Origin of the sequence: Dehalobacter sp. DCA (genome assembly GCF_000305775.1) — a bacterium.
In the GTDB taxonomy this organism is placed as follows: Bacteria; Bacillota; Desulfitobacteriia; order Desulfitobacteriales; family Syntrophobotulaceae; genus Dehalobacter; species Dehalobacter alkaniphilus.
The window spans coordinates 1,962,501-2,020,171 of record NC_018866.1 but is presented as its reverse complement, the minus strand read 5'-3'; the positions used below and the strand labels follow the sequence as shown (position 1 = coordinate 2,020,171).

Below are 57,671 nucleotides of genomic sequence, written 5' to 3'. Positions count from 1 at the left end.
AACAGCATTCCCTGCCTATAAGAAAGAGCGCGGGACAAATCAGCGGGGAGTTTGTGATGGCCTATCCCCCGGGAATTCCAATACTCGCGCCTGGAGAGCGGATCACTGAGGAAATCATTGATTACATTGTCTATGCCAAGAGTAAAGGAAGTTTTCTTACCGGGACGGAAGATATGTTTATTGAAAATATCAGGGTTGTGGGGGAATGAAATATGGAATTATGGTATACGGAACAGCATACCCAAAACGTCCGTTTTACCATCAAAGTCGATGAACAGCTCTATAACGGACAGAGTGAATACCAACGAATTGACGTCTTTAAGTCCAAGGAGTTCGGCACGTTCTTAACGCTGGATGGGCTGATGATGGTTACAGAAAAAGACGAATTTATTTATCATGATATGATTGTGCATGTCCCTATGGCAACGAATCCAGGGATTAAGAACGTCATGGTTATTGGTGCCGGAGATGGCGGCACTGTCAGAGAGCTTACCCGTTATAACGGGATTGAAAACATCGATATGGTGGAAATTGACAAGATGGTGGTCGACGTGTGCCGGGAATATCTGCCTCAGACAGCCAGCAAGCTAGATGACCCCAGGGTGCATCTTTATTTTGAGGACGGACTGAGATTTGTCCGTTCCAAGGAGAACACCTATGACCTTGTGATTGTTGATTCTACCGATCCATTCGGGCCGGGGGAAGGACTCTTTACCAGAGAGTTTTATGGCAACTGCTTTAAAGCCTTAAAAGAAGACGGCATTCTGGTCAATCAGCATGAAAGCCCTTACTATGATGCGTATGCGCAGGCCATGCAAAGGGCCCATAAACGCATTCAGGAATATTTCCCGATTTGTAAGGTATATCAGGCCCATATTCCAACCTATCCTTCGGGCCACTGGTTATTTGGTTTTGCTTCTAAAAAATATGACCCAGTAATGGATGTCAAAGAAGAAACCTGGAATCAACTCGGGATCAAAACAAGGTATTATAATACGGATATCCACAAAGGAAGCTTTGCGCTTCCGACTTATGTGAAGGACCTCTTGACAGATACCGCGGAGTAAAAGCAGAGTGATATCAGTACGTGCACACTTTTCAGTAATGACATATTGCATAAATAATCGCCCTGGAGCTCAAGAGACTTCAGGGCGATTTAATTCTGACACTGTGTTTGGGTAATTCTGTGGACTAAAGACTAACTAAAATATTTTTGGGCCTGTCTGCGTGCCACAATATCCGCGTGCCATGGATGGCACAATCCGAAGAAAGAGCCGCGCTTCGCCATCCAGGCTCCGCTCGTCGCGGAACTGTGATACGCAGACTGATCAGAGGGTTATTCAAGCAGGTCTGCATGTCAGAATACAGCTCGTTATTTGTGTAGTAACTTTAAGAACTTTTACTAGACAGCGATTCCAAAACAAGGTTAACTTCAAAAAAACTTTCATAAACTCCAGATTAGGTCTTCGTAATGGATGGCCAGCGCCAAGCGGAGCATGGATTGCGGAGCGCGGCTGTTTGTGCCAGGGAGGGCACAAGAGCCGAAAGCGGCCATCCATTACGGAGACTAGCCCGAGCAAAGCTATCATTGTTCTCAACGGGATATAGAAATCGGTCTGCTAGGCATTTAAATGCTTCTGTAAAGTTTCGATATGGTGATACTCATCGCTTAAATTCTTTTGGATTACAGCGAGTGTTTCGGGCTCCCATTTCGCTGAATTGATGATTTTCTGATAGTCGGTCACGGCTTTTTGTTCTGTCCAGATCCCGGCATTCAGCATTGATTTTTCTCCCCGCAGGCGGCTGAAAAGACCAATGAACTTCCGACAAGCCAGAATAACCACCGTAAAGGGCTTGGGCTCCAGCCATATTCATAAAGTTTGATCTGATAATCCTGGACATGGGTCATCTCATTGGCCATGGCCTGAATGATCAATGATAGATCAATTATATCGGCTGGAAAAGTAAGGTACAAGAACCATCCTTTGATAATTTTCTGGTTTTAATTAATAAGCATTTAAGTTATGATGTAAATGGAAATAGTATAAAGGTCCTAGGAGAAAAGGCCAAAGTCCCGGATAAATAGCCTATTAGTCCTATTGGCCCGAATGGTTCGAAGAATCGAGCCAGATCAGTTATTAAATACTTCGTATTTTTAACACAATCACGACAAATTTTATCTAAAATATTCCAGAAACGATCAAAAAAAAATAAAGGATATAAAATTTTTTTCAAGAATTAATCAATTAAAATATTTCCACAAAAAATAAAAAATGGGATAAAAAGGAATTATGGACGAGATCAATCGGTATAAGGATAATTGGAGACGAAAACTTTTTTTGTATAATGCCTGTATAATCGGAGCTTTTGTTATTGTCTATTTGTTTATTGGGGATAATGATAAGCTGTTTTTTTGGCTGCCAATCATTATTATTTTGTTTATATTCTCCTTTACTTTAAATGTGGGGATGCATAAGGAGATTCATAAAAAACGAATGATAGAAAATGCCTTGAAGCAAAGTGAAGCGTTGTACCGTGGGGTAATAAATAATGCAGCCGCAGGAATTGCCTTGCTGAACCAGGATGGGCATTATCATTACGTAAATGCGACCCTGTGCCGGATGACTGGTTTCTCACAGGAAGAGTTAATAAGGTTAACCTTTTTTGATTCGATTGTGCCTGAGGACCGGCAGGAGAGCATCATACATTGCAGGGAAGTATGGGAAGGCAAAGACGCGTGGAAGAAATGTGAGAAACAATTCCGATGCAAAGACGGACAGTCTTTATGGGCGGAAATCAATTTATCCACAGTTCGTGACAGCGAAGATAATGTTATTCATCTAATCATGATTGTTCTGGACATTACGGTCAGGAAAAAGTTGGAGAAGGAATTGCTGCACCAGGCAACCACAGACTTCCTGACGGGCATTGACAACAGGCTTGCTTTTATGCAAAAAGCGCAGGAAGAATTTTCGCGCTCGGAGAGATATAAGCGGAATTTTACGATGCTTTTGATTGATATTGATAAATTTAAAAGTGTGAATGATCAGTATGGACATCTGGTCGGTGATCGGGTGCTAAAAGAGGTCGTCAAAGCTTTTAAGCTGGTTTTGCGCGATATGGATATCCTGGCCCGGATCGGGGGAGAGGAATTCGCGGTAATTCCAGTAGAATCCGACCTTATAATGGCCCAAGCTGTAGCCGAGAGAATCCAGCAGAAAGTCCTTGATGTCGTCATAGAAATGGAAAATACAGAAAAGATCCAGGTTTCTGTCAGCATCGGAATTGCTGAAAAGAAAGAACTGGACCTCGGTGTTGATAATATATTCAAAAGAGCGGATGATGCACTTTATGAGGCTAAAAACACAGGCCGGAACAGGATTGTCGTAGGAAACGAATTAGTTGAAGATATGGGAGTTTGTTATGGTGATCCATGATATAACGATCCCGCTTTTTCCGGGAATGGTTTCTTATCCCGGGGATCCGCCGTTTCAATCAGAACCGGTGTATTCCCTAGACAAGGATGGATATCGTCTTTCGATGCTTTCGATGGGCTCCCATTGTGGAACCCATCTTGATGCGCCGTCTCATTGCCTAACAGGAGGAGGATCTGTTGACAGGATTCCTCTGGAGTTGCTTATCGGAGCGGCCAGGGTAATTGAAGTGGCGGCTGCGGGGAGTATCCTGCCTGACCATCTGATCCCCAAAGGAATCCGAGAAGGGGAAAGGATCTTATTCAAAACCCGGAACTCAGGCCTTTTAAAGGACAATGCGTTTCAGCCGGAGTATACATATCTTTCTTCCGAAGCCGCTGAATACCTTGCAGCCAAAAAAGTACAATTGGTTGGGATCGATTACTTGTCCATTGATGATTCTACGAGCAGCGCTTATTCAAGTCATACCATTCTGCTTTCCGGAAACAGTGCAGTATTAGAAGGACTAGACTTATCGGAAGTTAATGAGGGAGATTACTTTCTTGTTGCACTGCCTCTAAAAATAAGAGACTGCGACGGCAGTCCCGTAAGAGCGGTTTTAATTGAAGGAATGAATCCATAAACAATCAATCAGGGAGAAAGATGTTCGAGCCCCTGGGTCAGTATCCGATAAACATGATCGTCACTCAAAGAATAAATACTTGTCTTACCGGCCCGGCGTACCTTGACCAATTTGTATTGCCGGAGAATCCTCAATTGGTGGGAGACGGCCGACTGGCTCATACCTAAAATTTCTGCCAGTTCATTTACATAGAGCTCATGATCCAATAATGCAAAAAGGATACGTATTCTGGAGAAATCCGCAAATACCTTATAGAAGTCTGCCAGTTCCATCGATAATTCTATACCTGGAATGTGTTTCTGGGGCTGTTCCGGGACAGGGGCGTGAAATACCGACATTTTGGCCGCCTCCTAAAGCAAAATAAATGAGTGATGTACATATGCGCATATATGCATATGTACATATTTATAATACTAAGTGTTGTAGGGACTGTCAATACCTTTGAGGCAAAAGTCATTTGAATCTTCCAGGTTTGAATATACTGTTGAAGCTATCCCTGAACTGCGTAAACAGCAGCCCTCCGAGGAAGATCAGCCCAGCAAATCCGATCAAAGGATATATGGCAGAGACTGCCGCGGAAAAACCGTACTGGGCAGCGATAATTGCACCGATGGAAGCAAGGGTAGCACCAAGAATCCTTTGCTTGTTATCGTAAGCAATCCTGGCTGTAAAGCCGTAGAGAATACTTACGGCAGTTGTATAGATTTCCAGAAGCAAAATTAGCCCGTAAGCATACCCTACCAGTGGATTCAGTCTGGTAGCGAGAAATACCATGGGAACCTGAAAAGGAAGAATTTCCGGAGACCCGCAGATAATTGCCAGATTAATTGCCAGAATCCCGGCACCCAGGCCTAGACCACCCAGCAGGCCACCCCAAACAAGACTCTTTTCACTCCGGCCTTCCACACCTAAAGGGGACAGGATAGCTACAGAAAGTACAATATTATAAGAAACATAGAGTATAGCTGCCGTGGACCAATGGGTTGCTGTCGGAGATTCTAACGATCCAAGCAGTGCAATTTTGGATGGCGTGATTGGATCGAGGACAATCGAGATTATAGCAACACTGAAGACGGCAAGAAGCAGAAAAGGTACAACCAAACCAATGGCGCGTATGACGTTTCTGACCCCGGAAATGACGGTGAGAAACGCAAGCAGAATAACGGTAATACTGCCCAGAAGCGGGGAAAAGCCAAGCTGCTCTTCAACGACAGCTCCGGATCCCGCAGCCATGACGATCAGGACACCCAAGAAGCTTAAGGTAATAAACCAATCCATTAAAATCCCAAGAGGCTTCCCAAATGTGAATCTGACCAGTTCCAGGTGCGAATCGGCATTTTGTTCTCTGGATATCCGCATGATGAGAATCCCAAAATAACAAAATAAGACAGTGCACACGGCGATACCGGCAAAACCTTTTGTTCCAAATACAGTAAAGAATTGGAGAACCTCCTGTCCGGTCGCAAACCCTGCTCCGACAATTGTTCCGATGAAGGCGGCTGCAATTGAAACTGTGGAAAACTGTTTTGTATTTTTCATACTTCACCTGCTTTCCCTCTGAACATAGGGTTCTAGGAACAATATCCTTAAAGATTATTATGTTAAATATCTCTGGAAATGAACTTCAACGCATGCAGAATAGGTAATAATGGTGTAGAATAATATAGGCACAAAGGAATTAGTTTGAATGCTTATGGGGGGTAAAAATGTCACCGGAAAAGAAAAAAATATATGCTGTCATCATCATTGCTGTTTTTTGCCTGATTATTGTCACGGGGATAGGAAATTTCCGAGCCAAACAGCTCGCACTAGATTTGGCAGGCCAACGGGTCAGCAACACGCTTACTCTGGCCGTGGCTGATTTTGATAACGAAAGGCTGCAGGAGCTTATTCAAACGCAGAATCAGCAGAATGCTTATTACGGAGAACTTCGGGCGAAGCTGATGCAGTTAAAGACAGAGCACCAGCTCGAAAATATTTACATGTTGTACAAGGATGAGCAGAATAAGGCCTGGTTTTACGTTGTTGATGCGAGGGTCGAGGATGACCCGGCACATTTGTCTTTGGGACAATTGGAGAACAACGCCTCGTCGGCAGTAGAGAACACGCTGAAGGGCAAAGTTGTCCAGGGAGAATATCACACGACTTCACTGGGGACATTCGTATCGAGTTACCAGGAAGTGAAGGATGCCGGAAAGACATATGCTGTTCTGGCAGGGGATATCGATGTTAAGAATGTGACAGAATTCCTGTACTTAACCAGATATGTACAATTCGGGATCATGGCAGTTAGTTTGCTGCTGATTGGCCTTATCGTTTATTTAAGCGGCAGAAAAAATATCAATTAGACAAGAAACAATGTAATTCTAACCAATATAAGAATATATAAGAATAGATAAGAATAAGAAAATTCCTTACCGGAAATATTAGGAAGGATGATGCATATATTTCCAGGGGGGGATTTTTCTTTTGAATGATTATTATTTAGAAGTTGGAACTTCTGATTATAAAGAAGAGCTTTCTCAAGCAGTGCACGATTTGTACCATAAAGACGGGCTGCCGATTGAAATATCTGAAGTCTGCCGTGAGCCAAACTATCTGGTCAGCTTCATTTATGCCAATTTGAAGGGGAAAAATGTCCGGAATGAGCTTACCGTCAAAATCGTTCAGTACTATATTGCCCATGCGCTGGGAAGCGTTGTTCTTCAGGGATGGGAAGAACGTTTTATCAGAAAAAAATTAAAAAATGACTACAACATGTTCGGGAGCGAAATGGACGAGGCTTATCCCAAGGTTGCCGGATATCTGAATGACCAGGCAGAGACTGGTTTTCTTCGGCTTAGAAACAGAATCCTGGTAAAGTCCATTCTGGAATTTTTGAATGACCATCAAAGAATTGATCTGGAAGGATTTATGAATTTCAGATCGGGTCAATATAAGAGAGAATTAAAGAAACAGATTGCGCGTGCTGTGAATGTTTATGCCCTCCAGCAGGAGCATGAAAGCTTTGTACGACTCCTGAAAAGATTTTTTGAATCCCAGCGGGATAACAAAAATACGATGCATATGGTCATTAATCACAAAGATGAAGTGGCATTTTACGATGACAACCATTCCGTTCTGATAAATTCCAGTGCTGAAAGCGAAGATCACCCCATCAGTGTTTTGCTGAAACGCTCTCCGAATCGCCTGATTGTTCATGTTGCAGCAGAAAAACAGTCCGGAATCGCCCGGATCGTTCAGGAAGTTTTTGGTGATAAGATGACCTATTGCCGGGGATGCAGCCTGTGTAAAGAGAACTGATTGACAACATACTTTAAGTGGTATAATCTAAGACTATATATAAGGAATAATGAAGGCACGATGAAGAGGACAGTATCCTAATCGTTCGCATTTAGAGAGAAATGCCCTGGGCTGTGAGCATTTTTGCGATATTTGGGAAAAGACCGCCTCCGAGTTCCTCGCCGAACATGATTTGCGTAGGCTGGACGTTTATCCGCGTTAAGGATGCCAAGGAAAATTAGCTGCCGGTATAGTAGGCGGTCATATTTTTGAATTTGGGTGGAACCACGGGTTTCTATCGCTCTCGTCCCATAGGAAGGACGGGAGCTTTTTAGTATTAATACCAAAGAAGTTTGAATGGATGAATCATGAATAAAAACAAGGAGTGATAGGATCATGTTAAATGTAACCTTAAAGGATGGTTCGGTTCGTCAAGTGGAACAGGGTTCAACTGTTCTGGAATTGGCTGCTTCTATTTCTCAGGGTCTGGCCAGGGTCGCGGTTGCAGGCAAGGTGGACGGGGAGGTCAAAGACCTCTCGTTTCCGATAGAAGATCACGCTAACGTAGAAATACTTACGCTTGATAATGAAGAGGGACTGGAAGTAATGCGCCATTCTGCTTCTCACCTTTTGGCTCAGGCTGTGAAGAATCTTTTCCCGGGAACCATTCTGGGTATCGGTCCCGCGATTGCGAATGGTTTTTACTATGACTTTGACTCTGAATACACGTTCACCCCCGAGGATTTAGGCAAGATTGAAGAGGAGATGCGCAAACTGGCGAAGAATGATTATAAGTTTGAACGCCGTGAGGTTGCGCGCGAAGAAGCGATTGACTATTTCCAAAATAAAGGGGAAAAATATAAAGTAGAACTCATCAACGACCTTCCTGAAGACGTCGGAATATCGATGTACACGCAGGGGGATTTTACAGACCTCTGTGCCGGACCGCATGTTCCCGGAACAAAGGTATTGAAGGCCTTCAAATTGCAGAGCCTGGCTGGTGCATACTGGCGCGGCAGTGAGAAAAACAAAATGCTTCAGAGAATCTACGGTTTAGCTTTTGCCAAGACCTCTGATCTTGATGATTATTTATTTAAGCTTGAAGAAGCCAAAAGGCGTGACCACCGGAAGCTTGGGATGGAGCTTGACCTTTTCAGTCTGCACGATGAAGGTCCCGGCTTCCCGTTCTTTCATCCGAAGGGTATGGTCTTAAGGAATACGCTGGAAGATTTCTGGCGCAGAGAGCACCAGAAGAGAGGCTATGTCGAGATCAGAACGCCTATCATCTTGAATACAGCTCTCTGGCAGCAGTCCGGGCACTGGGATCATTATAAGGAAAACATGTATTTTACGAAAATAGACAATGAGGACTATGCCGTTAAACCGATGAACTGTCCGGGTGGCATGATTATGTACAAAACTAAACTGCGCAGCTACCGGGACTTGCCGATCCGCTGCGGAGAACTAGGTCTTGTGCACAGGCATGAACTATCGGGTGCTCTTCATGGTTTGTTGAGAGTAAGAAACTTTACGCAGGATGATGCCCATATTTTTATGCTGCCGTCCCAGATCAAAGATGAGATCATTGGTGTCATTAATTTAGTTGATTATTTTTATAAGATATTTGGTTTTGCGTACCATGTTGAGCTTTCCACCCGGCCGGAGGATTCCATGGGTTCAGATCAGGATTGGGAAATGGCGACAAATGCGCTGAAGGAAGCGTTGGAAGCCAAAGGGATGGATTACAAAATTAATCCTGGTGATGGAGCCTTCTACGGACCGAAAATTGATTTTCACCTGAAGGATTGTCTCGACAGAACTTGGCAGTGCGGAACCATCCAGTTGGATTTCCAGATGCCGGAACGGTTCGACCTAACCTACATTGGGGAAGACGGGGATAAACACCGTCCTGTCATGATTCACAGGGTCGTTTACGGCAGCATTGAGCGTTTTATTGCACTTCTGACCGAGCAGTACGCCGGTGCTTTCCCTGTTTGGCTTTCGCCTGAGCAGGTGCGCATTCTGCCGATCAGTGACAAGCACAGCGCCTATGCTGAAAAAGTTAAGGGACTGCTTATGGACCGGGATATCCGCGCCGCGCTTGATGAACGCCGGGAGAAAATCAACTATAAGATCAGGGAAGTACAGACCGATAAAATACCTTTTGCTTTGGTCGTCGGCGATAAAGAAGCCGAAGAGGGTACGGTATCCGTCCGCCGTTATGGAGAACAGAAGACCAACGTCATGGAATTGGAAGATTTTATTTCCTTGATTCTGGACGAAATAAACACCAAAAAAATTCCTGCAGGCAATCAGGCTTGAACACTGGATTGACCAGCGGAAAACAATACAAATTCCGGAGAGTGGTGGGTTAAACTTGACTGAGAAAAAGAATTGGAATGAGTTGAAGTCAGGAGAGTCTTTGGTCGCATTTTTCCTGATTCGCAGGGTTGAAACGAAGACTACGGCTGGCGGAAACCGGTATCTTGATATCGTCTTAGGTGACGCCGGCGGGGAAATAACCGCAAGGATGTGGGACTGCAAGCAGGAAGATGAAGCACTGTATCAAAGCAATATGCTTGTAAAGATCAAAGGCAGTATGGCGGAATGGCAAGGCAAGAAACAAGTTAAGATCGATAAAATCCGTGCAGTTGTTGAGGACGATCAAGTTGACATTCAAGCGTTTATACCTGTCGCACCGTATAGTCCAGAAGCAATGTACGCTGAGCTTCTGCAATACCTCGCCGGGATGGAGAATGTCAAACTAAGAGAAACAGTCCAGCTTCTCCTGACAGAAGCCGGAGAGAAACTGCTTATTCATCCGGCTGCTGTGCAGAATCATCATGCCTTAAGGTCGGGACTGCTGTATCATACGCTGACGATGCTTAAAGCTGGAGAAAAACTAGCGGATGTCTATACTTTCCTGGATAAAGATCTTCTTTATGCCGGGATCATGCTGCACGATGTTGCCAAGCTTGATGAAATTGATGCCAATGCCCTGGGGATCGCTACGGAATATACAGTTGAGGGGCAGCTGCTAGGCCATATTGTTCAAGGAATCAAGAAAATTGAAAAGGCTGCAGGCAAGGCGGGTCTCGATGAGGAGACCAGTCTCCTTCTTCAGCATATGCTGCTTTCGCACCATTATGAGCCGGAATATGGCAGTCCCAAGAGACCGATGTTTCCAGAGGCAGAAATCCTTCATTATCTGGATATCATTGACGCCAGGATGTTTGATATGCAAAAAGCCCTGAATGAAACCGAGCCTGGGAATTTTTCCGATAAACTTTGGACACTGAATAACAGAAGGCTATACAAGAGGTGAAAAAATGTTAAAAAGGAATGCAGTGAAAATATGGGGAAAAATGCTTTGTTTGCTTGTTATAGCCTTACTGTTGCTGACTGGCTGCGGGATTCTGGGCGGAGGCGGTCAGGACGTACCTTCGGATGACTCGGGAAACTACGCGATCAAGGTCGGACTGATTACCGGCCAGGATGGAATCGAGGATATTTATTCTGAAAAAGCCTGGGAAGGACTGCAAAAGGCACAACAGGAACTAAACGCCGGGATCGGCTATGCTAAGGTCAAAAATGATAAAGACTATCCGTCAGGACTTGCCGAGCTTAAATCCCAGAACTGTCAGGTCATATTTACCATAGGTTCTGCTGCCGTTCCGGCAGCTCTGGAAGCGGCAGAAAAAAACCCTAAAATTACCTATGTCTGTCTGGACAGCACCATCGAGGGAACCATACCTGATAATATTCTGGCCGTGTCTTATAGAGTAGAGGAAGCTGCTTTTCTGGCAGGGTATCTGGCGGCCAAAATGACGGAAACAAATGTCGTTGGTTTTATCTCAGGGGACAATAAAGAAGCAGCACAGCCTTACTTTTATGGTTTCAAGAGCGGAGTACGGTTCGTCAATCCCAACTGTGAGCTTTTGAAAGGAAATGCCGCCACTTTCACCAATAAGGTCAGGGTCCAAGAAATGGCGGAAGCCATGGTCAATTCTGATGCCGATGTTATTTTTCATAGCGCAGGTCTGGCAGGAAAAGCAATGATTGAAGTCATGCAGGAAAAAGGCAAGTATGCCATAGGTGCTGACATCGATCAAAATAGTCTGGCACCTAAGACTGTCCTTACTTCAGTCATCAAAGAAAACGGCGAGGTCGCTTACAGCATCATCAAACAAATTGAAGAAAACACCTTGGCGTCCGGTAAAAATGTATCGTATGGCTTAGCAGAGGGTGCCGTTGGTTTGGCAGAGACAACTGAATCTATGGTTTCGGAAGAAACCTATACCAAAATAAATGAATATAAACAAAAAATGATTGACGGAAAGATCACGGTTCCGGCCAATGAAAATGAAACATTTAAAATCACATATTAGATGATGTCAATAGTCTGCGATAATGTCACCCTGATAGGGTGATAACTGTGCAGCAGAAATGTCATCCCTAAGTTTCTTGGAATAGAAAATTTCGGTATAGCCAAACCAAGGGGAATTAGTTTTGTTTTTAGGTTTAATTAAAGTCTCAGAAGGTAGGCAATTAGTAGAGTTGTCCGGCTGAGAGATATGTATTATACTTTCCTTAGGCTGAGTATTAAGCGGTTCTGGTTTAATCACAAGGCCCTTGAAAAGAACCTGCATTCCGATATGTTTACTGGTTGCTACAGTAATCGTGTCATGAGGGGATGCAGGGATTTCTTTATTATCCTTAGAAATTGGCAACCGGTATTTCTGACCTCTATAAGAAAAGGAAAGGCCTGAATCAAGCTTTCTTGTTTCATGTATAGCAAAGGTTAACTGAAATGCAGCCAAATCCTGTTTGGGCAAATAGGCCTTTTCCATGCTGGCAGCCTGGACGGAGAATTTGCGGTTGTAATAGGGAATATATTGCCTCAGGAATTCATTAGCCTGTTCAATTGAATTAATGCCTTTACGCTTCATATCTTTAGGCAAACGATCCTGCAAAGTTTCCCAGAGCCTTTCAATCCCCCCTTTAGCTTGTGCAGACTTGGCAATGATAAGTAGAATTTTGGTTTCTCTGAGAGCTCTTGCGAAGTGGGGTTGACGCTCGACTTTACCAGTTAGTTCTTCATCTAGTGTCAGTTTCTTTTTTGTTTTACTGTCATAAGCAAAGACTGTTCTACCATCGGTGTAAATTTCCCTTGGCAAATGGCCGTCTTGATTCATCTGAAACATCAACTCACAATACCCTTCAAAGGTTTCTTCCTTTTCGAAATGAAGAGCTAGAATACGACCTGTGGCATCATCTACAGCACCATGAAGGTGCAGGTAGGAGTCATTGCCCAGCCAATCATAACTGGAAGCATCCATCTGAACGAGTTCTCCTTCACGTTTACGGGCATTTCTTGACCGATGTTTCTTCGGTCTTCGTTTGGCCTTTGGGGATCGAATACCACTGGCTTTTAGATGTCTTGAAACAGTGCTGACAGAGACAAATATCCCCTTGTCTTCAGCGAGAACATCGGTAGCATGGCAAAAGTTATAGTTGATCAATTCCTTTTCGTAAATCTCAATGATGTTCAAGGCTAACTTTGGATCTAAGGCATTAGCAGGCTTACGTCCTCTGTTTTTATGCAGAATGCTCATGACCCCATTGGCGGTGGCCTCCACTTTCAACCGCTGTACTTGTCTGACGCTGAGATTTAGAAGCCCTGCTGCTTGTTTGTTTAATAAATGGCCTGCCAATAATTCTTCGATAATGGTTACTTTTCTTGCTTCTTGCTTGCTCATTTCTAATTTCATTCTCCCATTATATCTGTTTTGTGAGGGGATGACATTTTCCTTGAAGAATTATACTATGACATTATCGCAGATCAACAACAAATCACATATTAGATGATTGACATTGAACGCTAAACTATGTATAATACTTATGCCAAGTAGAAGCCATCCGCTTCTCACCTCATGACATAATGCCGATGAGGTCCTAGTGAGTTTTCCAGTATGGTTATGCTCATTTTGTATGATGAAGACGGGTGGAATACCGTCTTTATTTTTTTATACTCTTTGGCTCGTTGTAAGCAAAAAATTGGAGGTGATTCGCTATTAACAAAGATTTACGGATTAATGAAGAAATCCGGGCTCGGGAAGTTCGATTAGTAGGTGAAGAAGGAGAACAACTCGGGATCATTCCTATTAAAGATGCCTTGAGCGTCGCTGCTGAAAAAGCGCTTGATTTAGTGGAGATTGCTCCTGCTGCCAAACCACCGGTTTGTAAGGTGATGGATTATGGGAAATATAAATATGAACAGGCGAAGCGTGATAAAGAAGCCCGTAAGAAGCAGAAGGTTGTTGAAATTAAAGAAGTCAAGCTCCGCCCGAATATTGAAGACCATGATTTTATGACCAAAGCGCGCAATGCCCAGCGCTTTTTAGGCGATGGCGATAAAGTAAAAGTTACCATCATGTTTAGAGGACGGGAGATAACACACCCAGACCATGGTAAAGTATTGTGTTTACGAATGGCTGAATTTCTTAGTGAAGAAGCTCTTGTCGAGCGTGAACCCAAAGTCGAAGGTCGCAATATGGTTATGATTTTAGCTCCTTCCGCACACAAACACGATTAAAATGAAAAGGGGGTTATCATAAATGCCTAAAATGAAAACACATCGTGGAGCTGCCAAACGTTTTAAGAAAACTGCTACCGGCAAAATTGTTTGTTATCATGCATATAAAAGCCATATCTTGGAGAAGAAGTCACCAAAGCGTAAACGGAATCTTCGTAAAGCGGCGGTTATGCATAGTACCGATGCGAAACGTATTGCTCGCCTGATCGCTTATGTTAAATAAGAATATCACTTAAAGGAGGTCTTTAAAAATGGCCCGTGTAAAAAGAGGCGTCAGAGCACATGAACGCCATAAAAAAATATTAAAATTAGCCAGAGGATATAGAGGACGTAAGAGCAAACTTTTCAGAATGGCCAAACAGCAAGTCGTTAAATCGATGGCGTATGCTTATGTTCACCGCAAACAGAGAAGACGCGATTTTCGGAAACTGTGGATCACCAGGATTAATGCAGCTGCCCGAATGAATAACATTACGTATAACCGGCTGATGTACGGTCTGAAGCTGGCCAATGTCAATATCAACCGCAAAATGCTGGCCGATTTGGCAGTTAATGATGCTGCAGCTTTTACGAAGCTTGTAGAAGTTGCCCAAAGCAAACTCGACAACACCAATGCAAAAGCTCAGGCGAATGCTTAAGTCAAGAATATCTATGATGAACTTGGAGTTCGGTCTTTTCAGGACCGGACTCTTGCTCTATGTGCAGCAAGGACGACGGCATAGGATGCGCCTAGTATATTGATCTTTAACAAATATAATTATTGGGGTCTGGTCTGCGACCTAATATGGGGTAATCAGACTCAGGCTTGAATGAAATTATTTGAGCAATCCGGGAGGATTATCATGATCGTTTCTTTGCAAAATGAACAGGTCAAGCATGTGGTATCCCTGCATGATAAAAAAGGCCGTAAAGAATATAGGGAATTCCTTGTAGAAGGCAAACGTTTTGTACAGGAAGCTATTCTTAGGCAAGCGCAGCTTAAGAAGGTTTATTATACGGCCCAGGACGCAGCGGCGGAACCATCAGATCCGCAGTACTCCTTAAATATTTCCGGACTGGTGACGGAGATACGAGCGCTGGGAATAGAAGCTGAAGAGGTGTCTGAAGCGGTGATGCGCAAAATGAGCGCTACAGAAGCCCCTCAGGGTATCCTCGGAATAATCCGGAAAAACGAATTTGACTGGCAGGATATCAAGGTTCGGAAGGATACCATTCTTCTTGTCGTTGACGGAATCCAGGATCCGGGTAATTTGGGCACGATTTTAAGAACTGCCCTGGCTGCAGATGTCAAGCAAATCATTTTGACAAAAAAAACGGTGGATCTTTATAATCCCAAAGTTCTGCGCAGCAGTATGGGCTCCGTTTTTTCTGAGGTGATTTTGGCGGATAAAACGCCTGAAGAAATAGCAATTTTTTGCAGACAAAAAGAATGTTCCATGGTCGTATCCACCATGGGTGGAACTTCCATATTTAAGACGAACATTCGTGAAGACTATCCTTTGGCATTAATTATGGGAAATGAAGCAACAGGGCCGTCAGCTTTTTTTATGGAAAAGGCCGCTAAGCACTATTCCATTCCAATGTTTAACAATGTTGAATCGTTGAATGCGTCAATGGCTGCCGGAATATTCCTTTATGAAATGCGAAGACAGGGACAATTCTTGTAAACCATGATTGAAAATGATATAATTCTGATCAGGCAAAGAAAACAGTTACTTTGCTTTCCGGACCAAAGCCGAGGAAAGGTGGGCTCAAAATGTCAGCGCCTGATTATTTTTGGAAAGCCTTCGAGGCAACCGGTTCTCCCCAAATATATCTTTTGTACAAGAACAACGACAAATTGAGAAGTGACAATGAACGGAACAAAAGGCAGGCAGGCCTCTAAAGGGAGGACCGACTCAGACTGAAAGTCGGCCAGGCAGGCAGCTACCTCAACATGGGAGTCTTGAGGTTGAAGTTCATTCCGGGAGTTATATCGGTTGGCAGCCGTTACCAGCTTATTAAGTGTGAACTGTGATTTGACGCATGGTCAAAAAAGGGTGGTACCACGGGAATACGAACTCTCGTCCCTAGTCGGACGAGGGTTTATTGTTTTTTTACATAATTAATTGCTGAAAGGGTGACCGCGATGCGAGAAGAAATTCAAAAAATTAAAGAAGATACACTGGGGCAACTGACCAAGCTGACTTCGTCGGAAGAGCTTCAGGAGCTAAAAGTCCGCGTGATGGGCAAAAAGGGATCCCTCACATCCTTGCTAAAGCAGATGGGTCAGCTCAGCGCGGAAGAGCGTCCCAAAATGGGGCAGATCGTTAACGAACTGCGCACGCAGCTTGAAGATGCCTGGGACAAAAAATGGAGGGAATTTGAAAAGAATGCTTTGGAAAGCAGACTAAGGGAAGAACGGATCGATATCAGTCTGCCGGGGTATTCTTTACCTCAAGGACACCAGCATCCTTTAAGCAAAGTGATTGAGGAAATTGAAGATATTTTTATGGGCATGGGTTTTACCATTGCTGAGGGACCAGAAATAGAAACGGATTACTATAACTTTGAAGCGCTGAACCTGCCGAAAGACCATCCGGCCAGGGATATGCAGGATACGTTTTTTATCACCGAGGATATTCTGCTTCGGACGCAGACCTCGCCGGTCCAGATCAGAACCATGGAAAAACAAAGACCCCAGCTTCCGGTCAAGATCATTGCGCCAGGTAAAGTCTTCCGCAACGATGATGATGCAACCCACTCGCCGATGTTCCATCAGGTAGAGGGGCTGCTGGTCGATAAGGGAGTCAGAATGTCCGATCTCAAAGGACTGCTTCTGTATTTCTCCAGACAAATGTTTGGCGAATCCCGCGAAATCCGCTTGAGGCCGAGCTTCTTCCCATTTACGGAGCCCAGTGCTGAAGTTGATGTATCCTGCATGCTTTGTGGTGGTGCAGGTTGCAGGCTGTGCAAAGGGACCGGCTGGATTGAAATCTTGGGGGCCGGAATGGTTCATCCGCATGTGCTGGAGATGGGAGGCTATGATCCTAAGGAAGTAACAGGCTTTGCTTTCGGCATGGGCGTAGAACGGATTGCAATGCTGAAATACGGCATTGAAGATATGCGGCTGCTTTTTGATAATGATATCCGCTTCCTGGAGCAGTTCTAAAATAGATCGAGTGATTACAGATAGATTGTTTTGATTGATCCTATAACATGTTAATGTATGGAGGATACTCTGATGAGAGTAAGTATGGAATGGCTAAAACAATACCTCGAGCTTCGTCTCAGTCCTGAAGAACTGGCAGAAGTCCTGACCGGGGGCGGGATTGAAGTTGAAGGGGTAGAATGCTTGAATAAAGGCTTTGCAGAAGTCTATATTGGTGAAATTCTGGATATCCAGCCCCATCCCGATGCCCAAAAACTGCAAGTATGCCGTTTGAATACCGGCAGGGAAGTACTGACCATTGTTACGGGTGCCTCGAATGTCCTTGTCGGGGATAAAGTACCGGTAGCCGTTCCGGGAGCGGTGCTTCCAGGGGGTAAAGAGATTCAGCCGGTCGATATGAGAGGCGTAAAATCGTATGGGATGCTTTGTTCCGACAAGGAACTCGAAATCGAAGCTGTCGGTCAGGAACGCAGTAAAGGCGGGATCCTGATCCTGTCTCCTGACGCGCCTGTCGGTGAGAGCCTGGAAACATATCTCGGTTTGCAGGACAGCGTCCTGGAACTGGAACTTTACCCTAACCGGCCGGATTGTCTGGCGATGGTCAATGTTGCGAGAGAAGCCGGGACGTTGCTCGGGAAAAAGCCTGTTTTGCCGGAATGGGCCCGGGAGGAAATGCCTTCCTGGCCGGAAGATGTCAGGCAGAAGGTTGAAATTGAAGATCCGGAACTTTCCTGGCGTTATTCGGCCCTGCTGGTGGATGATGTCGTCATTCAACCCTCGCCGCTTTGGATGCAGAATCGGCTCCGGGCTGCCGGAGTCCGTCCGATCAATAATATTGTCGATATTACCAACTACTGCATGCTGGAAATGGGACAGCCGCTTCATGCGTTCGACCGGGATAAACTTCAGGGTACGGTCAGAGTCCGCAAAGCCAGACAAGGTGAAACCATGGTCAGCCTGGACGGCATCGAAAGAAGATTGGAACCCGATATGCTGGTTATTGCCGACGATAACGGGCCGCAGGCCATTGCCGGTGTCATGGGCGGTCTGGAAAGCGAAGTGACCGGCAAGACCTGCAGGATCCTGTTTGAATCAGCACATTTCCTCGGTTCGAGTGTCCGGCGTACCAGCAGAAAGCTGGGACTCCGTTCGGAGTCTTCCAGCCGTTTTGAAAAAGGCGTTAATCCTTACTGGACAGTCCCAACCCTGGGCAGAGTGGCAGAATTGCTGCTGGAACTCGAGGCAGGTGTACCGATGTCCTTTACGGAAAAAGTCTGTGCGCTTCCGCCCAAGGTTCGGATCGAAATAGCGGTTTCCACGGTCAATCAGGTACTGGGTGTGGAATATACGGATCAGGAAATTGAAAAGGTGTTTGAAGCTCTTGATTTTGAATATCTTAAATTGCCAGACTGCCGGTACAGTGTTGAAATTCCTTCTTACAGGCAGGACCTTAAAATTGAAGTTGACTTGATTGAAGAGATTGCCCGCATCATAGGCTATGATAAGATTCCTACCACCCTGCCGCAGGGCAGCCAAACGCAAGGGTGCAGGACACCTGAACAGGTTTTCCGGCGCAAACTGCGTAAAATCCTGATCAAAGCCGGGATGAACGAGGTTATTTCCTACTCTTTCAGCAATAAAGAAATGGATGATCAATGGGGGTCAGAAGGCCGGAATATCCCACTCTTAAATCCATTAAGGGAAGAATTAGGAACGATGAGGACGTCACTTCTGCCTGGGCTATTGGAGATTGCGTCCAGAAATACCGCCAGACGCAACACGGATCTGCTGCTGTTTGAAATCGGCAATGTCTATTTGCCAAAAGAGCTGCCGTTAAAGAAGCTGCCCGATGAGGTTTCCCGGATTGCCGGCTTGGCGCAGGGGGAAAGCAAACGCCACTGGCTGAATTCGCAGGTGAAATTTGATTTCTTTTATGTTAAAGGGATACTGACACAAATTGCGGAAGAATGCGGAATGGAATTTGAATATCGGAGAATTGAGGAAGGCAAGTACTGCAGCCTGCTTCATCCCGGGAGGTCCGCAAGCATTTACAGCAAAGGGGAGTACCTTGGTATTCTCGGGGAAATCTATCCGCAGCTCGACCAGAAATGGGACCTGCAGTGTCCGGTGCTGTTTGAGCTCGATTTTGGAGTGCTGTCCAGGAATGCCAATCTCACGGTTGTTGCCAAATCGTATCCGCGTTATCCGGCAATTCAGCGTGACCTGGCCGTTGTGGTCCCTGAAGAGGTATCAGCAGAAGATATTAAGAAAAAGGTCATGGCACTCGGCGGGGAATTCCTGAAAGAAGTAGAGCTGTTCGACGTGTATCAGGGACAGCCCGTTCCGGCGGGACACAAGAGCCTTGCCTTTACGATGCGTTACCAGTCTGCAGAACGAACCTTGAAAGATGAAGAAGTGAACGCTTTTAATTCCGACATCCTTTCGGGAATACAGCAGGAATTTGGGGCAAAATGGCGAAAATAACAATAATAATGCAGTTAACAAGGTACTAGACAGGAGAGCGGGTGAAGACTGTGAATCCGGAAGAACAAAAAGTATCGGTTCTGATTTTCGGAGAACTTCATGTTATTCGCGGCAAGGGATCTGAGGAATATATCAAGAAACTCGCCCATGATGTCGATAAAAGAATGGAAGAAATTGCGTTGAAATTCCCGAGGATACCAGCACATCAGGTAGCTATCCTGGCAGCACTCAATTTTGCAGATGAATTGGCAAAAATAAAAGAAGAACAGATGACGCTTCTTAACATGTTAGGAGAAAGCGGCGGCGAATAATTTTTTTTACATCTGACGGTGATTAAGAAATGGTCGATCCCGCTTATTATTCGGCCATTTCTTTATTATTTTTCGCAGGCGCCTAATATTTGAGAAGGACTGCGCTATTTTTGCTTTTGTTTATCAGGAAATGATAGAATAAAATGAAACAAACGGAGGTGTTACAATGAAAGGAATTGTCACTGTAATAGGAAAAGATAAAGTCGGGATCATCTATGGCGTTACCAAGATTCTGATGGAGAGAAATGTGAATGTAGAGGATATCAGTCAGACCATTATGCAGGATTATTTTACCATGATGATGCTGGTCAACCTTTCCAACATAAAATGCGATTTCAGTGTTCTGAAGGAAGAGCTCGATGCCTTGGGTAAAGAGATCGGATTGTCGGTGAAGATTCAAAGAGAAGAGATCTTTGACTACATGCACAATATTTAACTTATAGTTAACAAGGGTTGACAAGTTGCCAGGCCAGAAACAGGGGAAGTCTTTTGGAGGTAAATAATGAATCTCTATAAAAATATTTTTGAAACCACCCGCATGATCGAGAAAGAAAAACTGGATATCAGGACCATCACAATGGGCATTTCTTTGCTTGATTGCATTGACGCTTCAGGAGAAAAGGCCCGCCGGAGAATTTATGACAAAATTACCAGGTTGGCACAAAATCTTGTCAAAGTCGGCAATGAAATCGAAACTGAATATGGCATTCCCATTATCAATAAACGAATTTCCGTTACGCCGATGGCCATCATCGCCTCCGGGAGTGAAGAAGAAAGCTATGTCGAGTTTGCGAGAACGCTGGACAAAGCAGCCCGGGAGGTCGGCGTTAACTTTATCGGAGGCTTCTCTGCGCTTGTGCAGAAAGGCTTTACGAAAGGCGACAGAATCTTAATTGAATCAATCCCTGAGGCTCTGAATGAAACAGAACGGGTATGTTCGTCTGTGAATGTGGCCAATTCCAAAGCCGGTATCAACATGGATGCAGTGAAGATGATGGGAAAAGTCATTAAAGATACAGCTTATTTGACCAGGGACAGGGATTCTCTGGGTTGTGCGAAGCTGGTGGTATTTGCGAATGCCGTTGATGACAATCCGTTTATGGCGGGGGCCTTCCACGGGGTTGGCGAACCCGAAGTTGTGGTCAATGTCGGGGTAAGCGGTCCCGGCGTCGTCAAATGTGCCATGGAGAAGGTCAAGGGAGAACCCTTGCATGTCGTAGCCGAGAACATTAAAAAGACTGCCTTTAAAATTACCCGGGCCGGTCAGCTGGTTGGCAACGAAGTATCCAGAAGACTGGATGTACCGTTCGGTATTTTGGATTTGTCCCTGGCCCCAACACCGGAAATCGGAGACAGTGTGGCCAGGATTCTTGAAGAAATGGGCTTGGAAGCCTGTGGAACCCATGGCACGACTGCAGCGCTGGCTATGTTGAATGACGCTGTCAAAAAAGGCGGCATTATGGCCTCCTCCTCCGTAGGGGGACTAAGCGGGGCCTTTATCCCGGTTAGCGAAGATGAAGGAATGATCAATGCAGTCAAGAACGGAGCCTTGACCTTTGACAAACTTGAGGCGATGACCAGTGTCTGCTCCGTAGGGCTGGATATGATTGCGATACCAGGAGACACGAAGGAATCGACGATTTCAGCCATGATTGCGGACGAAGCCGCTATCGGCGTCATCAATAACAAAACGACCGCAGTCCGCGTGATTCCTGTCTATGGCAAAGGAGTCGGCGATACAGCCGAGTTCGGCGGTTTGCTGGGCTATGCACCGATCATGGCTGTCAATCCGTTCAGTGCGGAAGAATTCATTAACCGCGGCGGCAGAATTCCAGCGCCGATCCACAGCTTCAGGAATTAACAATTGCCGATTGACAAGGCACGAAGCGCTAAATAAAGATGATAACCTATAAACCTTTAAAATAATACAAAATATGTCTATCAAGTAGACGGAGGAAAAACAAAAAATCTCTGACACCGATTATTTAATTGTAGTTGGTGTCTTTTTTTATTTAAGATACTAAAATTCTTATCTATAAGATAAATACATAGTGCTTGATGCACAAAAATAAATGATAATACCTAACATCGCGCATATATCTTAACTTGATATTTTATGATTAAATTATCCATGAAAAAGATCGAATTTAGCTTATAGTCTTGAGAGATGCAAAAAAATGTTTTTAAAAGCAACGCGCATCAAGTGTAATGGATTTTAGGAAACAAAGCAAAGGAGGTGAATAGATGGCTGGAGTGATTTACTCGTTTTTTGTAGGGGCCTTATCTATTTTAATAGAAATTGGAGTTAATAGTCTTGCATCTGCTAACGGAATGATTTTGTCCTGGTACGGCTGGGTGCTAATTTATTTCATTTATGTCTGTATCGTTATGGGAGTTTCCTTTGTTTACATTAATGCTGTGGGAAAGCATAAAGTTGCCACGAGGAGAGGTGCAATACTTCTCTTTGCGGGATCTGCAGCTGGTATCTTAGTACTTTTGCTGTTTTGGCGTTACTGTATGTATCCTTAAAAATTCATGATGATGGAGGGAAATCATGGGGACTTATAACGATAAAGAAAAAGAATCAGTCTACAAAGACTTTAAACAGACCAGGGATCAATATGCCCAGTTTGGAGATACCATTGCGAACGCCGCCGGTATGACGGTTGCCTTTAACAAAGCCGCACTTTCCAGAGTAGGGAAAACCACGACGATTCTTGGAGGGGGAAATTACGGCATTCCAGTTAAACATCTCGATTATTCCCCAAATTATTTGGGATCAACTAAAATTTTTGGTCCTATCCCTAGAAAAAGCGCAGAAGATACAGGCTTTAACAGGGCGGGCAGAGGAGAATACGGTCCCGAGGTTGCTGAAGGTTTAAAGAAGATCCCAGAAAGGCATCCTTTGGTAAAATCTCTTTTCAATATGTCACATGTCATTGGCGGTGAAAACGTTGTAGACGGACCTGTAAGAACCGAGCCTCTTCCTATTCCTGATCCGAAATCCATGACCCAACATATCAAGGATCTCGCTAAATTTCTCAAGGCGGATGAGGTCGGAGTAGGATTGATGCCCGAGTATGCGTATTGGACACACACTGTACCGCATGCTGTCGAAGTAGCCCGTGGCTTGAAAAAGCCCAACGAAAAAACCCCGGTAACCACAAACCATAAATATGTTATAGGCATTCTTATTGATCAAAATTTAGATACGATTCTTTCATCGACGGGTATGGATGGGATCAGCTCCAGTCAGAGCTATTATGCGTATTTCACATCCGGTGTGATTGCGACTTCCATTGCATCTTATATAAGAAACATGGGGTATTCGGCCCGGGCCCATCACTGCGGGAATTATCAAATGATTTTAGCACCGGCGCTCGTTGCCGCCGGGTTAGGCGAAATGTCGAGGACGGGTGAAAGTATTGTGCATCCGAGGCTCGGATTCCGATTTAAGGCGGCCGCCGTAACGACGGATATGCCTTTGGAACCAGATGGACCTATTTCTTTCGGAGCAAGGGAATTTTGCGTAACTTGCAAAAAATGCGCCACGCTATGTCCATCGGGTGCAATTAGTCAAGATGATCATCCGTCAAAGTTTAATAACTATGAAAAATGGCCCACAGATATTAAGAAATGCACATCTTTCCGTATTTGCAATACAAAAGGAGCCATGTGCGGAGTGTGTATGAAATCCTGTCCCTGGAACAATAAAGAGGATAGCTGGTTCCATACCGTGGGTATTTACGCTGCTTCCAAATCTAAGCTTGCTGCAAAATTATTGAAGAATGTCGATGATTTCTTCGGATATGGTACCGAAGTAATACAGGAGAACCGCTGGTGGCTTCAGTGGCCGGAACTATTTAAAAAGTAGTTTTCGTACGCTAGGCGATCGATGTTGTCTAGCGTCTCTTTTTATCTCAGCGTAATGATCGTATCAACGGCAGAAGTATGTTTGAAAAGGAGCAAGACCTATGGCCGAAGGAATATCTTATTATCCGCTCTTAATCATTGCAGTCATTGCTCTCATTATTCCACTCATCGTCAAAAAGATTAAATATATTTCTATCCCGATAGTCGTCGGGGAAATTATCGCAGGAATTATTATTGGGAAAAGCGGTTTTGACTTAATTCAAGGGAGCGAATGGCTAAACCTGCTCTATAATCTAGGATTTGCTTTTCTCATGTTTATGGCTGGGTTGGAAATTGATTTTGAGATGATCAGATCAATGGCAAGGACAAAGAATGTAAAATGGCACCAACACCCCTTTCTTATCGCCTTATTGCTATTTGCAACAACTTTTATTCTTTCGTTATTCGTATCAATTGGGCTTAAAGCCATTGGGTTAATACCCGATATCGTTATCTTCACAATTATTTTGTCCAGTACATCGGTCGGCGTTGTGGTTCCAATTCTAAAAGAACGTGATATGTTGACCACGCAATATGGGCAAAGCGTTTTACTGGCCGCGTTATTTTCGGATTTATTTACAATGTTGCTATTGTCGTCCTATATCACTTTCAAAAGCGCAGATTCCATGAAAGATATTGCTTTAATATTATTATTCATACCCATCTTTATCATTATCTGGAAATTTGGTAATGTTATTTCAAAATTACCGATTATTGAACAACTGGCCCATAAAAATTCTCAGATAAAAATTCGAGCATCATTTGCCCTTCTTATTTTATTTATCATCATTGCACAGCTTTTAAAGACTGAAGTTATTCTTGGCGCTTTCTTGGTGGGGGTTATTATTTCCTTAGTAAGTGATCGGAAAACAAGTCAGGTCTTTCATAAGCTGGACGCCATAGCCTATGGCATATTCATACCGATTTTCTTTATCATGGTTGGGGTTAATTTTAGCTTTAAGGATATTGTCAATAATGCAAGTTCGCTTTTCCTGTTGCCAATTTTAGTTCTTGCTGTTTACGCGGTTACCTTATCTCCGGTATTCTTCCTAAAAATCAATTATTCGTGGAAAAGATCAATTGCTGCAACGACTCTTCTATCATCAAGGCTGAGTTTAATCATTGCGACAGGTGCAGTGGCCCTAAAACTTGGAATTATTAGCAGTAGTTTAAACGGAACTATTATATTAGTAGCCATTGTAACTTGTACCTTGTCTCCGCCTATTTTCAATTGGTTGACGAAAGACTAATTCAAAATCTTAATTATTAAAATACGAGGTGAAAAGAAATGAATGCAGAAAACCAAAAAAGACAAAATCAACAGGAGATCCAGGAAAGCAGAAATGTATCCGATCCGGCAGATAAAACCTTAAAGCCGTCGGTCACGAACGTAAAATATAGCAAAGCCGCCCTTGAAAAATCCAATAAAAAAACAGTTCTCAACGCCGGAGACCACGGAGCTGTCTTCGTCAAACGGCATGAGTATAACCCTGAAAATGCGACACAATTGGGTTCAACAAAAATTGTTGGGCCCATCGAAAGAATCAGTGAAACGGAAACAGGGTTTGCCAAAGCTGCTCGTGGTATTTATGGTGAACAGGTTTTAAAGTCATTAATTAAACTTGGCGGCAAGCACCCGTTAATGAGTGCGCTATTCACCATGTCTCATTCCATCGGTACGCCCGAATTTGTGGACGGGCCGGTAAGAGAGGATAAACTTCCTTTGCCGCCGCAGGATTTGCTGGCGAGCCATATTAAAGATCTCGGGATGTTTCTTGGCGCGTCAGAAGTTGGTGTTGGGCTCATGCCGCCTCACGCTTTCTATTCTGAGAAAGGTCCTGCGGTAGGCCACGGGCCCTACAATGCTTTGAATGTGACCCCGATAACCACAACGCATAAATACGCCATAGGCATCATCGTAGACCAGAGCTTGCCTACCGTATTGAGTTCAACGGGCTTTGACGGCATTAGTGCATCCCAAAGCTATATGGCTTATATGAACTCGGGTGTTATTGCTTGTTCTATTGCAGCTTATATTCGTAATCTTGGCTATTCAGCAAGAGCGCATCATTGTGGAAATTATCAGGTGGTGGTACCGCCGGTATTGGTAGCGTGCGGTCTTGGCGAAATGACGCGTACCGGTGAATGTGTTGCTCATCCCCGCCTGGGTTACCGTTTCAAGGCAGCCGTTGTTACGACGGACATGCCTATGGAACCCGATAAACCCATATCCTTTGGTGCCCGGGAATTCTGTGCCACGTGTAAAAAATGTGCGGATGAATGCCCTTCGGGAGCTATCAGTCATGATGATAATCCTATCATTCATAATGGCTATGAAAAATGGAATACCAATGTCCAAAAATGCACGACATTCCGGATTAGTAATAAGAATGGGGCGATGTGCGGACGTTGTATGAAAGTTTGTCCATGGAACAATAAGGAAGAGAGTTGGTTCCACTCGATGGGAGTAGCCGCGGCTTCCAAGTCGCAATTAGCTTCAAGACTATTAAAAAATATTGATGATTTCTTTGGTTACGGTACCGAAGTCTTAGAAGAAAATAAGTGGTGGCTAGAATGGCCGGAACTATTTTAACTTTTAGATCTCTAGATTACAAAGCAAAGGAGGTGAGCGTATGGTCGGAATGATTTACTCTTTTTTTGTCGGGGCCTTATCTGTTTTAATAGAAATCGGAGTTAATAGTCTCACTTCTGCCAGCGGGAAGGTTATGACTTGGTACGGCTGGGTGCTGGTTTATTTCATTTATGCCTGTATCGTGATGGGAACGTCCTTCGTTTACATTAATGCTGTGGGAAAACACAAGGTTGCAACGGAAAGAGGTGCAATGCTTCTCTTTGCGGGATCTGCAGTTGGTTGTTTAAGCCTCTGGGCGGTATGGCATTACTGGATGTAGCCCTAAGAATTAATGATAATGGAGATTAATTATGTACGTCAAAGCGCTAGACAAGCAATATTGTCTAGCGCCTTTGTTTGTTTTAGTCGTTATTTAGATTCAAATTGTTTATGTAGTCTAAAACTTTAAAAGAAAACTGCAGGTGAAGTAGAAAATTAATGTCATCTAGATCTACTTCCATGATTTCTTGTATTTTTTCAATACGAAGGCTCATTGTGTTACGGTGAATATGTAAGATGTTTGCGGTTTCAATTAGTTTCTTTGAATTTTCAATAAAAGTATAGAGTGTTTGGGTGAAATTAGTTTTATTTTTCTGGTCGTAATCTATAAGGGTTAGGAGGGATGGATGACATAAATCTTTTAAGTCGGTGTAAGATGAGCATAACTCAATCACATGATCTATTAAATATTTTTCATATTCAAAGAAAATCTTTTCTTGAGAAGATTTTACGCCGATATCCATTGCTGTAAGTGATTGTTGATAAAATTTATAGGTTTCACTGAGGTCTTGAAAAGTGCGACTTAGCCCGGCATGTAGGTTATTTTCACTAAGAAACTCAAACATATACTCAAAATCAATTTCGTGAAAGGGAGTATCGATACTCCTGCTAATCAGGATCACGATGTTATCCTCATAAATGATCGGTTTGCTGAAACTAATCAGACTTTCCACCATATCTCTAATGTATGAAAGGGGAATATTTGCAAGGTCAAATTGAGAAGGTCTTATCGTAAGAATACATAAGTTTTTTTTGAAATTGCAATCCAGATACATTAATCTTTCATGGATTACTTTTGAGTCCTTTATCTTTTTACTCAGCAAGTCAGCTAAAAAATATTCGTACATAATCCCTTTTGAGTTAATCAGAAACTTGTTTTTCTGCATTTCAGAGGAAATGACTTTGCATAAAAGTGAAAGAAGATCGATATCTTCATCCTTAATCGGTTGTAATACTTCCATTATTACAACTCTGCCGACAGCTTTTCCTTTAATATTAATACTTGAAAGTACTTGAGTAACAGAGGGTTCTGATAGTAAAGGAAATACTGAATAATTACTATTCGAATGGTCATCCTCAATTTTTTCTTTAGATAAGAACAACACCGGAAGTTTGCTGTTGTTCACTTTTTCTAAAGCTTTTTTGTGTTTCATCAAAGAAACAGTCTCGTAAGAAAAAAATCCTTTTGTTGTCAGTTCAATCCACATAGGATCATTAACCGTAATATTTTTTGTATAAGCAAGCAGCTTAAGACTTTTATCTAATACCATCATTGGGTTCCCTATTAATGGAAATGCCATATCGATGATATGTTGTATTCCCTGCCCCTGAGCGAGAGAATCTAGTAAAATTTCGGAATCAAGGGAGTGTTTGGTTTTATTGTTGAAGATATCCTGTATCGTATTAAACACTGCATTAAAACTAATTTCTCCCTCAATTTTCAATAGATTAAAGGGTGGATTCCTTTCGAAAGAATCTGGTATAGCCTCATCTGTTATCAAAATAAGATGATTTCCGCCATGGTTGGCAAAAGTTTCAAGGTTAGCGTTAGTACCCATATACAGAACATCGGGTTCAAAGGTCTGCTTTCCAGTTTCTATGAGTTTCAAGGTTCGGATCGCAGATAGCCCATTGGCGGATTTATAGAGTTTTGGATTAAATGCATTTAATTTTTCCAGAAGTGTGGTCATGTAGATATCCAGCGGATATACCCCCCAAGTATAAAAGTCATATACTTTTCAGTTGGAACGAGCCTTGGTAATCTTCTTCATAGTATAGTACAAACTGCGAAGTATTTCATCTTATAGTCCCTCACTTCGATAAAACAGCATTGAACCTTGAAAATCATTCTTAAGTAGCAGCTCTTTTATCTCACATACCTGTTTTTCTTTTTTTCTCGATGTCAAATATACTATTTCCGTACCCTGTTGTTTCCAAGATTTAATCAAGTTAACTGCGTTATTTATCGGAACATATGCTGCATGATTAAAATGTTGCAGTATACTTTTGGGCCCTAATATAGTACCTTCAGTAAAAATCATTAACCTTACTGGGTTTATCTCATTATCAGCAATATCTTCCTCGATTGGCTCATTTCTTATTAATTCTAAACAACCCACTGTATTTTCCCTTTCATAAGTCCTATAAAAAGAATTCTTTCGCCGCAGGACGCGGCGATCCTGCGCGCGATTTTATATAACGTTTCGCGAAGTTCCGCAGCGCCTTACCAAATTCATCTTTTCTAAGTTGCGGAACTTCGCTGTTATGTGATGGATAGCACCCCCATACTCAGCGGTTGCCATGGAGGGCAACCCCTTAAATGTGTATATTGCAAAGACATACAGTTTAAATGTCTTCAATAAAAAGTAGTATTCTAATTAGCTAATATCTATGGAAGCTAATCTTTTCTCAATTAACTCCTTTAACTCAGTATTTAAATCAAAAACAATGACCTCACTTATTTCATTTACTAATTCTCTTATTTCCACAATCTCCTCAACCATCTTGCGTGATTCTTCACCGGTAAGCGTATCAACCTCATCAAAGTTGGCGGTATGATATAAATATATCTCTCCACCTATTAAAAAACTAATATATACTGCAAAATATACTACTTCAATATGTAATATTTCACGCCCGACTTCATAATGTTTATTGTCTTTAGTTCTATAATTTCCTGACCCAATCATATTTGGATGTGTGTGCTCCGAAAGATATGGATAAATAATAGGGTGTATTATTGCGTCAATTGGATGTACGCCATGTTCTACCATTTTTTGTATAGATGTATTATGGTCATATTCCTTATTATTAGCCTTTAGTATTACCTTTTTATAGTTAAGTTTGTTATTATTTGTTTTTTTGAATTCATATATTCCAGCTTTCAATCCAATTTTTTGCCATACAAGTTCGCGTATTTCATGAGGATTATTAAGTATATAGGACATATTGATATAATTCTCATAAACAGTTCTAAGAATTATAAGAGTGTCTTCTCGAAAGTTATTGCTGAAGTTTCGCACCCATAAAACAGCCGAAAATTCGGCTTAGAATAAGACGAAAAAACGATAAAAATCCGCATGAACACTAGGTTTTTGGTATAATAAGATGCTACTCCAAATCAACCAAAAATGAGGTGTTATCATGCGGAAACCTGTCAAAGAAATTGAAAACGTACTCCAAAATCACGGCTATTCGATTAACAATATTATATGTGAAGTTATGAAGACGTTCAAGCTTAAAACGCTTTGCCGCAAAGTTGGTTTTCTGAAACAGGATGGTTACAGTTCCGCGGAAATCCTCTCACTAATGTTGATGTTGCCCCTAATGTTACTGAAAAGTGTCCACGCGTTATATAAAAGCGATTTCCAAAAGGTTACTACTATGAAGAAAGATTCCATATATCGACTGAAGAACAATGAAAAAATGCCTTGGAGAGCATTGCTGATCGGTATATCCAAACAGTTTCAACGATTGGTTAATCCTACGAACGAAGTGGATGAAAAGTCCGCTTTCATTCTAGATGATACAACTCTTGCTAAGACAGGTCGAAGAATTGAACAAATGACCCAGGTGTTTGACCATGTTGCAGGGAAGAAAGGTAGCAAATTAGGCTTTAAAAATTTAACCCTTGGTTTCTTCGATGGTAAAAGCCTCACGCCTATAGACTTCACTTTACAAGTGGAAAAGCCCTTAAAAAAGGCAAGGCACCGTAAAGAACGGTTCAAAAAGCAACGAGACCCCAAATCTGCTGGGGCTAAACGGATCAGAGAATGCCATGTTAGCAAAATTTCGAACGGTCTGGATATGATAAAACGGGCGGTAAAACAGGGGTTTAAGGCTAAATATGTCCTGGTTGACAGCTGGTTCAGCAGTTACGAGTTCATTCAAACGATTCGAGGATTAGACAAAAAATCGATGCATTTGGTCTGTGGTGTTCGGCAAGATACGAGGAAGTATCGCTACAAAGAGACTTCCCTTAATGCCAGCCAATTAAAATCGGTCCTCAAAAGTGAGGGAAACGAAAAACGCTGTAGGAAACGGAATATCCGTTATTTCGAAGTCCTTGTTGATTATGAAGGAATCGGACAAATCAAACTGTATTTTTGCCGGTTTCCCTATCAAAAGAAATTTAGACTGTTCCTCTCGACGGATATATCTCTTAGTTTATTGAGTATGTTGGAGATTTACAGTATCCGTTGGACCATCGAAGTCTTTTTTAAGGAAGCCAAGCAGCATTTGAAGCTCGGGACTTGTCAATCGAGGGATTTCGATGCGCAGATTGCCCATATCACGACCTGCTATCTCCTCTATACACTCCTAGCCTATTTTCGACGAGTAAACGCCTACGAATCCTTAGAAGGATTATTTGCGGAAATCAAGGACGAACTCATAGAGAAGAATGTAGCGGAGCGGCTCTGGGAATTATTTGATGATTTGCTGCAAGTGGTGATCACCAGCATCGCCAAGTCTGGTTTAGTGGACATTTTGGAATTTAGGAATTCCAGTGAATATGAACATTTGAAAGAACTATTTGAGAATTCTTTTCTTAGTAATCAGCTTATAGCCCTTAAAAATGCCAGTTAATCGGTAATAATCAGAAGGAACCACTGGCATTAGGATACCTTTAAATTAGAGATACAAGGGTTTTGAGGGGTGCGAAACTTCAGTTATTGTTTATTAATTCTTTTACCGCCACCATACTTCTTATCGACTTCGTAAAACAGTAATAAATAAAATCATGGAAAACATATTCTTTGTATTTCTCTTTATTATCTTTATAAATAATGGCTTTTACTTTTCCGTATTTGTCAATAAGTTGGCTATAATAATCGCAGTTATGCTCTAAAAGATTTGCACCTTTCCAGTACAACTTATTTAAGAACAATTTCTCTTTATTTAACATAAACTCACTCCAAAAAATAGCTGAATTTTATCCGGTGATGGATGGCGCCCCACGGAGCCGGAGCCGACATGGAAGTAGGCCCTTATCATCTTGAAAATTAGCTTAATTCAATAATCAAGTCTTTTTCGAGAAATGTTTTATACTTAACAGCTTTAAATAATCTGGTATTTATACCTTTGTTGTTGAAAACTACATAATTATTGTCAAGCCATAACTTAAATAAAACTTCACTTTGTCCTTCAATACACTCTATTACTTCCCAGATGAAGAAGGTTTCTTCTTCATACGAAATAACGTTAAACTCAACATTTAGTTCATTTATTCTATCTTTTCTACATCCTGTTTCAGAATGCTCAACACCTTCATCAACAAGAAAATTTTTTGCATTTTTATTGCTTGTTAATACTAATTCTAACTCTTTCAAAAATATAATATCAATATATAGATTAGAGCCAACAATTCCAGCCTCTGAACCAGCACCCTCCATAATGAAAGCTTTCGAAAATGCAGTATTCATCTGAAACTCTCGAGGCGAGTATACCATAACTTGTTTTTCCAATTCTTTTTTTCTTTCTAATGAAGTTTGTACTAAATCTGCTGCTGTCATATTACTTTGCATATATTCATATCTGTATCCATGAGTCAACACAGCACGTGCTCCCGGATAGTTTCTACTTTTATCCACACGGTTGAGTGAATTATAAATATCTAAAACATTGTCAAACCAATATAAATATTGTTGTGGTTGAGTAAGATTTTTTAGTACGTCAATAGTCTTTACAAATCCATCATTTAGAACTAAGATACGCTCAATTGGATAAAATGATATTTTAGTAAACATCCACTGTAAGCTTACTATTCTGTCAAGATTTCTCAATGATTCTTCTGTGTTTAAATTCCACCCTGACTCAACAAAGGGTGTTGAATAACCTAATAAGTCACACCATAAACAAAACGTACTAATTATTCTTTCATCCATAATAATCCTCAATATGAATAGGCTACACTAAACTGGACAGTTTTCTTAAGGTCTTGTAAATTAAAAGTAATAATCAAAGGAGCAAAAGACAATGACCAAAAGAGAACGAAGATCTTTTACCGATGAATTCAAGAATCAAATGGTTCAGTTATATCTGAACGGCAAACCGAGAGCCGAAATTCTGAAGGAATATGATATAGGTGGTTCAACCTTTGACAGATGGACGAAACAACATGAGAAAACAGGTTCATTTCGTGAAAAAGATAATCTTAGTGATGAACAGAAAGAACTCATAAAACTTCGCAAAGAAAACCAGCGCTTGTTGATGGAAAATGATATTTTAAAGCAAGCCGCGCTGATCATGGGACGAAAGTAGACGTGATAAGGCAAAATGCCCACAAATACTCGGTATCAGCAATGTGTAAAGTCCTACAAGTGAATCGCAGTAGTTATTACTACAAATCAACCTATCAGGAAGTTGAAGACGATGTTGAGCAGCACGTTATCGAGATTTTTGAATCAAATCAACGGGTCTATGGTACCAGAAAGATTAAGATTGAGCTTCAAAAGAAGAATTTAACAGTCTCTCGTCGCCGAATCGGTCGATTGATGAAGAAAAATGGCTTAGTTTCAACATACACAGTAGCTCAATATAAGCCATTCAAAACCAAATGCAACGAAGCTGAAATCAAGAATGAATTGAATCGGGAATTTGAAAAAGCGGTGCCATTGGAGACCGTTGTTAGCGACCTGACATATGTTCGAGTAGGAACCAAATGGCATTATATCTGCCTTCTCGTTGATTTATTTAATCGGGAGATAATTGGACAGAGCTGTGGCAAAGCGAAAGACGCTGCCCTGGTATATCGGGCTTTTGCTAGCGTGAAGTCCAATCTACATAATATTAGGATGTTTCATACAGACCGTGGCAGCGAGTTTAAAAACCAGCTAATTGATGAAGTAATTTCAACCTTTAATATTCAGCGTTCTTTGAGTATGAAGGGCTGTCCTTATGATAACGCCGTATCCGAGGCTACCTTCAAACTAGTTAAGACAGAGTTTGTGAAAAACCGACGCTTTGTATCACTGGAACACCTAGAGAATGAATTGAAGTCTTATATTAAGTGGTTCAATGAAAAGCGAATTCATTCAACACTAGGCTACCTTAGTCCTCTGGAGTATAAAACCATTTACCTTAACAAATCTGTCTAGTTTACTGTTGACAATCCAATATTTCGCGACACGAGGTCGCGGTAATGCGCCATCTTTCATATAACGTGCCCGGTATTACCGTAGCGTCCTAACCACATGCATCTTTACAAAGTTACGGTAATACCGTGTTATACGCTGTTGCGGATGATATTACCAAAGCAATTTAAATATATGGTATAATTTTACTATATTGTTTATTATATATCATAATTATTTCTAATATAAATAGGGAGGATATTTTAATGAAAACTCCAGAAGAATACCTTATTGAATCAGTACTTTCAGGAAAATGTGTTTTATTTCTAGGGGCTGGTGCCAGTGCTTCATCTTTCCTTAAAAATGATGAGACAGTTCCAATTGGTAATAGATTATCTGAAATATTATATAAAGAATTTTATCCTAACGAATCATACGATGGTGAAAGCCTTCAATTAGTGAGTAGTACAATTCAACAAAATTTTGGAAATGCTAAGTTACACTCATTTTTATACGACTTACTATGTGATGTTGAATCATCAGAAGGGTTGAAAAAATTAACTAAGTTTAAATGGTATAATATCTATACAACTAATATTGAACAAGCTATAGAAAATGCGTACTTATCTGAGCAGGAAAAAGCTCAAAACTTGCTCACAGTTGTTGCCCCTTATGATAAAGGAACAGAAGATAGAAACACGGAAATAACTTTACATAAATTGCACGGTTGTATTACTAGGAAAGATATTCCACTCGTTTTTTCACTAGAAGAATACGCAAGTTCACGAGAAGCGCATTTAAAATTATTTGAGAAACTAAGTATTGATTTAATGGAACGCCCAATTATTTTTATAGGTTATAGTATGCAAGACTCAAATTTCCAAGAAGTTTGGGCAACTATTGAAAAATACTGCCATATTACGACTATACCCAATAGGTATTTTTTTGTAAGTCCTAACATTAAGACTTCTTTTGCAGGATATTTAGCAAGCAAAGGATTTAATTATTTTAAAGGTAGGTACCGATGACTTTGCTGAATATCTCATAGCAAAAACAAAAGGACAAAGAGAATCTCTGGAGGAGTTTTATTCAAAGAATATAATCCCAATAGAAATTTTTAATAACATAACAACATTAACCGAAGAAAATAAGTACAATCTTTCAAAAGATTATGAATTTCCTCTTTGGGAATTAAAAAAAGCTTTTATCAATGGAACTGCTCAATTTTATGATGGTGCAGAACCTCAATGGAAACATATTAAAAATAATCTCGACGCTCCTCGAGACATTCTTGAAGGCTTAATTACAGATTTTGACTCTTGGTATAAAAGTCCACAACTAGGCCTTTGGATAATTACCGGAAGATCAGGAGATGGAAAATCTACACTATTAAAGCGTTTGTCAATTGAATTGTCTAATAAAGTTGGTGAAACCGTTCTATTTGCGAATAGTCGTTCTGACTTAGATCCAAAAATACTATTAGACCTTCACAAGGAATTAAATATACCCTTAGTAATTTTAATTGATAACATTTCTGATAGGATCGGAAAAACAAATAAACTATTATCATTCTTTAAAAATAATGGTGCTAGAATTCTTATTATTGGTGCAAGTAGGTCATCAGATTGGAATTTACTTTCTCAAGAATCAATTTTAGCTAAGCATAAAGAATATCCAATGGGTAAGCTTAGTGACTTTGAAATACCTGCTATTTTAAACAAGTTAAAAATAAATAATTGCCTTGGAACTCTTACTGGGATCGATGAACTAGAACAAATTAACATATTTAAATCCTATTCTGAAAGGGAACTAATAGTTGCTTTAAGAGAAATAACCACTGGAAAGAAATTCGATGATATAATTGCAAATGAGTATTTTTCAATAAAGTCTAGCCTCGCACAACAAGCATATAAATACATTTGTATTGTTAATCAATATAGGTATAGAATACCTCAATCTTTACTATTAAGAATCATTGGTGTGGATTTATCTCAGGTTCAGGAAATACTTTTTAAGTTTACTGAAGGTATTATTAGTTACGAGGAAACCAAAGATAAGGATGATTATTTAATTAGTGCAAGACATTCAGTAATCGCAAGTGTTATCGTAAGACTTTTTTGCAAAAATGACGTAGAAAAATATGAATTTCTAGAATCAATTGTAAAAGCTGCAATTCCTTCTAATCCGCTAGAAAAGTCACTTGTTAAAAAGTTGTATCACCACTCTACTGTTTCAAGTTTTTTTTCGAGTAATGATGTTGGAGTCCAAAGCTACGATTTATTATCGGGACAATTGCCGGGCGATTCATTTTTACTTCAACAAAAAGCATTGTTTTTATCTGGTATTGGTAGATTTGATGATGCAAAAGCTACTATAGATAGTGCACTTGAAATGAATCCTACCTCACAAATATTTAAAAATACTCAGGGAACCATTTATTTAAAAGAATCTTTAAACGAGATTGATTTTACAAAATCATCATATTTAAGGGATAAAGGGAAAGATATACTGTTAGGTGCTATAAGAAAAAGTTCGCGTTCTTATTACAAAACTAGTCCTTATCATTACCATAGTTTAATCAGTCATCTTATTAACTGGTATAAAAAGTTTACTCCTGGCTCAGGAGAAAGTGAACAGTTGCTGGAAGAGATTCAAAAGCTTATGGAAGAGGCAACTCGAGAACAACCCAATGATTCAGCTATTTTAGTAGAAGCTGGGCGTCTTCAAGAGATCCTAGTAAATAACCCGGTAGCTAAAGGTTACTTTAATAGAGCTTTAGAATTAAACCCAAGAAACATGTCTGCTCGTTTTCTTCTCTCAAGGATCCTAATGGCAGAAAAAGAATTCAATCATGCTTATAAAATTTGTTCTGAAGGAGTACTATTAAAAGAAGATGAAATCTTATTAAATCGTTTAAGATTTGAACTAATGCATAAATTAAATATTGACTTTGAGACCATTAAGTCTGAATATGCAAAATATACCCAAACTGTTCCCGAAGATATTTTTATAAAACTTTGTTATGCAGCTTACTTATATATAAATAACGATGATCAATGCACAGATATATTTATTGAGTTAAGAAATAACCCCACATTAAATCATAAAGAAAAACATGAGACTATGAGAGTCGAAAGGATTATGAATATTCACTATTTAAGAGAAAGCGGGTATGTCATCGCAAGTACACCTGCGGGGTATTTGTGTAGAACTGAACGATTTGATACAAGAACTACTTTTTATTGTCATAGGAGATTTGTTAATAACGTACATGAAAATACTCGAATTGAAAGTGTAACTCGCTTTTCATGTCAAGGTCCTTTATCTAAAGTTGCAAGAGTTATTCGTTAAAAAACAGTAATCCCATATCAAGGACTTTATATAAAAAATGACCTAGCAATGGCGTATAACGTCTCGCGTATTCCCGAAGTCTGGTTACTACATCCATATTCTCTCGGATTTCGGGAATACGCTGTTCTACGAAGTATCCTGCCCCCAGATTCAGAGTGCACCATGGACGGTGCACCCGTAAAATATTTGCTTTAACACATTATCTTAACATTTGTTATATTCTCTTTAATAAGATTTCGAAATCCTTCAATATCAGATTCATTTTTGAAAGCCCTTTTTGGTATGATAGTTAAAGCTCTATTTGTATCAACCAAAATAAAATATTTTTTTAGTTCAAATGCTTTATTAAATATACTCCATTTACCAGTACTCTGTATTTCAGGACGTACCAACTCAATACTCTCATTTGAAAAAATATATGTACAATATTTTCTTCTTCTGTATAATTCTACATACTTATTCATTGGATTAATATAGCAATAGAAAATGAATACAAAATAAGCAATTAAGAATAAGGTAATCATGCCATTGAAATAATTCGAAAACTCATTCCTAAATTCCAAAATCAACACACAACCAATTGCAATAAAAACACAAAGTGTAACCACCCAAAATTGATTAATTTTATTAATACCTTGAAATAATGCATCTCTAATATCTTTATCGGTATATTCAACTTCAACGACAATTTTGCTTTCCAAAATCAGTTCTTCCTTTCAATATATCATTTCTTCCTTCTTTAATTAATCTCTTGCGCGCCATGGATGGCGCGTCCGTGCAGGATATTTCGTAGAACTACGGTATTTCCGAACTAAGTTCGTATATACCTCTTTTTTGGTGGTATTTCCGAACTAGGTTCGGAAATACTTACTATATTTGAAATAGTTCTTCCATTTCAGCCCCCCAATAAATCCAAGCAGCTTATAAACTTCTTTCATCAAGTCTTCCTTCGATAAACTGATCTGGTTCGTCAGAATACACTTAATTTGGTAACAGCTTTTTACTGATCGGGGCTTCCGCAGACCTGTCCGATCAGGAAAGAATCAACCCGGTTACTTTTTAATTTGATATTCGTGAAATTTCACTGCTATCCTTCTAAAAAATTAAAATATGTGGAAATTTATTCTAAAAATAACAAAGCAGCCCTTTGCTGGAAAAGGCTACTTATATATCAGAAAAGATTTATACTTTCTGATATATTAAAAAAAGTGCTGTTCGCACTTTTTCTAAACTATAGTTTTTCATCAACTACCCACGTTATGAAATGGTTAACCGATGCTGGGAATAGAATGATTGTAATCAAATCTTAAAATCTTATCACCCTGTTTAACTTTATCAACTCAGCGATAAGGTTGTTTATTTTCTGTAAGCCCGACCAGATAGTCAACGCTGGTTTTATAAAACTGTGCAAGTTTAATCATGATGTTCAGTGGAACATCACGTTCCCCTCGCTCATATTTGGAGTATAAAGATTGATCACACATCAGGTATTCTGCAATTTGTTGTTGGGTTAGATCATGATCTTCACGAACATCACGTATTTTTAAGCGCATTATCATCATCACCAAGGCAAGTATATCTTAGGACGATAAGTCCTATTGACATATTGGACTATTTGTCCTAAAATTATTCAACAAAAGCCACTTATGTGATTGTGGAGGAATACGTGGAGGAGATGAGTATTGCTTACTATCGGCATTTGCGATGACAGGCCGTTGTGTCGCCAGTTATTGGAGGCATTCATTCATTTATATGAAAAAGAAAAGGGGGTTTCATTTGATATTTACCAATTTGGCAGTGGTGAAGAGCTTCTTGAAGAACTTAATAAGCTTGGGATGATTTTTGACCTTCTTTTTCTTGATAATAGCATGGAAAAGCTGACCGGTCTCGAAACCGCCAAACAAATACGGCAATCCGATTCCATGTCAACATGCAGCATCGTGTTTGTGACATCTGCCGATGATCATGATCAATTCATGCAGGTACAGCCTTTACAAGTATTATGCAAGCCCGGTACCCAGGAGCGCATTGATGCTATATTAGACAAAGCTTTGGCCAAGAAGGCGTAATCAATCTTAGCCAACAGATCCATCCCTTAAGTCAGTTCCTTGAATACCTTTCATAGCTGGGTCTGTGTACCACAGTTCCAGCGTAAGCGGAGCATAAATGCGGAACGCAGCAGATAGCGCCATGGAGGGCGCTATTCTTCCGGTAAAGCCAGCGGAGGATGGCCTGGGGGTAAGTCAAATTCGCAACCGGTTGCGAATTTGAGCTGACACGTCCATGTCTTGGGAAGCAAGCAATTTAGGCCCGTATTCTTTGTAGAGCTTGATCAGTCTTTCGGCAGTTTTCTGGGAATAGCTCACAGACTCTGCCAGCCACTTACCCCATTCCCCGTGTTTGACCAGATCCTTGGCTTCCTGCAAATGACGGCCGATTTCAATGGCGCTGGCAAGCAATATTTTTTTGGTTTGGCAGGTTATCATATTTATCTCAGCCGCTATGATAAGCGGCGTGCGTTCGCCGGTCGAGTTATCCATCCCGCCCGCCCTTTCATTATTATTCTAATTACAGCATATGCAGATGAGCTTCGGGTGGTGAGGGCTTGGCCGCTTCAGCTCAGGACATTTGGCCAATTCCGCTAAAGCCAACTCCAATTAAGTAAAATAATGGGAAGGAATTTGTAAATATAATGAAGAATAAATATTATCAATGGTAAATTTATAGAAATGAGGGAAGGTTAATTGGAATTTGAGCAAAGTTTTAAGAGAGAAGAAAATGAACCGGAAAGGCTTCTTAATCCGTTCTTACATATATGGATAAAACCAAGACAGGTAATAAGACAAATACTAAATAGCAATTCAAAGAAATATGTTATTTTATTAGCAATGATAGGAGGATTCGCCAAATCTTTAGATCAAGCCTCCACTAGGGGTGCAGGGGATACGCTAGGATATCCTTGCATTTTTTTAGGAGCATTAATCGGTGGAACTATTGGCGGAATTATCGGACTTTATATTTTAAGCTGGCTTATTAAATGGACTGGTAAGGCAGTAGGAGGAAAAGGATCATTTGAGGAAATAAAAACTGCAATTGCATGGAGTAATGTTCCTGTGATGTGGGCATTAATACTCTGGATACCGGAAATAATACTATTCGGTCAAGAATTATTTACGAGTACTACCCCTATTATAGATTCAAATTTGAGCCTTACTATTGCCCTTATTTCATTTGGACTAATTGAGGTTATTATTGGAGTTTGGACGTTTGTTATATCTTTAAAATGTATTGCTGAAGCACAAAAATTCTCAGCTTGGAAGGCATTAGGTAATGTAATTTTATCTGGATTGGCTATAATTGTTCCGTTGCTAATTATTATTTTAGGGATAACGTGGGCTATGTAAGTCAAGTTAAGAATTTACCTGGCGCTAGATATATTCCAAATGTCGAACATGGTATGAAATAAGAATAAAATCTAGAGGGTAAGAAAAGAAGGAACTTATGAGTTATGACTCAAGTAAATAGTAAATGTACGGTTGTTTTTTGAAGATATTCGAGGGGCCAGCATCCTGTTGGCCTCTAAGTTTGGGGGGAGTGCCCAGCTAAGCACGCATTATCAAAGGAGGTTTTAATATTAATGACTGAAGTTTCGCACCCATAAAACAGCCGAAAATTCGGCTTAGAATAAGACGAAAAAACGATAAAAATCCGCATGAACACTAGGTTTTTGGTATAATAAGATGCTACTCCAAATCAACCAAAAATGAGGTGTTATCATGCGGAAACCTGTCAAAGAAATTGAAAACGTACTCCAAAATCACGGCTATTCGATTAACAATATTATATGTGAAGTTATGAAGACGTTCAAGCTTAAAACGCTTTGCCGCAAAGTTGGTTTTCTGAAACAGGATGGTTACAGTTCCGCGGAAATCCTCTCACTAATGTTGATGTTGCCCCTAATGTTACTGAAAAGTGTCCACGCGTTATATAAAAGCGATTTCCAAAAGGTTACTACTATGAAGAAAGATTCCATATATCGACTGAAGAACAATGAAAAAATGCCTTGGAGAGCATTGCTGATCGGTATATCCAAACAGTTTCAACGATTGGTTAATCCTACGAACGAAGTGGATGAAAAGTCCGCTTTCATTCTAGATGATACAACTCTTGCTAAGACAGGTCGAAGAATTGAACAAATGACCCAGGTGTTTGACCATGTTGCAGGGAAGAAAGGTAGCAAATTAGGCTTTAAAAATTTAACCCTTGGTTTCTTCGATGGTAAAAGCCTCACGCCTATAGACTTCACTTTACAAGTGGAAAAGCCCTTAAAAAAGGCAAGGCACCGTAAAGAACGGTTCAAAAAGCAACGAGACCCCAAATCTGCTGGGGCTAAACGGATCAGAGAATGCCATGTTAGCAAAATTTCGAACGGTCTGGATATGATAAAACGGGCGGTAAAACAGGGGTTTAAGGCTAAATATGTCCTGGTTGACAGCTGGTTCAGCAGTTACGAGTTCATTCAAACGATTCGAGGATTAGACAAAAAATCGATGCATTTGGTCTGTGGTGTTCGGCAAGATACGAGGAAGTATCGCTACAAAGAGACTTCCCTTAATGCCAGCCAATTAAAATCGGTCCTCAAAAGTGAGGGAAACGAAAAACGCTGTAGGAAACGGAATATCCGTTATTTCGAAGTCCTTGTTGATTATGAAGGAATCGGACAAATCAAACTGTATTTTTGCCGGTTTCCCTATCAAAAGAAATTTAGACTGTTCCTCTCGACGGATATATCTCTTAGTTTATTGAGTATGTTGGAGATTTACAGTATCCGTTGGACCATCGAAGTCTTTTTTAAGGAAGCCAAGCAGCATTTGAAGCTCGGGACTTGTCAATCGAGGGATTTCGATGCGCAGATTGCCCATATCACGACCTGCTATCTCCTCTATACACTCCTAGCCTATTTTCGACGAGTAAACGCCTACGAATCCTTAGAAGGATTATTTGCGGAAATCAAGGACGAACTCATAGAGAAGAATGTAGCGGAGCGGCTCTGGGAATTATTTGATGATTTGCTGCAAGTGGTGATCACCAGCATCGCCAAGTCTGGTTTAGTGGACATTTTGGAATTTAGGAATTCCAGTGAATATGAACATTTGAAAGAACTATTTGAGAATTCTTTTCTTAGTAATCAGCTTATAGCCCTTAAAAATGCCAGTTAATCGGTAATAATCAGAAGGAACCACTGGCATTAGGATACCTTTAAATTAGAGATACAAGGGTTTTGAGGGGTGCGAAACTTCAGTTAATGAGTATTTTGACAGAGCTAATAATTAGAGGTGTCTTAGTTATTGCGTTAAATGATGGCATTATACTATACGTGATTAAAAAGCGTTCTACTCCAATAACTACTCCAATAATTTTAGGAATAATTTTAGTAACAAGTGTCGCATTTGTGATTAATACTTGGTATTGTCTTAAGAAGAATGGAATAATTTAACATAAACTTGGATTTGTGGGCATGGTCCGTCGCTAACAGCGAAGTTCCGCAACTTTGAATATATTAAAGCGGTATGACGCTGCGGAACTTCGCGAGACGTTATATGACATGCTGAGAATCAGAGTATAATGAAATTAGGAGTGGTATTATGAAAAGTAAAATTGCTGATTCAATAAAGTTAAAAACTCAGCCAGTTGCAGTATTCCGTTCAAATGTTAAACCCGAGGATGCAATGCAGTTCCAAGAAGGGAAACGGGGTTGTGTCATTTCTATGTTAAATGCTGCAGCTAAAGGAAGAGTGGCGGTATTTGAAGATAAGACTACGAATTGTCCTGGTGGTAAAGTTGGACTTGGCTTCAATCGGTTTCAATTAGGTTTTATTGAACATTTCTTATCAACTGGTGTTCCTGGTGGTAGAGAAGGAGAATTTTATAAGAAGAACCCGGAGTTAGCAGTGAAATTCGCAACTGGGTTACCTGAAGTTGTACCCGCAAAGTATATAATTTTTAAACCGTTATCGGAATTGACTGAAGATGAAACACCAGAAATTATTATATTTCTAGCCAATGCAGATCAACTTTCAGCACTGATGTGGTTCGCCAATTACGATAAATCAACTCAAGACAACGTTAAAGTAGACTTTGGTTCTGGCTGTCAGCAGTCTGTACTATATGCACTAGAGCAAGCTGAGAAGGAGGATCCAAAGTGTATTATCGGACTAACGGATCCTTCCGCACGAAATCATATCGACAAAGACATTCTTTCATTCAGCATTCCATATAAACGCTTCTTAGAGTTAGAAGAGCAAGTTGAAGAGAGTTTTTTAACCAAAGAAACATGGCTTAAGATAATGTCAAGGATAGAATAGATTTGAATGTTTAGATTTGCCGTACGTCATATAACAGCGAAATGCCAACACTTAGTAAAGAGGCATGAAGTCGGGATGCGTCGGCAATTCACGAAACATTAAGCGAAAGGTCGCCTTGCAAGTAATCTTACATTGTAATATTTTAATTAGTAGCTGATATATTCAGTTTTTTAAAATAAAATTAATTATAAGGACAGAAAAAATGAGTACAGATAGCAAAAGGCGAAGAAGAGAACGGGTAACGGTTGAGAAAATGATTAATATTTATTGCAAGAAAACCCATACCCCCCAAAATAGAAGGTGTGAAGACTGTGAGAGATTATATAAATATTCAAGCAAGAAAATAGAACAATGCATGTTTGGTGAGAACAAACCAGTCTGTGCAAGATGTAAAATACATTGTTATAAACTAGAAATGAGAGTAGAAATAAAGAAAGTTATGAGGTATTCTGGGCCAAGGATGCTGTTTAAGCACCCAATATTAACGTTATATCACATAATAGATTCTAAGAGAAGTAATAGGAAAGCATGATTGGCTCTTAAATTAACTGCCTTTATTGAAAAAGAACGGCTAGCAATCTATTACATAATTCGACTAGGAACATATAATATACAATAAGAGGAGAAACGGGCCACCCATACTTAACACGCCTTTCCCGAAACTTAGAATACATGAATGAAATAAGACACATCGGGAATGGCTGAACGTTATATGCTTAGTCAATTATTTATGGGGAGAAGGAAAGTTGCTAAAGAATAATTTTAGGATAACATTTGCATTGATTCTTATTATGTTACTCAGTGGTTGTAGCTCAAATCATATGCCAACCGAAAAACCTCAAGATTTTGCTTTTGTTCTAAAGTATGGAATCGGAGCTAAAAATGAGCTTAATACAAAAAATGGTACCTTTACAAAGGACCTAGTGTTATCAGGAACATCAACCATACCTTTAGAGTTATCAAACGATGAATTAACAATGATTTATAACGAAATGCGTAAGATTAGTATTAATAACTACCCTGAAGATTTTAAACCAGATAACGATTCGACCATTAAGCGATGGGTTACTCCATGTCAAACCTATGAGTTATTTATAACGTATAACCGGAAAGAGCATCAAATTAATTGGGTAGATAGTAACTTATCGGAAGGATCTGAAGCCAAGAATCTGCGAGACCTAATTAATATGATTGTTTCTACAATAGAAAGTAAAGAAGAATATAAAAAGTTACCAGAACCACAAGGGGGATATCAATAGAAACAAATGACATTTGAAAGCTGTTCTAGAGAATATGAATGTAATAACCAGACTTCGGGAATACGCGGAACATTCTACGACGACATATCGTGCAAAGGCCGCGCCGTCCTGGCGCGGATGAAATGGACTTAAAGTATTTCTTTGTGGTAATCAGATCTCGTACGTCAGTAAAATCACGCGATGAGGTACTGTATAAGATGAACAAAATGAGAGAAGAGTTGATTGCTCCTTGCGGGATGAATTGCAGACTTTGTATGGCAAATCAAAGGGAAAAAAATCATTGCAAGGGATGCCGAAACGAGGACGATATAAGGTATAAAACAAAAAATAGCACCAGTTGCATAATCAAAAATTGTTCTGTAATTCAAAGTAATAAATCCGGGTTTTGCTTTGAATGCGACAAATTCCCTTGCATAAGACTAAAACAGTTGGATAAGCGGTATCGAAGTAAGTATCACATGAGCATGATTGAAAATCTTGAGCACATTAAGCAAAATAATCTGGATTCATTTTTACAGCATGAGGAGATTAGATGGAGTTGCAAAGAATGTGGCAATTTTGTCTGTGTACATAAACATATTTGTTTAGTTTGTAAAACTTCATTTATTGAGTGAAAGGCGGTAGTTGCTTAAGGTAGCGCCGTCCGTGGCACTGTCTGAGTCACGGGGCACGATACGTCGTTTAACAGGGCTTTACCGCAACTTTGCCAATATGAATGTGGTTGGGGTGTTGAGGTAATCCCCAGGATGTTAGTGCGAAAGACCATGCTGAGATCGCGCATCCATGTGCGGATTGGAAAAGGACGAATAAATGATTTTGAAAGAACCCCCTAGTCTGACAAGGAGATTCATAAAGTAACGCTAATGATCTGACACAGAATGGTGCAGGGAAAGCCCGGTGCGGTAGTTCCGCACGCCGGGAACTGTGCGGGGTGCGCCGGGTAACCGGCGCGTCTACCGTGATGACGACATTCCGGAGGTATAGAATATGAATGTTTTAATTTTTGGTGGAACAGGTTTTCTAGGAAGGAACTTAACCAAGGAGTTAATCTCTAATGGTTATCAGGTAGCTGTTATAACGAGAAATCAGAAAATCACAGCAAACAAGGTTGAAGGTGATGTTAAGCTAATAGAGTGGGATAATAGTTCTTCTCTATCTTCTGCTTATGATTTTAAGGAGTTTGATGTAGTAATTAATTTTGCAGGGGAGTCAATCGGTAACCATCGATGGACTGAATCAGTTAAGCAAGAGATATTGAATAGTAGGATAAATACAACTCGTTTTATTGTTAACGCTATAAATGACGGGATTATAAATCCAAAAGTTCTAATAAGCGCTTCCGCCGTAGGGTACTATGGATCTCGTCAGGATGATAAGATAACCGAGAATGAAGGCCCTGGACAGGATTTTCTTGCAGGGGTTTGCCGAAAATGGGAAGCTGAAGCATACAAGGTCCAAAATGAATTAACACGAGTCGTTACTATTCGTACGGGGATAGTATTAGGTAGTCAAGGTGCTCTTACAGCAATGGTTATACCTTTTAAATTTTACGTTGGTGGTCCCTTAGGTAAAGGAAATCAGTGGCTTCCATGGATTCACATTCAAGATCTAATCAGAATGATTAGATATATAATCGAGCATGATGAGGTTACTGGTCCTGTAAATGGAACAGCACCAGAACCAGTAAGAATGGAAGGCTTTACAAAGATTTTAGGTGAAGTCCTAAAAAGACCATCATGGTTTCCTGTTCCTGAATTTTTATTGAAAATCGCATTAGGCCAAATGTCTGAAATGTTATTACATGGTCAAAGGGCTATTCCCCAAAAAATTAGTGATGTTGGTTTTGAGTTTAAGTTTCCTAATTTAAGGTCTGCTCTAGTGGATGCATTGGGGAACCGGAACGTCGTCTAACAGGCAGCTCCTGCCACTTGGAAGATGATAAATGTTCTTATTCTTATGTAGAATATTTTTGGAGGGATAGATTTGGAAGAGTTTGAGATTCGAGATGGAATGGAAATGATGGATTTCCCAACAGTAACACAGTTGCTAGCAAAATCTTATTGGAGTCCGGGAATTAAAATGGATGAAGTTAAGAAAGGAGCATCTAATTCTGCATTAGTCGTGGGAGCCTTTGATAGTGCTCACAACCAGATTGGGTATGCAAGAGTTGTTTCAGACAAGACAAGATTCGCATACATCATGGATGTATATGTAAACGAGAATAATAGAAAACGAGGTATAGGTAAAAAGATTATTGAACATATACTTTCACATAATGAATTGAGAGATGTTTATCAATGGTTATTGATTACGAAGGATGCTCATGAGTTATATGGCAATTTCGGATTTAAACCGCTATCTTGCCCTTCAAATTTTATGGAAATAAGAAATAAAAGGACGAGTAGGTAGTCTGAATTAGCTATATTGGAGATCCAAGGGCCTCCCATCTGTGGTCAGCTCTGAATCTCGGGCCGTCCAACTTTACATAACACAGAGCCCCCAAAACTTGGAATAGATAAATGCAATAGGGCCCTTCATCAAAGGGTAAAATAAAAAGGAGTCTTGAATAACTCCTTAAAACTTTCTATTTTATTTTTCGTACATGGGTTGTTTCCATTTGCAGGATTTCGATTTTAGTTTCGATTCTTTCGAGGGTATTAATAATAGTATCATTTTTCTCATTTTGTACTTCGCGAGCATCAAATAGTGCTTTGATTTTATGACCCAAATCATGTTCAACTTTTGTTTCTATTTTTTGGACGCGAGAGGTTAATTGTTTAAGTTGGGAACTAGTCACGGTTTGGTTTTCAAGGATCTTTCCGAGAAGATCCATTACCTTATCATCCAACACTATCGCCTCCTAATGAATAGCTTATCGTTTTTGAAAGATAAGTCAAGGAGAATTTTTAAGGTTGCCATCCATGGCAACCGCTGAATTTGAAGCGCCACACGTCGCCTAACACGCGACATTATTTGAAGTGTTCCTTGCCAAAATAGCGCATAGCAGTTTTTATATGATTTCCCCAAACATATTATTATTTGCGGAATAATGCCATTTTTTTCTATATGAGTTATTCAATTATTCCTCTGCCAACGGCGCATAACGTATTTCCAACACTTGGCATCTATGCAGATGTTCGTTTGGGAGATGTCTCCATTTTGAGTGATCAAGAGCAAAATCCGCAAATGGTTCGTCGTACTGGATACTGCGAATTTATCCTTTATGTTCTAATAAGACCTGTAATTTTCTGGTTTTTCTTAGCTGTCACTTACTCTTACTGCCTTTTTTCTTAGTTCTATAATTCGCATTTTGCTTTCTAAGGCATCGTGTTTGGTTTTTTTCAATCAGTTCCTGGGGTGTAAAATTTTTTGTATTCTCGAAGTTCTCGTATCTAATTCGGTGAATGTCGTCAATTGTAAACTTTTCACTCATCATAATTCATCTCCTCCCAACATCATAGATGGTGGCAATATATTGATTTCATTAAAATCCTGCAGCTTATTTACAGCCTGCACTTTATTGATGGTCTTGATATTTACAAAGTGTTTGAAATTCCAGCTAACGATATACTTAAGTATTCTTCCGTCAGAATAATTGAGTCCTGAGATTCCTCAACTTCTTCATAATCAATTTGTCCTAAATATTCATAAAGCTGTGTTCGCTTCGGCTCAGGACATTTGGCCAACTCCGCTAAAGTCAGGTCTGAGATAGCGGCTTTATAAAAACCCTTTTTTAATTCTTGCCAAAAAAGATGGGTATCCTGCATTTTTTCAGGCGTATCCTCAGCGTCTAAATGGCTGATTACTGAGGTATCCAAATATATTTTAACCTTATTCAATACAAATCAGCCTCCAATCCCTATTTCTATATTACTATTAACGCTCTGTGTAATCAATGTTTGTCTGAGAAATGTAATGAAGATTAAACTTCCTTCTTTCGTTGAAAGGGGATGTATTGACTAAACCAAATTTGACAATTCGGAGAAAATCTAAAAAATTTGCCGCAAAATGATAGTGTGGTATGATTAGAAGAAAAGTAGAAAAGACGAAACAGGAACGGAGAACGCGATCATGCATTCAGATTTTGGCAGCAGTCCGCGGCAGCATACAAATAAAAAGATGGAACTTCTTGCACCGGCCGGGAGTTACGAGGCATTGAAGGCTGCGGTGGAAAACGGAGCCGATGCCGTCTATCTCGGAGGCAAAATGTTTAATGCCAGAGCTTCGGCCTCAAATTTTGATTCGGAGGAATTGTCTAAGGCGGTGACGTACGCGCACGAACGCGGCGTTAAGGTCTATGTGACATTAAATATTCTTGTGGCTGACAGTGAATTCTCAGAGCTGTCGGACTATGTCTATCAGCTTTATTCACTTGGCGCAGACGCATTGATTGTTCAGGACATCGGGGTTGCGAATTTTATCCGGAAAGTTCTGCCGGAAATGAAACTTCATGCCAGCACGCAGATGACCCAGAATAATATTTACGGGCTGAAGCAACTTGAAAAAATGGGTTTTTCCAGGGTTGTTCTAGCCAGGGAGACTTCGGCGCCGGAAATAGAAAAAATTGTTCAGGCGACGGAGTTGGATGTCGAGGTTTTTGGACATGGCGCACTATGCATCAGTTATTCCGGACAGTGTCTGATGTCGAGCTATATCGGGGGACGGAGCGGTAACCGTGGAAGATGTGCGCAGCCTTGCAGGATGGCCTACAGTCTGGTCGACGGCAAAGGCAGGGATCTGCTGGAAGGAAGGAAGACCGGGGAGCACCTTCTAAGCCCGCGTGATCTGAAATTGTTGGACAATCTCGGGGAGCTGCAGCGGATCGGTGTGCGCTCACTGAAGATAGAAGGCAGGATGAAAAGGCCCGAATATGTGGCAACGGTCATCCGGGTCTACCGTAAAGCCCTGGACTTTTTACAGGAACAAAAGGGGCAGGAAATCACAGCCCGGGATCTATATGAGCTGACTCAGATTTTTAACCGGGATTTTACAACCGGATACTTTCAGGGTTACCAGGGAGCGGAGATGATGAGTTTCAGCCGCCCAAACAATCGTGGCACCATGCTGGGCCGAATTACGGATCTAAAAAACAACCGTCTGACACTGAAGCTGGACCGCGAGCTGGGACTCGGAGACGGCCTGGAGATCTGGACAAAAAGAGGCCGCGAAGGGATCAGCGTCGGAAGAATAGGGGTACCTGGCGGCAAAACGGTTAACAGTGCTGCACCCGGAGATACGGTCACCATAGAATTTGAAGGCGCTGCGAATATTGGGGACCGGGTATTCAAAACCCACGATGAGCAGTTGATTGCCCAGGCCCGGCTTAGTTTCCAGGAAGGCAAGGAAATGCGCAAGCGGCCGTTAAAAATGCAGCTTTCCGGAAAAGCTGGTCAAAAACTGCGCCTGACCGTCTGGGACGACCAGCAGCACGTTGCGCTGGAATCGCAGTGTGAGGCTCAGGAAGCACAGAATCGGCCACTGACACAGGAGGTTCTGGTAAAACAGCTGGGGCGTCTGGGGAATACCCCATTTTATCTGGGAGAATTAACGACAGCACTGGAAGGGGATCTGATGATACCGGTTAGTGCGTTGAATGAATTGCGGCGCGCTGCGGTGGAGAAGCTTTTGGAACCGTCTCACAGCAAGCCGGCACTGACCTTGAATGCGTATCAGGAGCGGACCCACGCTTGGAATCAGCAGCTCAAAACCGGCCGGACAGTATCGGGAAAAACCGGAACAGGCAAGCATTTGCTCAGTGCCGCGGTGACGGATTCTTCCATGATTGCGCCCTTGCTGAAGTCCGGTGCGGACAGAATCATCCTGGGCGGAGAACACTGGCGGTCCAGACCGTCCCTTACCCTGGCAGAGCTGCAGAAGGCGCTCGATACGTGTCAAAGCCGGGGAAGAACGCTACTATGGAGATTGCCGCGAATCTTGAATCAGATCCAGTGTGAGCAGGTGCTGAAGGATCTGACAGAGGTGGCAGGCTGGCCGGCAAGGCCGGTGATCATGGCCGGGAATCTGGCGGAAATCGAAATGGTGAAGACCGTTGATCCCGAGTGGACTTGGGAGACGGATTATTTTGTGCATTGTTTTAACGAAGCGGCGCTGGAATGGGTTCACAGGGCAGGCGCAAGGCAGGCAGCCCTTTCCATGGAATTAAGTCAGGAACAGCTTGCCGTTCTGGGCAAATCCGAAGGTATTGAGTTGCTGGTGTTTGGCGATATGGAAATGATGGTCAGTGAATTCTGTCTTCCCGGCGCTGTGCTGGGGGAGGGAAAAGACGGAGCCCCCAACAAATGCGGAAAGGCCTGTCAAAACAGAGACCTGTACCTGAAGGACCGCATGGCCTATCACTTCCCACTGGCTACGGATCAAGAGTGCCGGATGCATGTCTTCAATGCCAAAACCTTGAATCTGGTAACCGAACTGTCTAAAATAGCCGATATGGGCATCAGAAATATCCGGCTGGAACTGCTTCGGGCATCCCTGCCCCAGGCTGAACGTGCCGTTGCAGTCTTTCACCAGCTTTGGAAAGAAACGGCTGGAGGCAAGAACATAGGCAAAGAGGAAACAGAAGAAGCGATGAAAAGCCTGGAGGGGCTTTATCCCGATGGCTTTACCAGAGGACATTTTTACAGAGGGGTGCTAACGTAAATTGATAGCTTCAGATAAAGTCCTGGCAAAACTGGATTTTAGCGCAGTCAGAGAACGGCTTAGGAATCATTGCATGCTTCCCGGGGCGAAAGAATTAGCGGAAGCCCTTGTTCCGGAGTCTGAGCTGCGTACCGTTAGAGCGCTGCTCCGCGAAACGGACGAAGGGAAAATTCTCCTTAGGATTAACCCTTTGTTTTCAGTCAGAGGAGCGCGGGAAATCCGTCCTTATCTGGAAAGATGCGACCGGGGCGGAACCTTAAATCCGGAAGAATTGCTGGAAATCAGAGATACGTTGAAAACTGCCCGCCGCCTAAAGAATACGCTGATAGACGGCGGTCAGTCTGGAAAAGACCAGTACAGCGAATTATATACGCTCAGAGAAACGGTCGATGGGATTGTACCGCAGAAAGAGATAGAAGATGATATCTCCCGCAGTATCTCCGAGGACGGGGATATCAATGACCGGGCTTCCGAAGAGCTGGCCAGACTGCGGAAAGCGAAAGGGATAAGTCAGCAACGGATCAAGGAAAGCCTTGACGGCATTCTAAGAAATCCGAGCTATCAAAAGATGCTTCAGGACAATGTCATTACAAGCAGAGGGGACCGCTATGTGGTTCCGATTAAAATGGAATACAGTTCAGCTTTTCCCGGAATTGTCCATGATCAGTCAGCCAGCGGAGCGACCCTTTTTATCGAACCGATGGCAGTGGTCCAGCTCGGCAATGAACTGAGGGAGATCACCCTGAAAGAGAACAGGGAAGTTCAAAAGATTCTTCAGCAGCTCACAGCAAAAGTTACTGCCAGGATTCCGGAAATCCTGCTGTTGAATGAAGCCTTGATTAAGTTGGATTTTATTCTGGCGAAAGCCCGTCTAAGTGAAGATATGGAAGCCGGGTCACCGCTCGTAATGAATAAACAGGAGGTCAAGCTGATCGGCGCGAGACATCCTCTGCTCACCGGGCCTGTTGTACCGATATCCGTCGGACTTGGGATGGATGATCAATTTCTGATCATTACCGGCCCGAACACGGGTGGTAAGACTGTGACGCTGAAGACGATCGGCCTTATGGCGGTAATGATGCAGTCCGGGCTGCATATTCCGGCTGAAAGTGATTCCCGGCTCGGGATCTTTACCCGGATTTTTGTCGATATCGGTGACGAGCAGAGTGTTGAACAGTCTTTGAGTACGTTCTCCGCCCATATGACCAATATTGTTGATATTACCCGGGAAGCCGACAGCCGTTCCCTGGTTCTGCTGGATGAGCTTGGAGCCGGGACGGATCCGGGAGAAGGGGCAGCCCTGGCCATGGCGATTCTTGCGGAATTATTGGAGCGCGGGAGCTGCGGGGTGGCTACGACGCACTACGGCGCGTTAAAGACCTTTGCCTACAATACACCAGGGGTTGAAAATGCTTCAGTTGAGTTTAATCCGGAAACGCTTAAGCCCACCTACCGCCTGCTGACCGGTATTCCCGGACGCAGCAATGCTTTAGCGATTGCCCAGCGGCTCGGACTTGGCAGTAGTATTTTGGAAAAAGCCCGCTCCTTTATCTCTGAACGGGATACGAAGGAGAGCGATCTCCTGGAGAACCTCGAGGATACGCAAAGAGAGATTGAACTTAAAAAACGGAGCGTGGAAGAAGAGCAGAAGAAGGCTGAACATAAAGCCGCGGAGCTTAAGAAAAAGAATCTGGAACTGGAAGAAAAATACGAAGATATTATGCGCAAAGCCAAAGAAGAGGCTGTCGACGTTGTCCGTCAGGCCAGACTCGAAGCCGAAGGTATCATCAAAGAAATCAAGGAAGCCCAAAAGAAAGAACGACGTGAACAGGAAGCGGCTCTGGAGAAAACACGCCAGGGGCTGAAAAAACTCTCTGAAAAGGTGTATGAAACCGAGTATACCGGAAAAAACAAATCCGGACCGAAGCCCGGGCAAGTAGAACCCGGGCAAACGGTCTATATGCCCAATCTTAGACAAAAAGGCCAGGTCTTACAAAAACCTGATAACAACAATGAAGTGTTGGTCCAGACGGGTATCTTGAAAGTCAGCGTTCCTCTGTCAGAAATAAGACTGGTCGATGAGACAAGAAAACCGGAACACTTTGCAAAAACCATTCAAGGTACTTTCGGGCTGAGCAAAGCGGTAAATCTCAGAAGTGAAATTGACCTCCGGGGAAAACTGGTCGAGGAAGGCATCCTGATGCTGGATAAGTATCTGGATGATGCTGTGATTACAGGAATCAATCAGGTCAGTGTGATTCATGGCAAAGGGACAGGCGCCCTGCGGGCAGGCATTCATCAGTTTCTGAAGAGACATCCCCATGTTGCCGCTTACCGTTTAGGTGAGTTTGGCGAAGGCGATTCCGGGGTCACGATCGTTGAATTAAAGTAACCCAAACTAGTACATTGATCTTTAAACAAGTTGAGAATTAAATAAGTTGAGAACGGTATACTAGCCACAAAAAAACACTGCCGAGGTTATCTAAACCATCGGCAGTGTTTTTTTGAAAGGATTATTAATTACTGATTTCCAACGTCACGGGATTTGACGGAGGACCCTCTGTAAAAGAGTCATTGTCCATCAGAACACCCCAGAAGGTGTAGGTTCCGGAGACTGCTCCGGCACCGAAAAGATTTAAACGGTATTGAATCGTCCTCTTGTTTCCGTCTTCCGGCACATACGTTTCAAGATAGGATTGTCCCGGTTTCTTGATATACAGCTTAACAGTATATTTTTTAGTGTTATAGTTGGAAACCGGAAGCTGAACAACAGTGCTCGATCCGTCATAATACGGAGAAGACAAAGACAATTGAGGAATACTTGAATCTCCTACCGGTGGAGTCTCACCGCTGGTAGAGCTGCCACTTTCATTCACGTATTTGTCCGGAGCCTTATAGGGGGCTTCGTCCGACGGCCAGGTCACATCTTTAGGCCGGTCCAGAACGTTCAGGCAAATCCTCGATACGGCATTCATGCTGCCTACGGGGGCTAAAAGGTTGGGGTTATTAGCATCGACCATCACTTGGACCCAAACATCACTGACTTTTGTCGGAACACTGTCTGCCGCACATATTTCTGATTTAACAAATTCCGAAGGAGTCAGACTGCTTGGCAGAAGACCTGATTTGGAATCGAATTTTACGGTCGTAAGCCCTTCGGGACGGCTGATACTCGACTGAACTGCCAGTCCTTCGTGGGCAACCGTCATGACCTGTTTCCAGATGCTGGCCGGGTAGCTGCCGCCATATACCTTATACAGGTAATGGCTTGTATCTGTCTGATCATACCCCATCCAGACAACCCCCGCGTATTTTGGGCTATAGCCGGCAAACCAGGCATCGGGATTACCGGACCTATTGCCAAATTTAGCAGGATCCAGGGATGTTGTACCCGTCTTACCGCAGATATACCAATTGCCAATCCGGGCCTTTGTGCCTGTTCCGTAGGTTACAACGCTCCTTAGGAGATCATTCATCAAATAGGCAGTGGTTTCTTTCATCACTCTTTTCTCGGAAGGCGTGTTTTCGACCAGTGTTTTACCATCGGGGCCTAAAACTTTAATAACACTGTAAGGTTCAGCTTTGACACCGTTATTGGCAAATGTTCCGTAAGCTGAAGCCATCTGCAGGGTGGAAATATCAAATGTCCCGAGGGCCATACTTAATACTTTGTCATTGTTGGTTAGGGAAAGCCCCAGATTATTCTTGGCGAACTGCCAGCCATTTTCAACCCCGAGAGAGCTTAAGAGTTTTACGGCGTAAACGTTTACAGAGTCCTCAACAGCTTCGCGCATCGTGATCAAACCCCGCCAGCCGGAAGTAATGGTGTCATAATCCGTCGGGGCCCAGACAGTGCCGTCACCGTTATTAAATTTAACGGGCATATCATCGAATACTGTTCCGGGATAATAACCGCCGTGTTCAAGTGCCGGCGCATAGACAACCAGTGGCTTGGCAGTCGATCCAGGCTGTCTTTTGGACTGGTAAGCGCGGTTCAAACCCATCGGAGTGTATTCCCGGCCACCTACCATGGCTGCAATCGCCCCGCTATCGGGCTCCAGTACAGTCATCGCACCTTGAACGGAAGTCCCGTCCTTACTGTTAGCAGGGAAATTCTTGGAGTCTGCAAAAGCTTCCTCGGCTTTGGTCTGGATTTTTGAATTTACAGTCGTATAAATCTTTAAACCACCGCTATAGATCTGTTCAGGTGTAAAGCCATATTTAGCCTGAAGCTCCGAAATTACATAGTCAACAAAATAAGGGTGTTGTTTGTTGCGCGTTGCAATTTCGGGCATTTGGACATTCTTTTGTTTGGATTTAACCTGGTCAACAAACGTGAAAGGTGTATCGACATACTTGTCATAATCAGCCTGTGTAATAATGCCATTGTCTCTCATCACACCCAGGACGATCGTTCGTCTTGCTTTGGCTTTTTCCGGATAAAAGTATGGGTCATAACCGCTTGGAGCTTGAGGGAGGCCGGCCAGCATGGCGATTTCAGCCGGATTCAGATCCTTAAGTTCTTTGTTAAAATAAGTCAAAGAAGCGGTCCGGATTCCAAAAGACGATTCCCCTAAGTAAATCCGATTCAAGTAAAAGGTCAGAATTTCGTTCTTGGTGTAGACATGCTCAATCTGAAGAGCTAGAACGGCTTCCTGGATCTTGCGCGAAAGCTTCTGCGCCGTCGGATCTTCTATAAAAGCGTTTTTTGCGAGCTGAATCGTGATGGTGCTGCCGCCTTCGACGACTTCGCCGGCTTTCAAATTATTAAAAGCCGATTTGATAATCCGGATCGGGTCTGCCCCAAAATGTTTATAAAACCGTTTATCTTCCACCGCGATAAACGTTTCTTTCACAGTGTCCGGAATGTCTTCATAGTCGACCAGCAGTCTGTTTTCGGAGGAGTGAAGCTGGGCAATCGAATTCTGTTCATTGTCATAGACCACAGAGGATTGTTTCTGACCTGTCAGCAGCTCAACGTCTAATTTGGGGGTTTTTGCAACAGCAACAATTAAGTAAATACCTAAAATCACAATAAGTAGAATGATGATAAGAAGAGGAATTCTGAAGTAGGGTGTATTAAAAAACTTTTTTTTCTTTTTGACAGGGTGAACCCGCCTGTTTTTCTGATCTGCATTACGGTTATGATAATCATTGTTATTAGCCATTTTTTGCCTCCTAGATAAAGACTTATTAATATGTATATAGATTAATAAGCTCAAAACATTATATCATATTTTGAAGGCTGTAAAAACAGTATCAATTTGGTAAGAGGTTGATATAAAATTTATATTTCTTTATAATAAAAGATGCTCAAGCGCAAAGAGCTTTATATAGTACCGTGTCAGCCCCCAATTTTATAGATCGTGGCGGGGTATTCAATGAATTGATTAATTGATTTTATTTTTAAAGGAAGAAAAGATACTTGAGGTATATCCAAGAATGGAAGGAATGTTTTGAATTGATCGATTTAGACAAAGAAGTACAAAGACAAATGGAGATATTGAGAACAGGTGCTGCTGAGATTGTACCTGAGGATGAATTGAAGGAAAAAATAAAGAATTCCCTTTTGTCAAATAAACCGCTGACGGTTAAGCTTGGACTTGATCCGACGGCTCCAGATATTCATTTGGGACATACCGTTCCTTTGCAGAAAATGAGACAGTTTCAGGATCTGGGGCATCAGGCAGTGATCATCATCGGAGATTTTACGGGCAGGATAGGTGATCCTACGGGAAAATCCGAAACTAGAAAGGCATTGACCGAAGAAGAAGTGCTTCGGAATGCGGAAACCTATAAAGAACAGATATTTAAAATTCTCGATCCCGCTAAAACAAGGATTGAGTTTAATGCCACCTGGCTTTCAAAGCTCAGTTTTGAAGAGGTCATTAAGTTAGCTTCCAATTGTACGGTTGCCAGAATGCTGGAAAGAGATGATTTTGCCAAGAGATATCAGGAGGAACGGCCGATCAGCATTCATGAATTCTTTTACCCGTTGATGCAGGGCTATGACTCGGTAGCGCTGCAAAGCGACGTCGAACTAGGAGGGACAGACCAGAAGTTTAATTTACTCATGGGCCGTACGCTGCAAAAAGATTATGGGCAATTACCGCAGGTTGCTTTAACAACGCCAATACTTGAGGGGCTTGACGGCGTTCATAAAATGAGTAAAAGTCTTGGTAATTACATCGGAGTCTATGAAAGCCCCAGAGAAATGTTTGGAAAAACGATGTCTTTGCCGGACGAATTGATGATTCGCTATTT

The 57,671-nt window shown here is 41.7% G+C and carries 55 protein-coding genes and 2 other annotated features (2 of these 57 cut by a window edge); of the genes, 39 read left to right on the top strand and 16 right to left on the bottom strand.

Going from position 1 to position 57,671, the window contains the following annotated elements; translation table 11 throughout:
- Both DHBDCA_RS09730 and speE read left to right on the top strand, forming a co-directional pair.
- On the top strand, positions 1-209 hold the end of the coding sequence (locus tag DHBDCA_RS09730; RefSeq protein ID WP_015044044.1) for an aminotransferase class I/II-fold pyridoxal phosphate-dependent enzyme. It extends 1,243 nt beyond the left edge of the window; 209 of the gene's 1,452 nt are visible here — the last part of the coding sequence; the start codon falls outside the window, past its left edge; the stop codon is at positions 207-209.
- 3 nt (positions 210-212) lie between these two features.
- Positions 213-1,067, top strand: coding sequence for a polyamine aminopropyltransferase (speE, locus tag DHBDCA_RS09725; RefSeq protein WP_015044043.1), 855 nt, complete (start codon positions 213-215; stop codon positions 1,065-1,067).
- 552 nt (positions 1,068-1,619) lie between these two features.
- Here speE and DHBDCA_RS15465 read toward each other — a convergent pair.
- Entirely contained in the window at positions 1,620-1,781 is a 162-nt protein-coding gene (locus DHBDCA_RS15465) for a hypothetical protein (RefSeq protein ID WP_015044042.1), read from the bottom strand.
- Positions 1,775-1,975 (bottom strand): hypothetical protein, encoded by a 201-nt coding sequence (locus DHBDCA_RS09720; RefSeq protein ID WP_015044041.1) that lies wholly within the window; start codon positions 1,973-1,975, stop codon positions 1,775-1,777. Before DHBDCA_RS09720 ends, DHBDCA_RS15465 begins: the two co-directional genes overlap by 7 nt.
- A 316-nt stretch (positions 1,976-2,291) precedes the next feature.
- Here DHBDCA_RS09720 and DHBDCA_RS09715 point away from each other — a divergent pair, with 316 nt between their 5' ends.
- Positions 2,292-3,437: a GGDEF domain-containing protein gene (locus tag DHBDCA_RS09715; RefSeq protein ID WP_242824891.1), complete on the top strand. Its 1,146-nt coding sequence runs from the start codon at positions 2,292-2,294 to the stop codon at positions 3,435-3,437.
- Positions 3,424-4,056 (top strand): cyclase family protein, encoded by a 633-nt coding sequence (locus tag DHBDCA_RS09710; protein ID WP_015044039.1) that lies wholly within the window; start codon positions 3,424-3,426, stop codon positions 4,054-4,056. Before DHBDCA_RS09715 ends, DHBDCA_RS09710 begins: the two co-directional genes overlap by 14 nt.
- Positions 4,057-4,064: 8 nt before the next feature.
- Here DHBDCA_RS09710 and DHBDCA_RS09705 read toward each other — a convergent pair whose 3' ends face one another.
- Positions 4,065-4,394: an ArsR/SmtB family transcription factor gene (locus DHBDCA_RS09705; RefSeq protein ID WP_015044038.1), complete on the bottom strand. Its 330-nt coding sequence runs from the start codon at positions 4,392-4,394 to the stop codon at positions 4,065-4,067.
- A gap of 115 nt (positions 4,395-4,509) precedes the next feature.
- Positions 4,510-5,595 carry a YkvI family membrane protein gene (locus DHBDCA_RS09700; RefSeq protein WP_015044037.1) on the bottom strand — a complete coding sequence of 362 codons (1,086 nt, stop codon included), beginning with the start codon at positions 5,593-5,595 and terminating at the stop codon, positions 4,510-4,512.
- Positions 5,596-5,762: 167 nt separating this feature from the next.
- On the opposite strand from DHBDCA_RS09700, the gene DHBDCA_RS09695 reads away from it, so the two are divergent.
- From DHBDCA_RS09695 to DHBDCA_RS09675, 5 genes are all read left to right on the top strand, one after another.
- Entirely contained in the window at positions 5,763-6,404 is a 642-nt protein-coding gene (locus DHBDCA_RS09695; RefSeq protein ID WP_015044036.1) for a hypothetical protein, read from the top strand.
- Between the two features lie 121 nt (positions 6,405-6,525).
- Complete coding sequence (locus DHBDCA_RS09690) at positions 6,526-7,359, top strand: putative sporulation protein YtxC (RefSeq protein ID WP_015044035.1); 834 nt, start codon at positions 6,526-6,528, stop codon at positions 7,357-7,359.
- 51 nt (positions 7,360-7,410) lie between these two features.
- Positions 7,411-7,653 (top strand) — a binding site (T-box leader).
- Positions 7,654-7,734: 81 nt separating this feature from the next.
- On the top strand, positions 7,735-9,660 hold the full coding sequence (thrS, locus tag DHBDCA_RS09685; protein ID WP_015044033.1) for a threonine--tRNA ligase: 1,926 nt from the start codon (positions 7,735-7,737) through the stop codon (positions 9,658-9,660).
- A gap of 100 nt (positions 9,661-9,760) precedes the next feature.
- A complete protein-coding gene (locus DHBDCA_RS09680) occupies positions 9,761-10,663 on the top strand; it encodes a 3'-5' exoribonuclease YhaM family protein (RefSeq protein ID WP_015044032.1) in 903 nt (300 codons plus the stop codon).
- A gap of 4 nt (positions 10,664-10,667) precedes the next feature.
- Entirely contained in the window at positions 10,668-11,726 is a 1,059-nt protein-coding gene (locus DHBDCA_RS09675; protein WP_015044031.1) for a BMP family lipoprotein, read from the top strand.
- A gap of 6 nt (positions 11,727-11,732) precedes the next feature.
- On the opposite strand, the gene DHBDCA_RS09670 is transcribed toward DHBDCA_RS09675, so the two are convergent.
- Positions 11,733-13,109: an ISNCY family transposase gene (locus DHBDCA_RS09670; RefSeq protein WP_242824890.1), complete on the bottom strand. Its 1,377-nt coding sequence runs from the start codon at positions 13,107-13,109 to the stop codon at positions 11,733-11,735.
- A gap of 129 nt (positions 13,110-13,238) precedes the next feature.
- Positions 13,239-13,368, top strand: a sequence feature (ribosomal protein L20 leader region).
- A gap of 43 nt (positions 13,369-13,411) precedes the next feature.
- Here DHBDCA_RS09670 and infC point away from each other — a divergent pair.
- The 14 genes from infC to DHBDCA_RS09600 all read left to right on the top strand — a co-directional run bounded on the left by infC (position 13,412) and on the right by DHBDCA_RS09600 (position 26,703).
- Entirely contained in the window at positions 13,412-13,933 is a 522-nt protein-coding gene (gene infC / locus DHBDCA_RS09665) for a translation initiation factor IF-3 (protein ID WP_081580527.1), read from the top strand.
- Positions 13,934-13,955: 22 nt separating this feature from the next.
- On the top strand, positions 13,956-14,156 hold the full coding sequence (gene rpmI, locus DHBDCA_RS09660; protein WP_015044028.1) for a 50S ribosomal protein L35: 201 nt from the start codon (positions 13,956-13,958) through the stop codon (positions 14,154-14,156).
- Positions 14,157-14,184: 28 nt separating this feature from the next.
- Entirely contained in the window at positions 14,185-14,571 is a 387-nt protein-coding gene (gene rplT / locus DHBDCA_RS09655; protein ID WP_015044027.1) for a 50S ribosomal protein L20, read from the top strand.
- A gap of 204 nt (positions 14,572-14,775) precedes the next feature.
- Entirely contained in the window at positions 14,776-15,600 is an 825-nt protein-coding gene (locus tag DHBDCA_RS09650) for a TrmH family RNA methyltransferase (protein ID WP_015044026.1), read from the top strand.
- A gap of 461 nt (positions 15,601-16,061) precedes the next feature.
- Entirely contained in the window at positions 16,062-17,084 is a 1,023-nt protein-coding gene (gene pheS / locus DHBDCA_RS09645) for a phenylalanine--tRNA ligase subunit alpha (RefSeq protein ID WP_015044025.1), read from the top strand.
- A gap of 72 nt (positions 17,085-17,156) precedes the next feature.
- Positions 17,157-19,568 (top strand): phenylalanine--tRNA ligase subunit beta, encoded by a 2,412-nt coding sequence (pheT, locus tag DHBDCA_RS09640; RefSeq protein WP_015044024.1) that lies wholly within the window; start codon positions 17,157-17,159, stop codon positions 19,566-19,568.
- Positions 19,569-19,609: 41 nt separating this feature from the next.
- A complete protein-coding gene (locus DHBDCA_RS09635; RefSeq protein ID WP_015044023.1) occupies positions 19,610-19,879 on the top strand; it encodes a cell division protein ZapA in 270 nt (89 codons plus the stop codon).
- A gap of 166 nt (positions 19,880-20,045) precedes the next feature.
- Positions 20,046-20,315, top strand: coding sequence for an ACT domain-containing protein (locus DHBDCA_RS09630; RefSeq protein ID WP_015044022.1), 270 nt, complete (start codon positions 20,046-20,048; stop codon positions 20,313-20,315).
- Positions 20,316-20,381: 66 nt separating this feature from the next.
- Positions 20,382-21,740 (top strand): PFL family protein, encoded by a 1,359-nt coding sequence (locus DHBDCA_RS09625; RefSeq protein WP_015044021.1) that lies wholly within the window; start codon positions 20,382-20,384, stop codon positions 21,738-21,740.
- A 383-nt stretch (positions 21,741-22,123) separates the two neighbouring features.
- Positions 22,124-22,408, top strand: a complete 285-nt coding sequence (locus DHBDCA_RS09620; RefSeq protein WP_015044020.1) for a dehalogenase — start codon at positions 22,124-22,126, stop codon at positions 22,406-22,408.
- Between the two features lie 25 nt (positions 22,409-22,433).
- The gene (locus DHBDCA_RS09615; RefSeq protein ID WP_015044019.1) at positions 22,434-23,753 is read left to right on the top strand and encodes a reductive dehalogenase; all 1,320 of its coding nucleotides are present in this window, start codon (positions 22,434-22,436) and stop codon (positions 23,751-23,753) included.
- Between the two features lie 100 nt (positions 23,754-23,853).
- The gene (locus tag DHBDCA_RS09610; protein ID WP_015044018.1) at positions 23,854-25,041 is read left to right on the top strand and encodes a cation:proton antiporter; all 1,188 of its coding nucleotides are present in this window, start codon (positions 23,854-23,856) and stop codon (positions 25,039-25,041) included.
- A 38-nt stretch (positions 25,042-25,079) separates the two neighbouring features.
- Positions 25,080-26,384 carry a reductive dehalogenase gene (locus DHBDCA_RS09605; RefSeq protein ID WP_015044017.1) on the top strand — a complete coding sequence of 435 codons (1,305 nt, stop codon included), beginning with the start codon at positions 25,080-25,082 and terminating at the stop codon, positions 26,382-26,384.
- A gap of 40 nt (positions 26,385-26,424) precedes the next feature.
- Positions 26,425-26,703: a hypothetical protein gene (locus DHBDCA_RS09600; protein ID WP_015044016.1), complete on the top strand. Its 279-nt coding sequence runs from the start codon at positions 26,425-26,427 to the stop codon at positions 26,701-26,703.
- 82 nt (positions 26,704-26,785) lie between these two features.
- Here the strand turns inward: DHBDCA_RS09600 and DHBDCA_RS09595 are convergent, their stop codons facing one another.
- From DHBDCA_RS09595 to DHBDCA_RS09585, 3 genes are all read right to left on the bottom strand, one after another.
- Positions 26,786-28,393 (bottom strand): PucR family transcriptional regulator, encoded by a 1,608-nt coding sequence (locus DHBDCA_RS09595; RefSeq protein ID WP_015044015.1) that lies wholly within the window; start codon positions 28,391-28,393, stop codon positions 26,786-26,788.
- Positions 28,394-28,504: 111 nt separating this feature from the next.
- Entirely contained in the window at positions 28,505-28,822 is a 318-nt protein-coding gene (locus DHBDCA_RS09590; RefSeq protein WP_034377934.1) for a hypothetical protein, read from the bottom strand.
- Between the two features lie 258 nt (positions 28,823-29,080).
- Positions 29,081-29,725, bottom strand: a complete 645-nt coding sequence (locus DHBDCA_RS09585) for a DUF5677 domain-containing protein (RefSeq protein ID WP_242824889.1) — start codon at positions 29,723-29,725, stop codon at positions 29,081-29,083.
- A 121-nt stretch (positions 29,726-29,846) separates the two neighbouring features.
- On the opposite strand from DHBDCA_RS09585, the gene DHBDCA_RS09580 reads away from it, so the two are divergent.
- Positions 29,847-31,289 carry an IS4 family transposase gene (locus DHBDCA_RS09580; RefSeq protein WP_015042633.1) on the top strand — a complete coding sequence of 481 codons (1,443 nt, stop codon included), beginning with the start codon at positions 29,847-29,849 and terminating at the stop codon, positions 31,287-31,289.
- Between the two features lie 79 nt (positions 31,290-31,368).
- On the opposite strand, the gene DHBDCA_RS09575 is transcribed toward DHBDCA_RS09580, so the two are convergent.
- A complete protein-coding gene (locus DHBDCA_RS09575; RefSeq protein ID WP_015044013.1) occupies positions 31,369-31,608 on the bottom strand; it encodes a hypothetical protein in 240 nt (79 codons plus the stop codon).
- Positions 31,609-31,705: 97 nt separating this feature from the next.
- The gene (locus tag DHBDCA_RS09570) at positions 31,706-32,587 is read right to left on the bottom strand and encodes a hypothetical protein (protein ID WP_015044012.1); all 882 of its coding nucleotides are present in this window, start codon (positions 32,585-32,587) and stop codon (positions 31,706-31,708) included.
- A 91-nt stretch (positions 32,588-32,678) separates the two neighbouring features.
- Between DHBDCA_RS09570 and DHBDCA_RS09560 the strand changes: the two genes are divergently transcribed.
- The 3 genes from DHBDCA_RS09560 to DHBDCA_RS09550 all read left to right on the top strand — a co-directional run bounded on the left by DHBDCA_RS09560 (position 32,679) and on the right by DHBDCA_RS09550 (position 37,126).
- Positions 32,679-33,799 (top strand): IS3 family transposase gene (locus DHBDCA_RS09560; protein WP_144020267.1). Its coding sequence is split into 2 segments (ribosomal slippage): positions 32,679-32,928 and positions 32,928-33,799, totalling 1,122 coding nucleotides; the frame shifts between segments, so codons are not numbered across the junction.
- A 242-nt stretch (positions 33,800-34,041) separates the two neighbouring features.
- Positions 34,042-34,803 (top strand): SIR2 family NAD-dependent protein deacylase, encoded by a 762-nt coding sequence (locus DHBDCA_RS09555; RefSeq protein ID WP_015044011.1) that lies wholly within the window; start codon positions 34,042-34,044, stop codon positions 34,801-34,803.
- Between the two features lie 370 nt (positions 34,804-35,173).
- Entirely contained in the window at positions 35,174-37,126 is a 1,953-nt protein-coding gene (locus DHBDCA_RS09550) for a tetratricopeptide repeat protein (RefSeq protein ID WP_015044010.1), read from the top strand.
- Positions 37,127-37,317: 191 nt separating this feature from the next.
- On the opposite strand, the gene DHBDCA_RS09545 is transcribed toward DHBDCA_RS09550, so the two are convergent.
- On the bottom strand, positions 37,318-37,827 hold the full coding sequence (locus DHBDCA_RS09545; RefSeq protein WP_015044009.1) for a YcxB family protein: 510 nt from the start codon (positions 37,825-37,827) through the stop codon (positions 37,318-37,320).
- 639 nt (positions 37,828-38,466) lie between these two features.
- On the bottom strand, positions 38,467-38,679 hold the full coding sequence (locus DHBDCA_RS09540; RefSeq protein WP_015044008.1) for a helix-turn-helix domain-containing protein: 213 nt from the start codon (positions 38,677-38,679) through the stop codon (positions 38,467-38,469).
- A 129-nt stretch (positions 38,680-38,808) separates the two neighbouring features.
- Here DHBDCA_RS09540 and DHBDCA_RS09535 point away from each other — a divergent pair, with 129 nt between their 5' ends.
- Positions 38,809-39,195, top strand: coding sequence for a LytR/AlgR family response regulator transcription factor (locus tag DHBDCA_RS09535; RefSeq protein ID WP_015045345.1), 387 nt, complete (start codon positions 38,809-38,811; stop codon positions 39,193-39,195).
- 174 nt (positions 39,196-39,369) lie between these two features.
- On the opposite strand, the gene DHBDCA_RS09530 is transcribed toward DHBDCA_RS09535, so the two are convergent.
- Positions 39,370-39,666: a DUF3102 domain-containing protein gene (locus DHBDCA_RS09530; RefSeq protein WP_015044005.1), complete on the bottom strand. Its 297-nt coding sequence runs from the start codon at positions 39,664-39,666 to the stop codon at positions 39,370-39,372.
- 204 nt (positions 39,667-39,870) lie between these two features.
- On the opposite strand from DHBDCA_RS09530, the gene DHBDCA_RS09525 reads away from it, so the two are divergent.
- The 8 genes from DHBDCA_RS09525 to DHBDCA_RS09495 all read left to right on the top strand — a co-directional run bounded on the left by DHBDCA_RS09525 (position 39,871) and on the right by DHBDCA_RS09495 (position 47,159).
- Complete coding sequence (locus DHBDCA_RS09525; protein ID WP_015044004.1) at positions 39,871-40,530, top strand: Yip1 family protein; 660 nt, start codon at positions 39,871-39,873, stop codon at positions 40,528-40,530.
- Between the two features lie 372 nt (positions 40,531-40,902).
- Positions 40,903-42,345: an IS4 family transposase gene (locus tag DHBDCA_RS09520; RefSeq protein WP_015042633.1), complete on the top strand. Its 1,443-nt coding sequence runs from the start codon at positions 40,903-40,905 to the stop codon at positions 42,343-42,345.
- A 426-nt stretch (positions 42,346-42,771) separates the two neighbouring features.
- On the top strand, positions 42,772-43,491 hold the full coding sequence (locus DHBDCA_RS09515) for a DUF169 domain-containing protein (protein ID WP_015044003.1): 720 nt from the start codon (positions 42,772-42,774) through the stop codon (positions 43,489-43,491).
- A gap of 202 nt (positions 43,492-43,693) precedes the next feature.
- Complete coding sequence (locus DHBDCA_RS15010) at positions 43,694-44,023, top strand: nitrous oxide-stimulated promoter family protein (RefSeq protein ID WP_081580526.1); 330 nt, start codon at positions 43,694-43,696, stop codon at positions 44,021-44,023.
- Positions 44,024-44,237: 214 nt separating this feature from the next.
- Positions 44,238-44,750 (top strand): hypothetical protein, encoded by a 513-nt coding sequence (locus DHBDCA_RS09510; protein ID WP_034377937.1) that lies wholly within the window; start codon positions 44,238-44,240, stop codon positions 44,748-44,750.
- 122 nt (positions 44,751-44,872) lie between these two features.
- Positions 44,873-45,364, top strand: coding sequence for a DUF3795 domain-containing protein (locus DHBDCA_RS09505; protein ID WP_202951854.1), 492 nt, complete (start codon positions 44,873-44,875; stop codon positions 45,362-45,364).
- Positions 45,365-45,737: 373 nt separating this feature from the next.
- On the top strand, positions 45,738-46,661 hold the full coding sequence (locus DHBDCA_RS09500; RefSeq protein ID WP_015044002.1) for a TIGR01777 family oxidoreductase: 924 nt from the start codon (positions 45,738-45,740) through the stop codon (positions 46,659-46,661).
- A gap of 72 nt (positions 46,662-46,733) precedes the next feature.
- Positions 46,734-47,159, top strand: a complete 426-nt coding sequence (locus DHBDCA_RS09495) for a GNAT family N-acetyltransferase (RefSeq protein WP_202951855.1) — start codon at positions 46,734-46,736, stop codon at positions 47,157-47,159.
- Between the two features lie 175 nt (positions 47,160-47,334).
- On the opposite strand, the gene DHBDCA_RS09490 is transcribed toward DHBDCA_RS09495, so the two are convergent.
- Entirely contained in the window at positions 47,335-47,601 is a 267-nt protein-coding gene (locus DHBDCA_RS09490) for a hypothetical protein (protein ID WP_015044001.1), read from the bottom strand.
- 685 nt (positions 47,602-48,286) lie between these two features.
- Positions 48,287-48,589, bottom strand: coding sequence for a hypothetical protein (locus tag DHBDCA_RS09485; protein WP_015044000.1), 303 nt, complete (start codon positions 48,587-48,589; stop codon positions 48,287-48,289).
- A gap of 232 nt (positions 48,590-48,821) precedes the next feature.
- On the opposite strand from DHBDCA_RS09485, the gene DHBDCA_RS09480 reads away from it, so the two are divergent.
- Both DHBDCA_RS09480 and DHBDCA_RS09475 read left to right on the top strand, forming a co-directional pair.
- A complete protein-coding gene (locus DHBDCA_RS09480) occupies positions 48,822-51,407 on the top strand; it encodes a DUF3656 domain-containing U32 family peptidase (RefSeq protein ID WP_015043999.1) in 2,586 nt (861 codons plus the stop codon).
- 1 nt (position 51,408) lies between these two features.
- Entirely contained in the window at positions 51,409-53,799 is a 2,391-nt protein-coding gene (locus tag DHBDCA_RS09475; protein WP_015043998.1) for an endonuclease MutS2, read from the top strand.
- Between the two features lie 124 nt (positions 53,800-53,923).
- Here the strand turns inward: DHBDCA_RS09475 and DHBDCA_RS09470 are convergent, their stop codons facing one another.
- Positions 53,924-56,575 carry a transglycosylase domain-containing protein gene (locus tag DHBDCA_RS09470; RefSeq protein ID WP_015043997.1) on the bottom strand — a complete coding sequence of 884 codons (2,652 nt, stop codon included), beginning with the start codon at positions 56,573-56,575 and terminating at the stop codon, positions 53,924-53,926.
- 257 nt (positions 56,576-56,832) lie between these two features.
- Here DHBDCA_RS09470 and tyrS point away from each other — a divergent pair, with 257 nt between their 5' ends.
- Positions 56,833-57,671, top strand: partial view of a tyrosine--tRNA ligase gene (gene tyrS / locus DHBDCA_RS09465; RefSeq protein WP_015043996.1) — the 5' portion only. It continues 433 nt past the right edge of the window; only the first 839 of its 1,272 coding nucleotides appear in the window; its start codon is at positions 56,833-56,835; the stop codon falls past the right edge of the window.

What these genes read in the sequence shown, in the direction of transcription:
- DHBDCA_RS09605 (WP_015044017.1), top strand. Translation starts at nt 25,080, where the DNA reads ATGAATGCAGAAAACCAAAAAAGACAAAATCAACAGGAGATCCAGGAA.
- DHBDCA_RS15010 (WP_081580526.1), top strand. Translation starts at nt 43,694, where the DNA reads ATGAGTACAGATAGCAAAAGGCGAAGAAGAGAACGGGTAACGGTTGAG.
- DHBDCA_RS09580 (WP_015042633.1), top strand. Translation starts at nt 29,847, where the DNA reads ATGCGGAAACCTGTCAAAGAAATTGAAAACGTACTCCAAAATCACGGC.
- rplT (WP_015044027.1), top strand. Translation starts at nt 14,185, where the DNA reads ATGGCCCGTGTAAAAAGAGGCGTCAGAGCACATGAACGCCATAAAAAA.
- pheT (WP_015044024.1), top strand. Translation starts at nt 17,157, where the DNA reads ATGAGAGTAAGTATGGAATGGCTAAAACAATACCTCGAGCTTCGTCTC.
- DHBDCA_RS09630 (WP_015044022.1), top strand. Translation starts at nt 20,046, where the DNA reads ATGAAAGGAATTGTCACTGTAATAGGAAAAGATAAAGTCGGGATCATC.
- DHBDCA_RS09600 (WP_015044016.1), top strand. Translation starts at nt 26,425, where the DNA reads ATGGTCGGAATGATTTACTCTTTTTTTGTCGGGGCCTTATCTGTTTTA.
- DHBDCA_RS09575 (WP_015044013.1), bottom strand. Translation starts at nt 31,608, where the DNA reads ATGTTAAATAAAGAGAAATTGTTCTTAAATAAGTTGTACTGGAAAGGT.
- DHBDCA_RS09555 (WP_015044011.1), top strand. Translation starts at nt 34,042, where the DNA reads ATGAAAACTCCAGAAGAATACCTTATTGAATCAGTACTTTCAGGAAAA.
- pheS (WP_015044025.1), top strand. Translation starts at nt 16,062, where the DNA reads ATGCGAGAAGAAATTCAAAAAATTAAAGAAGATACACTGGGGCAACTG.
- DHBDCA_RS09650 (WP_015044026.1), top strand. Translation starts at nt 14,776, where the DNA reads ATGATCGTTTCTTTGCAAAATGAACAGGTCAAGCATGTGGTATCCCTG.
- DHBDCA_RS09695 (WP_015044036.1), top strand. Translation starts at nt 5,763, where the DNA reads ATGTCACCGGAAAAGAAAAAAATATATGCTGTCATCATCATTGCTGTT.
- DHBDCA_RS09520 (WP_015042633.1), top strand. Translation starts at nt 40,903, where the DNA reads ATGCGGAAACCTGTCAAAGAAATTGAAAACGTACTCCAAAATCACGGC.
- DHBDCA_RS09620 (WP_015044020.1), top strand. Translation starts at nt 22,124, where the DNA reads ATGGCTGGAGTGATTTACTCGTTTTTTGTAGGGGCCTTATCTATTTTA.
- DHBDCA_RS09505 (WP_202951854.1), top strand. Translation starts at nt 44,873, where the DNA reads ATGGACTTAAAGTATTTCTTTGTGGTAATCAGATCTCGTACGTCAGTA.
- rpmI (WP_015044028.1), top strand. Translation starts at nt 13,956, where the DNA reads ATGCCTAAAATGAAAACACATCGTGGAGCTGCCAAACGTTTTAAGAAA.
- DHBDCA_RS09480 (WP_015043999.1), top strand. Translation starts at nt 48,822, where the DNA reads ATGCATTCAGATTTTGGCAGCAGTCCGCGGCAGCATACAAATAAAAAG.
- DHBDCA_RS09595 (WP_015044015.1), bottom strand. Translation starts at nt 28,393, where the DNA reads ATGACCACACTTCTGGAAAAATTAAATGCATTTAATCCAAAACTCTAT.
- DHBDCA_RS09610 (WP_015044018.1), top strand. Translation starts at nt 23,854, where the DNA reads ATGGCCGAAGGAATATCTTATTATCCGCTCTTAATCATTGCAGTCATT.
- speE (WP_015044043.1), top strand. Translation starts at nt 213, where the DNA reads ATGGAATTATGGTATACGGAACAGCATACCCAAAACGTCCGTTTTACC.
- thrS (WP_015044033.1), top strand. Translation starts at nt 7,735, where the DNA reads ATGTTAAATGTAACCTTAAAGGATGGTTCGGTTCGTCAAGTGGAACAG.
- DHBDCA_RS09705 (WP_015044038.1), bottom strand. Translation starts at nt 4,394, where the DNA reads ATGTCGGTATTTCACGCCCCTGTCCCGGAACAGCCCCAGAAACACATT.
- DHBDCA_RS09500 (WP_015044002.1), top strand. Translation starts at nt 45,738, where the DNA reads ATGAATGTTTTAATTTTTGGTGGAACAGGTTTTCTAGGAAGGAACTTA.
- DHBDCA_RS09715 (WP_242824891.1), top strand. Translation starts at nt 2,292, where the DNA reads ATGGACGAGATCAATCGGTATAAGGATAATTGGAGACGAAAACTTTTT.
- DHBDCA_RS09530 (WP_015044005.1), bottom strand. Translation starts at nt 39,666, where the DNA reads ATGGATAACTCGACCGGCGAACGCACGCCGCTTATCATAGCGGCTGAG.
- DHBDCA_RS09710 (WP_015044039.1), top strand. Translation starts at nt 3,424, where the DNA reads ATGGTGATCCATGATATAACGATCCCGCTTTTTCCGGGAATGGTTTCT.
- DHBDCA_RS09540 (WP_015044008.1), bottom strand. Translation starts at nt 38,679, where the DNA reads ATGCGCTTAAAAATACGTGATGTTCGTGAAGATCATGATCTAACCCAA.
- DHBDCA_RS09675 (WP_015044031.1), top strand. Translation starts at nt 10,668, where the DNA reads ATGTTAAAAAGGAATGCAGTGAAAATATGGGGAAAAATGCTTTGTTTG.
- DHBDCA_RS09670 (WP_242824890.1), bottom strand. Translation starts at nt 13,109, where the DNA reads ATGAAATTAGAAATGAGCAAGCAAGAAGCAAGAAAAGTAACCATTATC.
- DHBDCA_RS09515 (WP_015044003.1), top strand. Translation starts at nt 42,772, where the DNA reads ATGAAAAGTAAAATTGCTGATTCAATAAAGTTAAAAACTCAGCCAGTT.
- DHBDCA_RS09470 (WP_015043997.1), bottom strand. Translation starts at nt 56,575, where the DNA reads ATGGCTAATAACAATGATTATCATAACCGTAATGCAGATCAGAAAAAC.
- DHBDCA_RS09615 (WP_015044019.1), top strand. Translation starts at nt 22,434, where the DNA reads ATGGGGACTTATAACGATAAAGAAAAAGAATCAGTCTACAAAGACTTT.
- DHBDCA_RS09570 (WP_015044012.1), bottom strand. Translation starts at nt 32,587, where the DNA reads ATGGATGAAAGAATAATTAGTACGTTTTGTTTATGGTGTGACTTATTA.
- DHBDCA_RS09625 (WP_015044021.1), top strand. Translation starts at nt 20,382, where the DNA reads ATGAATCTCTATAAAAATATTTTTGAAACCACCCGCATGATCGAGAAA.
- DHBDCA_RS09700 (WP_015044037.1), bottom strand. Translation starts at nt 5,595, where the DNA reads ATGAAAAATACAAAACAGTTTTCCACAGTTTCAATTGCAGCCGCCTTC.
- DHBDCA_RS15465 (WP_015044042.1), bottom strand. Translation starts at nt 1,781, where the DNA reads ATGCTGAATGCCGGGATCTGGACAGAACAAAAAGCCGTGACCGACTAT.